This window comes from Streptomyces odontomachi (assembly GCF_024435355.1).
GTDB lineage: Bacteria > Actinomycetota > Actinomycetes > Streptomycetales > Streptomycetaceae > Streptomyces > Streptomyces odontomachi.
This window is the reverse complement of record NZ_JAMJWG010000006.1, coordinates 288,357-346,027: the sequence shown is the minus strand read 5'-3', so window position 1 is coordinate 346,027 and position 57,671 is coordinate 288,357. Positions and strand designations below refer to the sequence as shown.

At 71.0% G+C, this 57,671-nt stretch carries 44 protein-coding genes, 1 tRNA gene and 3 pseudogenes (2 of these 48 cut by a window edge); 30 read left to right on the top strand and 18 right to left on the bottom strand.

Annotation, left to right across the window (positions count from 1 at the left end; all coding sequences use genetic code 11):
• Positions 1-813, top strand: the 3' portion of a protein-coding gene (locus tag NQO67_RS16090) for a cupin domain-containing protein (RefSeq protein ID WP_255950663.1). It extends 255 nt beyond the left edge of the window; only the last 813 of its 1,068 coding nucleotides appear in the window; its start codon lies beyond the left edge, outside the window; its stop codon occupies positions 811-813.
• A 19-nt stretch (positions 814-832) separates the two neighbouring features.
• Entirely contained in the window at positions 833-1,723 is an 891-nt protein-coding gene (locus NQO67_RS16085) for an AAA family ATPase (protein WP_255950662.1), read from the top strand.
• Between the two features lie 431 nt (positions 1,724-2,154).
• Here the strand turns inward: NQO67_RS16085 and NQO67_RS16080 are convergent, their stop codons facing one another.
• Positions 2,155-3,156: a cupin domain-containing protein gene (locus NQO67_RS16080; protein ID WP_255950661.1), complete on the bottom strand. Its 1,002-nt coding sequence runs from the start codon at positions 3,154-3,156 to the stop codon at positions 2,155-2,157.
• Between the two features lie 291 nt (positions 3,157-3,447).
• Between NQO67_RS16080 and NQO67_RS16075 the strand changes: the two genes are divergently transcribed.
• The 15 genes from NQO67_RS16075 (at position 3,448) to NQO67_RS16005 (ending at position 24,946) form a co-directional block, all read left to right on the top strand.
• On the top strand, positions 3,448-4,629 hold the full coding sequence (locus NQO67_RS16075) for an ROK family transcriptional regulator (RefSeq protein ID WP_255950660.1): 1,182 nt from the start codon (positions 3,448-3,450) through the stop codon (positions 4,627-4,629).
• A 266-nt stretch (positions 4,630-4,895) separates the two neighbouring features.
• Entirely contained in the window at positions 4,896-6,425 is a 1,530-nt protein-coding gene (locus NQO67_RS16070; protein ID WP_255950659.1) for a sugar ABC transporter ATP-binding protein, read from the top strand.
• Positions 6,422-7,471 carry an ABC transporter permease gene (locus NQO67_RS16065; RefSeq protein ID WP_255950658.1) on the top strand — a complete coding sequence of 350 codons (1,050 nt, stop codon included), beginning with the start codon at positions 6,422-6,424 and terminating at the stop codon, positions 7,469-7,471. The genes NQO67_RS16070 and NQO67_RS16065 overlap by 4 nt, the downstream gene beginning before the upstream one ends.
• Before the next feature lie 86 nt (positions 7,472-7,557).
• Positions 7,558-8,598 carry a substrate-binding domain-containing protein gene (locus NQO67_RS16060; RefSeq protein ID WP_255950657.1) on the top strand — a complete coding sequence of 347 codons (1,041 nt, stop codon included), beginning with the start codon at positions 7,558-7,560 and terminating at the stop codon, positions 8,596-8,598.
• Positions 8,599-8,998: 400 nt separating this feature from the next.
• Positions 8,999-10,213, top strand: a complete 1,215-nt coding sequence (locus NQO67_RS16055) for a Gfo/Idh/MocA family protein (protein WP_255950656.1) — start codon at positions 8,999-9,001, stop codon at positions 10,211-10,213.
• Between the two features lie 80 nt (positions 10,214-10,293).
• A complete protein-coding gene (locus tag NQO67_RS16050) occupies positions 10,294-11,298 on the top strand; it encodes a sugar phosphate isomerase/epimerase family protein (protein WP_255950655.1) in 1,005 nt (334 codons plus the stop codon).
• Between the two features lie 249 nt (positions 11,299-11,547).
• A complete protein-coding gene (locus NQO67_RS16045) occupies positions 11,548-15,264 on the top strand; it encodes a ThuA domain-containing protein (protein ID WP_255950654.1) in 3,717 nt (1,238 codons plus the stop codon).
• A gap of 154 nt (positions 15,265-15,418) precedes the next feature.
• Positions 15,419-16,744, top strand: coding sequence for an inositol-3-phosphate synthase (locus NQO67_RS16040; RefSeq protein ID WP_255950653.1), 1,326 nt, complete (start codon positions 15,419-15,421; stop codon positions 16,742-16,744).
• Positions 16,741-18,321, top strand: a complete 1,581-nt coding sequence (locus NQO67_RS16035) for an SCO3242 family prenyltransferase (RefSeq protein ID WP_255950652.1) — start codon at positions 16,741-16,743, stop codon at positions 18,319-18,321. The genes NQO67_RS16040 and NQO67_RS16035 overlap by 4 nt, the downstream gene beginning before the upstream one ends.
• Positions 18,318-19,328, top strand: coding sequence for a sugar phosphate isomerase/epimerase family protein (locus NQO67_RS16030; RefSeq protein ID WP_255950651.1), 1,011 nt, complete (start codon positions 18,318-18,320; stop codon positions 19,326-19,328). The genes NQO67_RS16035 and NQO67_RS16030 overlap by 4 nt, the downstream gene beginning before the upstream one ends.
• Complete coding sequence (locus tag NQO67_RS16025) at positions 19,325-20,032, top strand: EboA domain-containing protein (RefSeq protein ID WP_255950650.1); 708 nt, start codon at positions 19,325-19,327, stop codon at positions 20,030-20,032. The genes NQO67_RS16030 and NQO67_RS16025 overlap by 4 nt, the downstream gene beginning before the upstream one ends.
• Positions 20,032-20,895, top strand: coding sequence for a TatD family hydrolase (locus NQO67_RS16020; RefSeq protein WP_255950649.1), 864 nt, complete (start codon positions 20,032-20,034; stop codon positions 20,893-20,895). The genes NQO67_RS16025 and NQO67_RS16020 overlap by 1 nt, the downstream gene beginning before the upstream one ends.
• Before the next feature lie 3 nt (positions 20,896-20,898).
• Positions 20,899-22,167, top strand: coding sequence for a metabolite traffic protein EboE (gene eboE, locus NQO67_RS16015; RefSeq protein WP_255950648.1), 1,269 nt, complete (start codon positions 20,899-20,901; stop codon positions 22,165-22,167).
• Entirely contained in the window at positions 22,164-23,684 is a 1,521-nt protein-coding gene (locus NQO67_RS16010) for an alkaline phosphatase family protein (protein ID WP_255950647.1), read from the top strand. Before eboE ends, NQO67_RS16010 begins: the two co-directional genes overlap by 4 nt.
• Positions 23,685-23,860: 176 nt before the next feature.
• Positions 23,861-24,946, top strand: a complete 1,086-nt coding sequence (locus NQO67_RS16005) for a sugar phosphate isomerase/epimerase family protein (protein ID WP_255950646.1) — start codon at positions 23,861-23,863, stop codon at positions 24,944-24,946.
• A 20-nt stretch (positions 24,947-24,966) separates the two neighbouring features.
• Here the strand turns inward: NQO67_RS16005 and NQO67_RS16000 are convergent, their stop codons facing one another.
• From NQO67_RS16000 to NQO67_RS15985, 4 genes are all read right to left on the bottom strand, one after another.
• Positions 24,967-26,361: an OFA family MFS transporter gene (locus NQO67_RS16000; protein ID WP_255950645.1), complete on the bottom strand. Its 1,395-nt coding sequence runs from the start codon at positions 26,359-26,361 to the stop codon at positions 24,967-24,969.
• 73 nt (positions 26,362-26,434) lie between these two features.
• Entirely contained in the window at positions 26,435-28,582 is a 2,148-nt protein-coding gene (locus tag NQO67_RS15995) for an acetate--CoA ligase family protein (protein WP_255950644.1), read from the bottom strand.
• Positions 28,583-28,585: 3 nt separating this feature from the next.
• Positions 28,586-29,803 carry a formyl-CoA transferase gene (gene frc, locus NQO67_RS15990; protein WP_255950723.1) on the bottom strand — a complete coding sequence of 406 codons (1,218 nt, stop codon included), beginning with the start codon at positions 29,801-29,803 and terminating at the stop codon, positions 28,586-28,588.
• 97 nt (positions 29,804-29,900) lie between these two features.
• On the bottom strand, positions 29,901-31,595 hold the full coding sequence (locus tag NQO67_RS15985) for a thiamine pyrophosphate-binding protein (RefSeq protein WP_255950643.1): 1,695 nt from the start codon (positions 31,593-31,595) through the stop codon (positions 29,901-29,903).
• A gap of 247 nt (positions 31,596-31,842) precedes the next feature.
• On the opposite strand from NQO67_RS15985, the gene sucC reads away from it, so the two are divergent.
• The 4 genes from sucC to NQO67_RS15965 all read left to right on the top strand — a co-directional run bounded on the left by sucC (position 31,843) and on the right by NQO67_RS15965 (position 35,829).
• Positions 31,843-32,991 (top strand): ADP-forming succinate--CoA ligase subunit beta, encoded by a 1,149-nt coding sequence (gene sucC / locus NQO67_RS15980; RefSeq protein WP_255950642.1) that lies wholly within the window; start codon positions 31,843-31,845, stop codon positions 32,989-32,991.
• Positions 32,992-33,003: 12 nt separating this feature from the next.
• Complete coding sequence (gene sucD / locus NQO67_RS15975; protein WP_255950641.1) at positions 33,004-33,882, top strand: succinate--CoA ligase subunit alpha; 879 nt, start codon at positions 33,004-33,006, stop codon at positions 33,880-33,882.
• 175 nt (positions 33,883-34,057) lie between these two features.
• A complete protein-coding gene (locus tag NQO67_RS15970; protein WP_255950640.1) occupies positions 34,058-35,611 on the top strand; it encodes an aldehyde dehydrogenase family protein in 1,554 nt (517 codons plus the stop codon).
• Positions 35,612-35,744: 133 nt separating this feature from the next.
• Positions 35,745-35,829 (top strand) — tRNA-Leu (locus tag NQO67_RS15965).
• Positions 35,830-35,937: 108 nt separating this feature from the next.
• Here the strand turns inward: NQO67_RS15965 and NQO67_RS15960 are convergent.
• The 7 genes and pseudogenes from NQO67_RS15960 to NQO67_RS15930 all read right to left on the bottom strand — a co-directional run bounded on the left by NQO67_RS15960 (position 35,938) and on the right by NQO67_RS15930 (position 43,224).
• Positions 35,938-36,393 carry a VOC family protein gene (locus tag NQO67_RS15960; protein ID WP_255950639.1) on the bottom strand — a complete coding sequence of 152 codons (456 nt, stop codon included), beginning with the start codon at positions 36,391-36,393 and terminating at the stop codon, positions 35,938-35,940.
• A 130-nt stretch (positions 36,394-36,523) separates the two neighbouring features.
• Positions 36,524-36,936, bottom strand: a pseudogene (locus NQO67_RS15955) (CorA family divalent cation transporter); the annotation flags it as partial.
• Between the two features lie 109 nt (positions 36,937-37,045).
• Positions 37,046-37,504: a hypothetical protein gene (locus NQO67_RS15950; RefSeq protein ID WP_255950638.1), complete on the bottom strand. Its 459-nt coding sequence runs from the start codon at positions 37,502-37,504 to the stop codon at positions 37,046-37,048.
• Positions 37,505-37,513: 9 nt separating this feature from the next.
• Positions 37,514-39,883 (bottom strand): molybdopterin oxidoreductase family protein, encoded by a 2,370-nt coding sequence (locus NQO67_RS15945; protein ID WP_255950637.1) that lies wholly within the window; start codon positions 39,881-39,883, stop codon positions 37,514-37,516.
• A 35-nt stretch (positions 39,884-39,918) separates the two neighbouring features.
• A complete protein-coding gene (locus NQO67_RS15940; RefSeq protein ID WP_255950636.1) occupies positions 39,919-40,989 on the bottom strand; it encodes a tellurite resistance/C4-dicarboxylate transporter family protein in 1,071 nt (356 codons plus the stop codon).
• Between the two features lie 429 nt (positions 40,990-41,418).
• On the bottom strand, positions 41,419-42,234 hold the full coding sequence (locus tag NQO67_RS15935; protein ID WP_255950635.1) for a family 1 encapsulin nanocompartment shell protein: 816 nt from the start codon (positions 42,232-42,234) through the stop codon (positions 41,419-41,421).
• Between the two features lie 6 nt (positions 42,235-42,240).
• Complete coding sequence (locus tag NQO67_RS15930) at positions 42,241-43,224, bottom strand: Dyp-type peroxidase (protein WP_255950634.1); 984 nt, start codon at positions 43,222-43,224, stop codon at positions 42,241-42,243.
• Between the two features lie 250 nt (positions 43,225-43,474).
• On the opposite strand from NQO67_RS15930, the gene NQO67_RS15925 reads away from it, so the two are divergent.
• The 3 genes from NQO67_RS15925 to NQO67_RS15915 are packed head-to-tail and all read left to right on the top strand — an operon-like array spanning position 43,475 to position 44,546.
• The gene (locus tag NQO67_RS15925) at positions 43,475-43,690 is read left to right on the top strand and encodes a hypervirulence associated TUDOR domain-containing protein (protein WP_255950633.1); all 216 of its coding nucleotides are present in this window, start codon (positions 43,475-43,477) and stop codon (positions 43,688-43,690) included.
• A 21-nt stretch (positions 43,691-43,711) separates the two neighbouring features.
• Complete coding sequence (locus NQO67_RS15920; protein WP_255950632.1) at positions 43,712-44,239, top strand: DUF488 domain-containing protein; 528 nt, start codon at positions 43,712-43,714, stop codon at positions 44,237-44,239.
• A 7-nt stretch (positions 44,240-44,246) separates the two neighbouring features.
• The gene (locus NQO67_RS15915) at positions 44,247-44,546 is read left to right on the top strand and encodes an MGMT family protein (protein WP_255950631.1); all 300 of its coding nucleotides are present in this window, start codon (positions 44,247-44,249) and stop codon (positions 44,544-44,546) included.
• A 52-nt stretch (positions 44,547-44,598) separates the two neighbouring features.
• Here NQO67_RS15915 and NQO67_RS15910 read toward each other — a convergent pair whose 3' ends face one another.
• Positions 44,599-46,593 (bottom strand): SpoIIE family protein phosphatase, encoded by a 1,995-nt coding sequence (locus NQO67_RS15910; RefSeq protein WP_255950630.1) that lies wholly within the window; start codon positions 46,591-46,593, stop codon positions 44,599-44,601.
• Between the two features lie 292 nt (positions 46,594-46,885).
• On the opposite strand from NQO67_RS15910, the gene NQO67_RS15905 reads away from it, so the two are divergent.
• Both NQO67_RS15905 and NQO67_RS15900 read left to right on the top strand, forming a co-directional pair.
• Positions 46,886-48,412, top strand: a complete 1,527-nt coding sequence (locus NQO67_RS15905; RefSeq protein WP_308295668.1) for a DNA-3-methyladenine glycosylase 2 family protein — start codon at positions 46,886-46,888, stop codon at positions 48,410-48,412.
• Complete coding sequence (locus tag NQO67_RS15900) at positions 48,397-49,680, top strand: MFS transporter (RefSeq protein ID WP_255950629.1); 1,284 nt, start codon at positions 48,397-48,399, stop codon at positions 49,678-49,680. Before NQO67_RS15905 ends, NQO67_RS15900 begins: the two co-directional genes overlap by 16 nt.
• A gap of 779 nt (positions 49,681-50,459) precedes the next feature.
• On the opposite strand, the gene NQO67_RS43820 is transcribed toward NQO67_RS15900, so the two are convergent.
• Together NQO67_RS43820 and NQO67_RS15885 are read right to left on the bottom strand one after the other, a co-directional pair.
• A complete protein-coding gene (locus NQO67_RS43820; RefSeq protein ID WP_305125866.1) occupies positions 50,460-50,825 on the bottom strand; it encodes a PucR family transcriptional regulator in 366 nt (121 codons plus the stop codon).
• Between the two features lie 52 nt (positions 50,826-50,877).
• Positions 50,878-51,369, bottom strand: a pseudogene (locus tag NQO67_RS15885) (transcriptional regulator); the annotation flags it as partial.
• On the opposite strand from NQO67_RS15885, the gene NQO67_RS44865 reads away from it, so the two are divergent.
• The 3 genes and pseudogenes from NQO67_RS44865 to NQO67_RS15870 all read left to right on the top strand — a co-directional run bounded on the left by NQO67_RS44865 (position 51,270) and on the right by NQO67_RS15870 (position 53,367).
• Positions 51,270-51,848 carry a Clp protease N-terminal domain-containing protein gene (locus NQO67_RS44865; RefSeq protein WP_508493640.1) on the top strand — a complete coding sequence of 193 codons (579 nt, stop codon included), beginning with the start codon at positions 51,270-51,272 and terminating at the stop codon, positions 51,846-51,848. The pseudogene NQO67_RS15885 and the gene NQO67_RS44865 sit on opposite strands and share 100 nt — an antisense overlap.
• 18 nt (positions 51,849-51,866) lie before the next feature.
• Positions 51,867-52,256: pseudogene (locus NQO67_RS15875) on the top strand (ClpB D2-like domain containing protein); the annotation flags it as partial.
• Between the two features lie 91 nt (positions 52,257-52,347).
• Complete coding sequence (locus NQO67_RS15870) at positions 52,348-53,367, top strand: cation diffusion facilitator family transporter (protein WP_305125865.1); 1,020 nt, start codon at positions 52,348-52,350, stop codon at positions 53,365-53,367.
• Here NQO67_RS15870 and NQO67_RS15865 read toward each other — a convergent pair.
• Together NQO67_RS15865 and NQO67_RS15860 are read right to left on the bottom strand one after the other, a co-directional pair.
• Positions 53,315-55,672 carry an FdhF/YdeP family oxidoreductase gene (locus NQO67_RS15865; RefSeq protein ID WP_255950624.1) on the bottom strand — a complete coding sequence of 786 codons (2,358 nt, stop codon included), beginning with the start codon at positions 55,670-55,672 and terminating at the stop codon, positions 53,315-53,317. The two genes, NQO67_RS15870 and NQO67_RS15865, sit on opposite strands and share 53 nt — an antisense overlap.
• A 121-nt stretch (positions 55,673-55,793) precedes the next feature.
• The gene (locus tag NQO67_RS15860; protein WP_255950623.1) at positions 55,794-56,315 is read right to left on the bottom strand and encodes an SRPBCC family protein; all 522 of its coding nucleotides are present in this window, start codon (positions 56,313-56,315) and stop codon (positions 55,794-55,796) included.
• A 454-nt stretch (positions 56,316-56,769) separates the two neighbouring features.
• Here NQO67_RS15860 and NQO67_RS15855 point away from each other — a divergent pair, with 454 nt between their 5' ends.
• Positions 56,770-57,501, top strand: coding sequence for an SDR family oxidoreductase (locus NQO67_RS15855; RefSeq protein WP_255950622.1), 732 nt, complete (start codon positions 56,770-56,772; stop codon positions 57,499-57,501).
• Positions 57,502-57,567: 66 nt separating this feature from the next.
• Here the strand turns inward: NQO67_RS15855 and NQO67_RS15850 are convergent, their stop codons facing one another.
• Positions 57,568-57,671, bottom strand: partial view of a DUF1345 domain-containing protein gene (locus NQO67_RS15850; protein ID WP_255950621.1) — the final stretch only. The gene runs 523 nt beyond the window's last position; 104 of the gene's 627 nt are visible here — the last part of the coding sequence; the start codon falls outside the window, past its right edge; the stop codon is at positions 57,568-57,570.

Here is a 57,671-nt window from a genome sequence, read left to right as displayed (position 1 = left end):
GACGCGATGGTGTTCGTGGTCGCGGGCCACGGGTGGACCGAGATCGACGGCGAACGCATCGACTGGGGGCCCGGCGACTCGCTGCACCTGCCCGCCTGGTGCTGGCACCGCAGCGGCAACGACGGTGACACCACGGCCCGTTACCTCACCTTCTCCAGCGAACCCCTGCTGGAGACCATGGGCATAGCCATGATCGAGGACGCCGGGCACACCCCGGTGGCCGAACTGCCGCCCCGGCCGCCCTACTCACCCGGCCAGGACGGTGCGGACCCCTACGCGGCACGACTGCGCAGGCTCGCCCGCGACCAGGAACAGCGCCGCTCGGGACGGCTGCACACCGCCTGGGACGGGCTCGAACTGCGCAACACCCCGCGCGGCACCCGCACCACCTTCCTGCTCGACCGAGCCATCGGCTACCAGGCGTCCGGCATCACCATGGCCATGTTCGAGATCGGCCCAGGACGCGGCCAGTCGATGCACCGGCACCCCGGCGAGGCCTGGCTGTACGTGGTCGAGGGCGCCGGCGAGAGCTACCTCGGCACCGAACCCGAGGGCGGCGAGCGGCACCCGTGGAAGAAGGGCGACATCATCGTCGTCGACCACTTCCTGTGGCACCAGCACATCAACACCAGCCCCGACCGCACCGCCAAGGTGGTGCGCATCCACATGTTCGACAGCCTGCTGGAGACGATGCGGGCGCTGTGCGATCCGCTGGTGCTCTTCGAGGAGCCGCCGGACCACATCCGCGACGCCCAGGCCGGCGACCCGTCGACCGTCGACTGGCCGGAGCTCACCCGGCCCACCTGGCCGTGACACCGGGAAGGAGCAGGCGGTGAGCACCACACTGCCGCACGGGGTGTCCGGCCTGCACGCCCTGCCGGCCGACCACCACGACGGGCCCTGGGACGCGGTCATCACCCCACCGGGCCTGAAGGAACGGCTGCTCGCGACCGCGGTCCTGGTGCTCAGGCACGGGGCCCGGCTCGCCGGCTCGGCCGTCGCTCCGCACGGCCTCGTGGTGCTCGCCGGGCCGCCGGGCACCGGCAAGTCCACCCTCGCCCAGGGCCTCGCGCAGGCCGCGGCGCGCACCCTGGCGCCGCACGGCGCGACCACGCTCGTGGAGGTCGACCCGCACGCCTTCCCCAGCGAGATGCTGGGCGAGAGCCAGCGCGCGGTCTCCCGTCTCTTCCACGAGACCCTGCCGGAACTGGCCGCCCGACGCCCCCACACCCTCGTCCTCCTCGACGAGGTGGAGTCGCTCGCGGTGCGCCGCCGGGCGGCGTCCTTCGACACCAACCCGGTCGACGTGCACCGCGCCACCGACGCCGTCCTCAGCGGCCTGGACGCGTTGCGCGCCGCGCGCCCCGGCACCCTGCTGGTGGTCACCACCAACTTCGCCGAGGCGGTGGACGACGCGTTCCTCTCCCGCGCCGACCTGGTGGTACGCACCACCCTGCCCGACGAGACGGTGGTCCCGCAGATCGTGGCCGACTCCCTACGCGAACTGGCCGCCCAGTGGCCCGCACTACGCCGCCTCGCCGACGACACCGCCGTCCACCGCCGCCTGAGCAAACACCTCACCGGCCTGGACGGCCGCCGCATCCGCAAGGCGGTACACGGCTCCCTGGCCCGACGCCTGGAGACGGCACGCGACCCGTCGACGCTCACGGAAGCCGATTTGCTGGCCGCAGCGGAGGAGGCAGGCGCGGAGCGCCGCGTGTAAAGGGGCGCGGGGAACGGCGCGACCGGCCACGACGCGGCGGGTTGGGTGGTCACCGTCCCGAGGGGGCTGTTTCTGTTGTGTTCGGCCGCCGGGCCGGTGGGTGGTTGGGCGCGCAGTTCCCCGCGCCCCTGGATAGGGCACTTCGTGCCCCTCCCCGGTAGGGGCGGAGCGCCGCGTGTAAAGGGGCGCGGGGAACGGCGCGACCGGCCACGACGCGGCGGGTTGGGTGGTCACCGTCCCGAGGGGGCTGTTTCTGTCGTGTCCGGGCCACCGGCCGGTGGGTGGTTGCTCGCGCAGTTCCCCGCGCCCCTCTCGAGCGGGCGCGGAGAGCCGCCTGTAAAGGGGCGCGGGGAACTGCGCAAACCGCCCACGGCGCGGCACCGTCGAGGCCAGCCCAGGGCACTGGACGCCGGGGAGTAGGGGCTGCGCCCCTACGAAGCGGAGTACTCCGGTGCCGCCTCGAAGAAGTGCACCGTGTCGTAGCCGAGGTGCTTGAACACCCGGTTCTGCGCCGACAGCACCCGCAACGGCGTGCCATCGGCGGCAAAGAGCTGGCAGACGTGGTTCTGCGGCACGTACAACGTGTCGCCCTGCGTGATCTCGTGCCGGGTGGGCTCCTTCGCCACCCGCGCGTAGTACTTCTCGGCGAGCTCCGCCTCGACCTCCCACTGGAGCGCGTAACCGCCGCCCTCCAGGACGTAGAAGACCTCGTCCGCCATCTTCCAGTACCGGCCGGAGCGGCTGCCCGCGGGAACGTCGAGTTCGAACGCGTCGATGGAGAAGATCCGGGCATCGGTGCGCTCGGGAGACGACATCACGCGGACCCGGCCGAGCGGGGTGCTCTCCCAGCTGGTGTCCGCCGGGCTGATGACCTTCTTGCGCTCCTTCACGCCCGGCGTCCAGATCCGCGACCAGTCCTCGCGCGGCCCGAACTCCTCCTCGCGCTCCACCGGGCCGCTGCGGCCCTGCTGCAACAGGCCCATGAACATCCAGGTGCTCTTGGCCTTCACCACCAGCGCGGTCGCGGTCTCGTCGTACGGGTTGAAGTGCCGGTGCACGGAGTCGGTGTGGACGAAGACCAGGTCGTCCTTGGCCCATTCGTAGCGCTGGTCGTCGTGGATCTCGTAGCCGCGGCCCCGCAGGATGTAGAACGCGGCCTCGTTCTGGTGGCCGTGACCGTGGTTGCTGGACTCGGGCGGCAGCTCCACGAAGTGGACCTGGATGGTCTGGGTGAGGAAATCCTCGTCGCCCGGACCCACCCGCCACCAGGTGCGGGACTTCTCGCTGTCGCCGGAGTGCGCGACCTTGGCGTCGTCGACGACGGTGGAGTCGTCGCGTACCCGCTTCGCCGCGAGCTGCGTCCGGCGGAATTCCCCGAGTCCGTAGGTCTCGGACGTCAGGCCGCGGACGAAGACGCGCCCTTTCTTAGCCATGGGAAGCCTCCTGTGCGGGCGTGGGCAGTGACATGGATTGTCGTGATGGTCTAACCATAATACCTGTCGATATGCCCCGTCACCCCTGTGATGAGAGGCGCGCAAGGAGGGTGGGGCGGTGGGGGATTTGCCCGTGATCGCACGGTGCGCGACTCCGCTTTGTCCTGTGACTGGCGAAAGTCGGGGGCAATTCCCGCTCAAGTCCTTCCCCCTCCGGTCATGCACTGCTACGTTCCCCTCGAAAGCCTGACGGAGACAGCCCGATGAGGCGGGGAGGGGCACGTGAGACGGATGACGGCTCGTCCCGCCAACGCCCATCAGGCCAGGCTGCTCAGGTTGTTGCGCGACTCCGGCCCCAACTCCCGGGCCCAGCTGGGCGACCAGGTCGACCTGTCACGCTCGAAGCTGGCCGTCGAGGTGGACCGGCTGCTCGAGACGGGTCTGGTGGTGGCCGACGGGCTCGCCGCCTCCCGCGGCGGTCGCCGCTCGCACAACATCCGGCTCGCCCCCGCCCTGCGCTTCCTGGGCGTCGACATCGGCGCCACCTCCGTCGACGTCGCCGTCACCAATGCGGAGTTGGAGGTACTCGGGCACATCACCCAGCCACTGGACGTGCGCGAGGGCCCCGTCGCCGTCTTCGAGCAGGTCCTGGCGATGACCGCCAAACTGCGCGCATCCGGACTGGGCGAGGGCTTCGACGGAGCGGGCATCGGGGTGCCCGGACCGGTCCGCTTCCCGGAGGGCGTGCCCGTGGCGCCGCCCATCATGCCGGGCTGGGACGGCTTCCCGGTGCGCGAGGCGCTCAGCCAGGAACTGGGCTGCCCGGTCATGGTCGACAACGACGTGAACCTCATGGCCATGGGCGAGCAGCACGCCGGAGTCGCCCGCTCCGTCGCCGACTTCCTCTGCGTCAAGATCGGCACCGGCATCGGCTGCGGCATCATCGTCGGCGGCGAGGTCCACCGCGGTACGACGGGCAGCGCCGGCGACATCGGCCACATCCTCGTCGAACCCGACGGGCACCCGTGCGCCTGCGGCAACAAGGGCTGCCTGGAGGCCCACTTCAGCGGTGCGGCGCTGGCGCGCGACGCGATGGAGGCCGCCCAGCAGGGGCGTTCACCGGAGCTGGCGGCGCGCCTGGCGGAGGCGGGGGAACTGACCTCCGTCGACGTCGCCGCAGCGGCCGCCGCGGGCGACGCCGCCGCGATCGACCTGATACGCGAGGGGGGCAACCGCACCGGCCAGGTGATCGCAGGCCTCGTCAGCTTCTTCAACCCGGGTCTGGTGGTGATCGGTGGCGGGGTCACCGGGCTCGGCCACACCCTGCTCGCCGCCATCCGCACCCAGGTCTACCGCCAGTCGCTGCCCCTCGCGACCGGCAACCTCCCCATCGTGCTGGGCGAACTGGGCCCCACCGCCGGTGTCATAGGCGCAGCCCGGCTCATCAGCGACCACTTGTTCTCGCCGGCCTGACCGGACGGGCGCGCTCGACCAGACCGACGCGCTCGACCGGGCCACCTTTAGCGCACCGCACGGCACCGCACCGCACGGCACCACCCGCACCACTCCTTCCGCCGGCACCACCGCCACATCCGCACCCGCCACATCCGCACCACCGGCACCCGCACCCCGCCACCCGAAAGCGCTCGCCCTGGGCGGTCACGCACGCACCGCCTGCCCTGAACCGGCCCGATCCTCCCCCACTGCCTCAAGGCGTGGGGGTACCCCAGGGGGACTCGATGGCACCACTCGCACCACTGCTCACGATGACCTCAATCACCAAGTCGTTCCCCGGTGTGCGGGCCCTGGACGGGGTGGACCTCGAGGTGCGACCGGGGGAGGTGCACTGCCTGCTCGGGCAGAACGGGGCCGGCAAGTCCACCCTCATCAAGGTGCTCTCGGGCGTGCACCAGCCCGACGGCGGGCAGATCACCTGGCGCGGCGAGCCGGTCGTGCTGCGCTCGCCGAGCGCCGCGATGCGCCTCGGTGTCGCCACCATCTACCAGGAGCTCGACCTGGTGGAGCACCTGTCGGTGGCCGAGAACATCTCCCTCGGGCACGAACCCACCAGCGCCGGGTTCGTCGTACGGCGCCGGTCGGCGCGCACCACGGCCGACGCCCTGCTCCGGCGCCTCGGGCACCCCGAGATCGGTGCCGGGCGACTGGTGGGCGCGCTCTCCGCGGCGCAGCAGCAGATCGTGTCGATGGCGCGGGCGCTCTCCCACGACGTACGGCTCATCGTCATGGACGAGCCGTCCGCAGCGCTCGACCCCGACGAGGTCGACAACCTCTTCCGCATCGTCGCGAGCCTGACCGCCGACGGGGTCGCGGTGGTCTACATCTCCCACCGCCTGGAGGAGATCCGCCGCATCGGCGACCGGGTCACCGTCCTGAAGGACGGCAGGGCGGTCGCCGGGGGACTGCCGGCGAAGACGACCCCGACCAGCGAGGTCGTCTCCCTCATGACGGGCCGCACGGTGGAATATGTCTTCCCGGAGCGCCCTTCCCCAGCCTCCGTGGACCCGTCAGGCACGCGCCCCGTACTGACCGTCCGCGGCCTGGCTCGGGACGGTGAGTTCGCGCCGTTCGACCTGGATCTCCACCCGGGGGAGATCGTCGGTCTCGCCGGGCTCGTCGGATCGGGGCGTTCCGAGATCCTGGAGACCGTCTACGGCGCGCGCCGGCCGACCGCCGGGAAGGTGACGGTGGCCGGGGTGCCGCTCAGGCCCGGCAGCGTGCGCGCGGCCGTGCGCGCCGGCGTCGGCCTCGCTCCCGAGGAACGCAAGGCGCAGGCCCTGCTGATGCTGGAGTCGGTGACCCGGAACGTCTCCGTCTCCACGATGTCCCGGTTCTCCCGCGGCGGCTGGCTGGACCGGCGTGGCGAGCGGGCCGCGGCGCGGCAGGCCGCCCGCGATCTCTCGCTGCGGCCCGACAACCCCGACGCACGCGTCCGCACCCTCTCCGGCGGCAACCAGCAGAAGGCCGTCCTCGCCCGCTGGCTGCTGCGCGGCTGCCGGGTGCTGCTGCTGGACGAGCCGACCCGGGGCGTCGACGTCGGCGCGCGCGCCGAGCTGTACGCCGTCATACGCCGGCTCGCCGACGAGGGCCTGGCCGTCCTGCTGGTCTCCAGTGAAGTGCCCGAAGTGCTCGGTCTGGCCGACCGGGTGCTGGTGCTGCGCGAGGGCCGGGTCGTGCACCGCGCGCCCGCCCAGGAGCTCGACGAATCCCGTGTGCTCGACCTCGTCATGGAAGGGAGCCCGACATCATGACGCAGCCTGCCTCGCCGGCCCAGCAGGGCGGGCCGGACGCTCCGAAGCGTCCTGCCGCCCGGCGGTCGGTCGCCGCCGACCCGGCCGGGGCCGGACCCTGGCGCACCTGGTGGGACCGCGCCGACGTCCGCACCCTCTCGCTGGTCGGGGTGCTCGCCGTGCTGGTCGTCATCGGTGGCGTCACCAAGCCCGACGAGTTCCTGGACACCCGCAACCTGCAACTGGTGCTCACCCAGTCCTCCGTCATCGGCGTCGTCACCGTCGGCATGACCTTCGTGATCATGGGCGGTGGGATCGACCTGTCGGTCGGCGCGATCGTGGCGCTGGCGTCGGTGTGGGCGACCACGGTGGCCTCGCAGGAGTACGGCTTCTGGGGGGTGCTGTTCACCGCCCTCGTGGTGGGCCTGGGCTGCGGCCTGGTCAACGGTCTGCTGATCGCGTTCGGCAGGATGGTGCCGTTCATCGCGACGCTCGCCATGCTCGCCTCCGCGCGCGGCCTCGCGTTGCAGATCACCGGAGGCAAGACGCAGATCGTCACCATCGACGGCATCCTCAGCCTCGGCGAGCGCGACTCGTACGTGCTGGGCGTGCCACCGCTGGTGCTGGTCTTCGCGGCGGTCACCGTCATCGGCTGGCTGGTGCTCAACCGCACCACGTTCGGGCGGCGCACGGTCGCCGTCGGCGGCAACGCGGAGGCGGCCCGGCTGGCCGGCATCGACGTGCGGCGGCAGCGGCTCTACCTGTACCTGCTGTCCGGGCTGTGCTGCGGCATCGCCGCGTTCCTGCTGATCGTGCTGTCCGGCTCGGGCCAGAACACCAACGGCAACCTGTACGAGCTCGACGCGATCGCCGCCGCCATCATCGGCGGCACCCTGCTCAGCGGCGGCCGTGGCACCATCACCGGCTCCGTGCTGGGCGTGCTGATCTTCACCACGATCACCAACATCTTCGCCTTGAACAACCTCCAGACCGACGTCCAGCAGATCGCCAAGGGCGCGATCATCGTCGCCGCGGTGCTGGTCCAACGCCGCACCGCCGACACCTAGCCGGACCGCACACCTCCGCCCCGCACCAACCCCCCACCCCCCGGACACCACCCACCGCACCCTCACGACGGGAAGGGTTCAACGCCATGCCCCACACCACGAGCCGCAGAGGTCTGCTCTTCGGAACGGCCGCCGTGTCGGCCGGTGCCGTGCTCACCGCCTGCACCAGCAACGAGTCGTCCGACGACAAGCCGTCCAGCGATGCGAAACCCGCGGCGGACGACAAGCCGGGCAAGCACGTCACCATCGGCTTCGCCGGCCCCCAGGCCGACCACGGCTGGCTCAACGCCATCAACGACAACGCCAAGGAGCGCGCCAAGGCGTACTCGGACGTCAGCCTGGAGGTGACCGAGGGCTCCAACGACACCGCCGCGCAGATCGGCCAGATAGAGACGCTGATCAACAAGAAGGTGGACGTCATCGTGGTGCTGCCGGCGGACGGCAAGGCGCTCACCCAGGTCGGGCTGAAGGCCATGCGGGCCGGGATCCCGGTGGTCAACCTGGACCGCATCTTCAACACCCCGCAGGCCTACCGCTGCTGGGTCGGCGGTGACAACTACGGCATGGGCTTCAACGCCGGGCAGTACATCGGCGAGCGGCTCAAGGGCAAGAAGGGCGCCCGGGTCGTCGAGCTGGCCGGCATCGACAACCTGGAGCTGACCAGGCAGCGCACCCAGGGCTTCGACGACGCCCTGAAGAACTACCCGAACATCAAGAAGGTGGCCCGGCAGGCCGCCGACTTCACGGTCGAGTCGGGGCAGGCCAAGATGGCCCAGCTGCTCCAGGCCCAGTCGCACATCGACGCGCTGTGGAACCATGACGACGACCAGGGGGTCGGCGCGCTGCGCGCCATCGACCAGGCGGGGCGCGACGAGTTCCTGATGGTCGGCGGGGCCGGCTCGCTCTCCGCCATGCAACAGATCAAGCAGGACAAGGGCGTCCTGAAGGCCACCGTGCTGTACCCGCCGACGATGGCCGCCTCGGCGATCGACCTGGCCCGCGCCCTCGGACAGGGCAAGGGCATCCAGGGCATGTCCGAGGCGGAGATCCCGACCTCCATCACGCTCTACTCGGCCGTGGTGGACAAGCACAACGTCGACCAGTACATGCCCACCGGCTTCAAGTGATGCCGTCCCGCCCGTACGCAAGGTGCGGGCAGGAGGGCGGGCAGCACCGGTACACCTCTCTTGAACCCTCCCCCCGGCGAACGCAGGGGGATTCCTGGCTCAGAAAGCCCCGCGGGTCAGCGACCCGAAAGGTCTTACTCCCTCAACACCAGCCGGGACGGAACCTGCCCGGTCTGGTACGGCAGAGTTAGGTGGTGCTGTGCCGTCTTGGTTCTCGATCGGCACGGTGTGCGCGCTTGGTTCTCGCAACGCACCGTGCGTACGTTACTTGATCACCTGGGGAGACAGGGTGATTGAGGCCCCCGGCCTCGCCGGGCCGTCTTGAAGCGCCGCTCGCGCGACACTTCGCACACGGCGCCCCGCGGGGCCGGCGGGAATCGAGCTGAAGGAGGAAATCCGTATGGCACAGCCGCAGGAAACGGACCGCGGGGCGGGGGAGGACAAACCCCCCTTGGGTGTGGGCATGGTCGGCTACGCCTTCATGGGCGCCGCGCACTCCCAGGGTTGGCGCACCGTGGGCCGGGTCTTCGATCTGCCGCTCAGGCCGGTGCTTGCGGCCGTCTGCGGCCGGGACGCGGGGGCCGTGCGCGACGCGGCCGGGCGGCTCGGCTGGGCGGCCGCGGAAACCGACTGGCGTGACCTGATCGCCCGTGACGACGTCGATCTCGTCGACATCTGCACCCCCGGCGACAGCCATGCGGAGATCGCCATTGCGGCGCTCAAGGCCGGCAAACACGTGCTGTGCGAGAAGCCGCTCGCCAACACGGTCGCCGAGGCCCAGGCGATGACGGCGGCCGCCGGCCGTGCCGCGGCCCAGGGCCGGATCGCGATGACCGGTTTCAACTACCGCCGGCTGCCCGCCACCGCCCAGGCCCGGCGGATGGTCGCCGAGGGCCGCCTCGGCACCCTGCGGCACGTGCGTGCGGTCTACCTCCAGGACTGGCTCAGCGACCCGGACTTCCCGCTCACCTGGCGGATGGACCGGGAGAAGGCGGGCTCCGGCGCGCTCGGCGACCTGGGCGCGCACATCATCGACCTGGCCCAGTTCCTCGCGGGGGAGCAGCTCGCCGGGGTGTCGGCGCTCACCGAGACGTTCGTGCGAGAGCGGCCACGGCTCCAGGGCTCCTCCGCGGGCCTCAGCGGCGCAGGCGGCAGCGAGCGCGGTCCGGTCACCGTCGACGACGCCGCCGTGTTCACCGGGCGGTTCACCTCCGGTGCGCTGGCGTCGTTCGAGGCCACCCGGTTCGCCGCCGGACGCAAGAACGCCCTGCGCATCGAGCTCAACGGCTCCCTCGGCTCGCTCGCCTTCGACCTGGAGCGGCTCAACGAGCTGTCCTTCCACGACCACACGGAGCCCGCGGCGACCGCCGGCTTCCGCCGCATCCTCGTCACCGAGCCCGACCACCCCTACGTCGACGCCTGGTGGCCGCCGGGCCACGGTCTGGGCTACGAGCACACGTTCGTGCACCAGGCCCGCGACCTGGTGCACGCGATCGCCTCCGGAAGCCCGCCGGAGCCGTCCTTCGCGGACGGCCTCCAGGTGCAGCGGGTGCTGGCGGCGGTGGAGGAGAGCGCGGCGAAGAACTCGTCCTACACGGCCGTTCCGGGGCCGTGAAGCCTTCGGGGCGCCCGGCCCGCTGACCAGCGTAAAGGCTTAACTCGGAATAATCCGGCGCACAAATGGAGACACCGGTCATGCCACGTTCCTACACCCTGTTCACCGGCCAGTGGGCCGACCTGCCGCTCGAAGAGGTCTGCCGGCTCGCCCGCGACTTCGGTTACGACGGCCTGGAACTCGCCTGCTGGGGCGACCACTTCGAGGTCGACAAGGCGCTTGCCGACCCGGCGTACCTCGCCTCCCGGCACGAGCTCCTCGACAAGTACGGCCTGAAGTGCTGGGCCATCTCCAACCACCTGGTCGGCCAGGCGGTCTGCGACCACCCGATCGACGAGCGCCACCAGGGCATCCTGCCGGCCCGTATCTGGGGCGACGGCGAGCCGGAGGGCGTGCGGCAGCGGGCGGCGGCCGAGATCAAGGACACCGCGCGGGCCGCCGCCGCGTTCGGCGTCGACACCGTCATCGGCTTCACCGGCTCGTCGATCTGGCACCTGGTCGCCATGTTCCCGCCGGTGCCCCCAGGCATGATCGAGCGCGGCTACCAGGACTTCGCGGACCGCTGGAACCCGATCCTGGACGTGTTCGACGCCGAGGGCGTGCGGTTCGCGCACGAGGTGCACCCGACGGAGATCGCGTACGACTACTGGACCACCCAGCAGGCCCTCGAGGCCGTGGACCACCGTCCCGCGTTCGGGCTGAACTTCGACCCGAGCCACTTCGTCTGGCAGGACCTGGACCCGGTCGGCTTCCTCTGGGACTTCAAGGACCGCATCTACCACGTCGACTGCAAGGAGGCCCGCAAGCGCCTCGACGGCCGCAACGGGCGGCTCGGCTCGCACCTGCCCTGGGGCGATCCGCGGCGCGGCTGGGACTTCGTCTCCGGCGGGCACGGTGACGTGCCCTGGGAGGACGTCTTCCGGATGCTGCGGTCCATCGGCTACGAGGGGCCCGTCTCCATCGAGTGGGAGGACGCCGGCATGGACCGGCTCCAGGGCGCCCCCGAGGCGTTGGCCCGGATGAAGCAGTTCGACTTCGAGCCGCCCAGCGCCTCCTTCGACGCCGCCTTCGGCGGCGACCGGTAGCACGACCAGGGGGAGCGGACGGCCCCCGATCGCCCCGGCGGCACGCAGGTGCCGCCGGGCGATCAGTGGTGCCCAAGAGCCGCTTTGTCCATTGGAAGGAAAAAGTTGAAGTTATTGCTGCACTACAGCTTTTGGTCCATGACAAAGCCCGCTACGGTCCCTGATATGTACAGGACAGGCACGTCTCCGGGGTGACGGCGCACCCCGGCGTTACCCACACGCCTCGTACGACCCTCCCGGAGGGACACCGTGCACAGGAAACGTCCGAGACTGCACAAACTGCACAAGGCGTTGACGCTGCTCGTCGGCGCTCTGCTCACCACCGCCTCACTCACCCTCGCCGCCCCCCACGCCGGCGCCAGCGAAGGCCGTCCGGTCGACGCGGCGGCCGCCTCCGAATTCCAGCAGGTCACCCTGGCCAAGGGGGTCGAGGAGACCGGCGAACCCATGTCCCTGGCCGTACTGCCGGACGGCAGCGTCCTGCACACCGCGCGGGACGGCACGCTCCGGCTCACCGACGGGGGCGGCACCACCCGGGTGGCCGGCCGGCTCGACGTCTACAACCACGACGAAGAGGGACTCCAGGGCGTCGGCATCGACCCCGGCTTCAAGGACAACCGTTTCGTCTATCTGTACTACGCGCCCAAGCTGGACACCCCGCTCGGCGACGCCCCCGAGACCGGCACCGCAGCGGACTTCGAGCCCTTCAAGGGCGTCAACCGTCTCTCCCGCTTCGTCCTGGACGCCAACGGCACCCTCGACGCGAGCAGCGAGAAGACGATCCTGGAAGTCCCCGCCGACCGCGGCATCTGCTGCCACGTGGGCGGCGACATCGACTTCGACGCGGACGGCAACCTGTACCTGTCGACCGGCGGCGACACCAACCCGTTCGAGTCCGACGGCTACGCCCCCATCGACGAGCGCTCGGACCGCAACCCGGCCTTCGACGAGCAGCGCAGCGCGGCCAACACCAACGACCTGCGCGGCAAGATCCTGCGCATCAAGGTGAACGCCGACGGCTCCTACGACATCCCCGACGGCAACCTCTTCGCGCCGGGCACGGACAAGACCCGGCCCGAGATCTACGCCATGGGCTTCCGCAACCCGTACCGGATGAGCGTCGACAAGGCCACCGGCATCGTCTACGTCGGCGACTACGGACCCGACGCGGGCGCCGCCGACCCGGCGCGCGGACCCGGCGGCCAGGTCGAGTTCAACCGCATCACCAAGGCCGGCAACTTCGGCTGGCCCTACTGCATCGGCAAGAACGAGCCCTACGTCGACTACGACTTCGCCACCAAGACCTCCGGCGAGCCCTTCGACTGCGACGCGCCGAAGAACGACTCGCCGAACAACACCGGCCTGACCGACCTGCCGCCCGCCCAGCCCGCCTGGATCCCCTACGACGGCAACTCGGTGCCCGAGTTCGGCGACGGCTCCGAGTCGCCGATGGCAGGACCGGTCTACCACTACGACGCGAACCTCGACTCGACCGTGAAGTTCCCGCAGGAGTTCGACAAGAACTTCTTCGCCGGGGAGTTCGGCCGGCGCTGGATCAAGCGCATCGTCGAGGGCGACGACGGCACCGTCCAGTCGATCAACGACTTCCCCTGGGCCGGCACCCAGATCATGGACATGGCCTTCGGCCCGGACGGCGCCCTGTACGTGCTCGACTACGGCACCGGCTACTTCAACGGCGACCAGAACTCCGCCCTGTACCGGATCCAGGACGCCAGCGCCGGACACACCCCGGACGTCGAGGCCACGGCCGACGTCACCACCGGCAACGCACCGCTGGCGGTCTCCTTCACCTCCACCGGGTCCGACGCCGACGGTGACACCGTCAGCTACGCCTGGGACTTCGGCGACGGTGCCACGGCCGACGGTGCCGACGCCCAGCACACCTACACCGAGGAAGGCAGCTACACCGCCACCGTCACCGCCACCGACAGCACCGGGCGCAAGGGAACGTCCAGTGTCTACGTGGTGGTCGGCAACACCGCGCCCACCGTCACCTTCGAGAGCCCGGCCGACGGCAGCCTGTTCAAGTTCGGCGACACCATCCCGTACAAGGTGAAGGTCACGGATGCCGAGGACGGCAAGGTCGACTGCTCGAAGGTGACCGTCAACTACATCCTCGGCCATGACACCCACGGCCACCCCATCACCTCGGCGCAGGGCTGCGAGGGCACCATCAGCGCCCCCGCCAGCTCCGACCACGACCCGAACGAGGACATCTTCGGCGTGCTGGACGCCCAGTACACCGACGGCGGCGGCGCGGCCAAGGCACCGCTGACCACCCATGCACAGATCAAGCTCCAGCCGCGGCAACGCCAGGCCGAGCACTTCAGCGACCAGCAGGGCGTCACCGTGGTCGACCGGACCGGTGCCAACGGCGGCAAGACCGTCAGCGACATCGGCAACGGCGACTGGATCTCCTTCACGCCCTACAACCTCACCGGTGCCACCCACCTGAGCGCACGCGTGTCCTCAGCGGGCACCGGCGGCACCCTCGAAGTGCGCGCCGGAGCCGCCGACGGCACCCTGCTGGGCTCCGCCGACGTGCCCGTCACCGGTGGCTGGGAGACGTTCAAGGACGTCGACGTGCCACTGAGCCACGTCCCCAAGAAGACCACCGACCTGTACCTGGTCTTCAAGGGCGGGGACGGTGCCCTGTTCGACGTGGATGACTTCACCATCCCGGAAGCCACCGCGACATCGGCGCACGACGCCAAGAAGGTCCTGGTCTTCTCCAAGACCGCGGGCTACCGCCACGACGCCATCCCGGACGGCATAGCGGCCCTCACCGAACTCGGCGCCGACCACGGCATCACCGTGGACGCCACCGAGGACGCCGGGGCGTTCACCGCCGACAACCTGGACCAGTACGACGCCGTGGTGTTCCTGTCCACCACCGGTGACGTGCTGGACGACACCCAGCAGGGCGCGTTCGAGCACTACATCGCCGACGGCGGCGGTTACATGGGTGTGCACGCCGCAGCGGACACCGAGTACGACTGGCCCTTCTACGGCGGCCTGGTGGGTGCCTGGTTCGACTCCCACCCGGCCATCCAGCAGGCCACCGTCCGCATCGAGGACCACGACAACCCGGCCACCGCCCACCTCGGCGACACCTGGCAACACACCGACGAGCTGTACAACTACCGCACCAACCCGCGTGACGCGGTGCACGTCCTGGCCAGCCTGGACGAGACCACGTACGACGGCGGCACCATGAACGGCGACCACCCGATCGCCTGGTGCCAGGAGTACAAGGGCGGACGCTCCTTCTACACCGGCCTGGGACACACCAAGGAGTCGTACGCCGACGACGCGTTCCGCACCCATCTGCTCGGCGGTCTCGAGTACGTCACCGGACAGGTCAACGCCGACTGCGCACCGCGCACCGGATACCGCGACCTGTTCAACGGCGAGACGCTGGAGGGCTGGCAGCAGGCCGGACCCGGCGGCTTCACCATCAAGGACGGCACGCTGAACTCCGAGGGCGGCATGGGCCTGCTCTGGTACCACGCCAAGGAGCTCACGTCCGGCTACTCCCTGAAGGTCGACTGGAAGATGGCCGGCGACGACAACTCCGGGGTGTTCGTGGGCTTCCCCGCCTCCGACGACCCGAACTCCGCCGTGGACAACGGCTACGAGATCCAGATCGACGCCACCGACGCCCCCGACCGGACCACCGGTGCGATCTACTCGTTCCAGGCACCGGACACCAAGGCCCGCGACCGGGCCCTGCACCCGCCCGGGGAGTGGAACACCTACGAGATCCAGGTCAAGGGCGAACACCTGACGGTGTTCCTCAACGGAGTCAAGATCAATGACTTCACCAACACGGACCCGGCCCGGAGCCTGACCGACGGTTACGTGGGGTTGCAGAACCACAGCGCCGACGACCAGGTGTCCTTCCGCCACGTCCAGCTGAAGGAACTGCCCACCAAGGGCACCTAAGGCGACGGCGGGCGGGAGACGCCGGACTCCCGCCCGCCGTCCTCCCCGTTTGCACCACGCGCCGGCGGACCCCGGGGCGCCTGCGCCGTGCGCGGCGCACGCCCACGGCACGGGGTGCGCCGGCATCGGTTCGCGTACGACAAGGAGGCTGCCCATGTCCGCCGAACCCCTCTCCGTCCCCCCGTCCGCCAGCGCCGCTGCCCCGGATCCGTCCGCTGCTCCGGGGCCCGCCCCGAACGCCGCCACCGGTTCCGGGACCGACGCACCCTCCGCAGGGGAGCCCGCCGGCGCGCCCGGCACCGAAGCTCCGTCCTCCGCGACGGGACCGGCCCGGGTCGGCATCTGGCTGATCGGCGCGCGTGGCTCGGTCGCCACCACCGTGATCGCCGGATGCGCCGCCGTCACGGCCGGGCTGCACCCGCCGACCGGCATGGTCACCGAGACCCCGCCCTTCGCGGCCGCGGCGCTGCCCGCACTGCCGTCCCTGGTCTTCGGCGGCCACGACACCGTCGACTGCCCGCTGCCCAAGCGCGCCGAGGCGCTCGCCGCCGGCGGAGTGCTGCCCCACGGGCTGCCCTCCGCGCTCGCCGCCGAACTGGCCGCCGCCGACCGGGAGATCGCCCCCGGCGGGCCGCTGCCCGGCGACACGCGCACCGAAGAGCAGCTCGTCGAGGCCTTCGCCGACGACATCCGCGCCTTCGTGCGCCGCGCAGGGTTGGCCCGCGCCGTCGTCGTCAACGTCGCCTCCACCGAGCCCGCCCCCACCGGCGACGCCCTGCCGCCCAGCTCGCTCTACGCGGCCGCCGCCCTGCGCGCCGGCTGCCCGTACGTCAACTTCACCCCGTCCACCGGGCTGCACCACCCCCGGCTGCACCCGGTCGCCGCGGAGTCCGGACTGCCGTACGCGGGACGCGACGGCAAGACCGGTCAGACGCTGCTGCGGTCCGTGCTCGGGCCGATGTTCGCCCAGCGTGCGCTGGCGGTGCGGGCCTGGTCGGGCACCAACCTGCTGGGCGGCGGCGACGGGGCGTCCCTCGCCGATCCCGCGGCGGCCGCCGCGAAGAACGCCGGCAAGGAACGCGTCCTCGCCGACACCCTCGGCGCCGCCCCGGAGGGCGAGGTGCACATCGACGACGTGCCTGCGCTCGGCGACTGGAAGACGGCGTGGGACCACGTCGCCTTTGACGGCTTCCTGGGCTCCCGGATGGTGCTCCAGACCATCTGGCAGGGATGTGACTCCGCGCTCGCCGCGCCGCTCGTGATCGATCTGGCCCGCTTGGTCTCCCGCGCCCACCAGGCCGGCCTGACCGGCCCGCGCCCCGAACTCGGCTTCTTCTTCAAGGACCCCGACCCCGGCGCCGCGGCCGCGCTCGGCGACCAGTACGCCGCGCTGCTGGCCTTCGCCCACCGGCTGCGGCACCCGGACGTGGCCACCGGCGGCTCCGCCGGCTCCGCGCCGGACGAAGGGCACCTCCGATGAGGCCCCGGCTTGCCGTGCTGCTCACCGGCGCGGTGGCGCTGGCGGTCGCGACCGCGGTGACCGGCGCGACGGTCTACCGCGACCGCAGCGGCAAAGGCTCCGGCACGGGTGCCACCGGGCCCGGGGAGGCCGCACCGCCCGGCCCGGACGGCGGGAAGGACGGGAACTCCGGGAAAGACGGACGGCCCGTGCCTGGCGCCGGCGGTGCTCGGGCCGGCAGCGGGGCGGACGTTCCTCGCGCGACGGCGGACGCTGCCCTGGACGGCGCGGGTGACGGGGGCTCGGCCGGGGCGGCCACGGAACCGGGTGGCAGGAAGGACGCGGAGCTCGGCGTCAAGACGGGTACCGAAGCGGTGGCCGGCGAAAGCGGCGCGCTGCGGGCCTGGGCCGAGTTGCTGCGGCTGCCCGCCCTGTTCACGGTGCCGGGCGACGCCCTCGCCGGCGCCCTGGCGAGCGGAACGCGGATCAACTCCGGTACCGCGCTCGCCATCGCCTCCTCCGTGTGCCTCTACGAGGCGGGCATGGCACTCAACGACTGGGCGGATCGCGCGGAGGACGCGGTGGACCGCCCGCACCGTCCGTTGCCGTCCGGCCGGATCCGGCCGTCCGCAGCGCTGGCCGCGTCGGGCGCGCTGACAGCGGCCGGGCTCGCCCTGGCCGCGGCGGCCGGACGCCCCGCCCGCACCGTGGCGACCTCTCTCGCGGCCACCGTCTGGGCCTACGACCTCGCCTTGAAGCACACTCCGGCCGGTCCGGTGGCGATGGCCGCGGCCCGCGGGCTCGACCTGCTGCTGGGTGCGGCAGCGACGGGCGGACGCATCCGGCCCGCGCTGTCCTCGGCCGCCACCCTCGGTGCGCACACCCTCGCGGTCACCGCCGTCTCGCGCCACGAGGCCCACGGTGGTTCGACGGGCGTTCCGCTCGGCGCGCTGGCCGTGACGGCCGGCGTCGCGCAGACCGTCATGGGCGGAAGGGGCGAGGGGCTGCACGCGGTACTGCACGGCGGACGCGGCCGTGGCGCAGCGGGCTCCGACCGCGGCGCGGTGGGTGGTCCCGACGGCGGCGACGTGGGCGCTCTCGACGGTGCGGCACTGCGCACCCCCGACCGCGGCGCACCGCGTGCTTCCGACCGCGGTGCGCCGCGCAACCCCGGTCACGCGGCGGCCGCCCGGCCGCCCGGTCCCGGACTCCCGGCAGGCCGACGGGAAGCAGCCTCCCGCGGCCTGCCGGGTCTGACGTCGGGTGTCCTGGGCGTTCCCGGTGTCCCGGGCGTTCCGGGGGGCCGAGGAGCCAGGGGCGCCCCGGGCATCGAGCGCGGCAGCCGTGACCTCGTGGCCGGAGCCGTGTGCACCGTGCTCGGTCTCGGCTACGCCGCCACGGCCGGGCGCGGGCTGCTGCACGCGGCGTTGAACCCTTCGCCGCAGCTCACCCAGCGCGCCGTGGGCGCCGGCATCCGCGCCACGATCCCCCTCCAGGCCGCGCTGGCCGCACGTGCCGGCGGTACCTGGACGGCCCTGGGCATCGCGGCGCTCGCCCCGGCGGCCCGTACCTTCGCACGGAAGGTGAGCGTGACATGAGCGAAGCCACCCCACGCCTCGGAAGCCCCGGCACGGTGCCGGACGGTACCGTGCCCGGCGATCCGCGGCGGCTCCGGTTCGGCTACGGCACCAACGGGCTGACGGACCTGCGGCTCGACGACGCCCTCGGGCTCCTCGCCGACCTCGGCTACCGCGGTGTCGGGCTCACCCTCGACCACATGCACCTCGATCCGCTGGCCCCCGACCTCGCCGACCGCACCCGTCGGGTGGCGCGGCGCCTGGACCGGCTCGGGCTCGGGGTCACCGTCGAGACCGGCGCGCGGTACGTGCTCGACGCACGTCGCAAGCACGGCCCCGCGCTGCTCGACCCGGATCCCGAAGGACGCGCGGCACGCGCCGACCTGCTGATCCGGGCCGTCCGGGTGGGCGCCGAACTGGGCGCGCACGCCGTGCACTGCTTCAGCGGGATCACCCCTGACGGCACCGACGAGCCGACGGCCTGGAAGCGGCTCGCCGACGCCTTCGCGCCGGTACTCGACGCGGCCGGCGCGGCCGGCATGCCGCTCGCCGTGGAGCCCGAGCCGGGGCATCTCGTCGCCACCCTCGCCGACTTCCACCGGCTGCGTGGCGAACTCGGCGACCCGGACCTGCTCGGGCTCACCCTCGACATCGGGCACTGCCAGTGCCTGGAGCCCGAGCCGCCCGACGCCTGCGTGCGCGCCGCCGCGCCCTGGCTGCGGCACGTCCAGATCGAGGACATGCGCCGCGGCGTGCACGAACACCTGCCCTTCGGGGACGGGGAGATCGACTTCCCGCCGGTGCTGAACGCGCTGGCCGCCACCGGCTACCAGGGACTCACCGTCGTGGAGCTGCCCCGCCACTCGCACGCCGGCCCCCGCCTGGCCGAGGAGTCCCTGCGTTTCCTGAGCGAGGCGGCCGCCACCGCCGCGACCTGCGCTGGACCTCCCTTCCCCGCGGCGCCGGAAGCACCCGTCGCGCCGGCCACCCCCGCCGCCCCCACCGGACCCGAAGGAGGCATGCCGTGACCGGACCTGCCGCCGGCACCGACCCCCTCCGTGGCGCGCTGGAAGCAGCGCTGGACGAGGCGGCACGCGACTGGCTCGACCGCGCCCTCGCGCAGGCCGCCGACGCCGCCCCGCCCGGCGGCCCCACGCCCGCGCCCGCCCCCGGCACCGCCCCTGCGACCGGCGCCGCCCCTGCCACCGGCGCCGTCGCACCCTCGACCCGCCGGCTGCCCGCCTGGGAACTGCGGTTCGCCGAGGCGGGCCGGCGCTGCGGGCCCGACCACGCGGACCGTGCACGCGTGCTGCTGCTGCGCGCCGCGCGCCCGGACCTCGACACGGTCACCCGGCTGTACACCCAGGGCAGCGCGGCCGAACGCCGCGCCGTACTGGCCGCGCTGCCGGACCTGGTGGCAGGCCCCGAGGCGCTGCCGCTGGTCGAGGACGCGCTGCGCACCAACGACACCCGGCTGGTGGCCGCGGCCGTCGGCAGCTACGCCGCGGCGCACCTCGACGCCCATGCCTGGCGGCACGCGGTCCTCAAGTGCCTGTTCACCGGTGTGCCCGTGGCCGCCGTGGCGGAGCTGCCGCGGCGCGCACGCGATGACGCCGAACTCGCCCGCATGCTCGGCGACTACGCCCAGGAGCGCAGGGCGGCGGGCCGAGCGGTGCCCGACGACCTGCGCCGCGTCCTGACCCTGACCGGCGTCACCACCGAGGAGTCCTGATGCGCATCTTCGACCCGCACATCCACATGACCTCCCGCACCACGGACGACTACGAGGCGATGTACCAGGCGGGCGTCCGCGCCGTCGTCGAGCCGTCGTTCTGGCTGGGCCAACCGCGTACCTCCCCGGCCTCCTTCCTGGACTACTTCGACTCGCTCCTCGGCTGGGAGCCGTTCCGCGCCGCGCAGTACGGCATCGCCCACCACTGCACGCTCGCCCTCAACCCCAAAGAGGCGAACGACCCACGCTGCGTGCCCGTCCTCGACGAACTGCCCCGGTATCTCGTCAAGGACAACGTCGTCGCGGTCGGCGAGATCGGCTACGACTCCATGACCCCGGCCGAGGACACCGCGCTCGCCGCACAGCTCCAGCTCGCCGTGGACCACGAGCTGCCGGCGCTGGTGCACACCCCGCACCGCGACAAGCTCGCCGGGCTGCGCCGCACCCTCGACCTGGTGCGCGAGTCGGCGCTCTCCCCGGAGCGGGTGCTGATCGACCACCTCAACGAGACCACCGTCAAGGAGGCCAAGGACGGCGGATGCTGGCTCGGCTTCTCCGTCTATCCGGACACCAAGATGGACGAGGAGCGCATGGTCGCCGTGCTCCAGACGTACGGGCCCGAGAAGGTGCTGGTCAACTCGGCCGCCGACTGGGGCAAGAGCGATCCGCTGAAGACCCGGAGGGTCGGTGACGCCATGCTGGCGGCCGGCTTCTCCGAGGACGACGTCGACCGTGTGCTGTGGCGCAATCCGGTCGCCTTCTACGGTCTGAGCGGACGGCTCGCCCTGGAGGTCGTGGCACCGGGGGCCACCCACGAGGGCAACTCGATCCTGCGCGGCGTCCCCAAGACGGCGGGGGAGTGAGCGATGCGCTTCCGGCATCCGGACGGGACCGTCGTCCATCTCGCCTACTGCACCAACGTGCACCCCGCGGAGACCCTGGACGGTGTCCTCGCGCAACTGCGGGACCACTGCGAACCGGTGCGCAGACGGCTCGGCCGGGACCGTCTCGGCATCGGCCTCTGGCTGGCCAAGGACGCCGCCCGCACCCTGATCAGCGACCCCGCTGCGCTGCGCGGTCTGCGCACCGAGCTGGACCGGCGCGGCCTGGAGGTGGTCACCCTCAACGGCTTCCCCTACCAGGGGTTCGGCGCCGAGCAGGTCAAGTACCGCGTCTACCAGCCGGACTGGGCCGACGCCGAACGGCTCACCCACACGCTCGACCTGGCCAGGCTGCTCGGCAGCCTGCTGCCCGCCGACGTGTCCGAAGGCACCATCTCCACCCTGCCGATCGCCTGGCGCGTCGGCTACGACGCGGCACGGGCCGCCACCGCCCATGCCGCACTCACCACCCTCGGCGAGCGGCTGGACGCGCTTCAGGAGCTGACCGGCCGCTCCATCCGGGTCGGCCTGGAGCCGGAGCCCGGCTGCACGGTGGAGACCACCGGCGACGCCATCGCCCCGCTCACCGCCGTCGGCCACCCCCGCATCGGGATCTGCGTCGACACCTGTCATCTCGCCACCTCCTTCGAGGACCCGGACGCCGCCCTGGCGGCGCTCGCCGCGGCCGGCGTCCCCGTCGTCAAGTCGCAGCTGTCCGCCGCCCTGCACGCCGAGCACCCCCGGCTGCCCGAGGTGCGCCAGGCCCTTGCCGCCTTCGACGAGCCCCGCTTCCTCCACCAGACCCGCACCCTGCACGCCCCCGGGGACGGTGCCGACGGGGCACCGCCCGGACCGGCCGGCGCGCGCTCGGCCCCGGACGCGACGGGCACCGCGCCGCCCGGAGCAGGCCGGGCCCCGGGCGGTCTGCTCGGCACCGACGACCTCGGCGAGGCCCTGAACGGCACCGGTCTGCCCACCGGCGCCCCCTGGCGGGCGCACTTCCACGTCCCCCTGCACGCGGCACCCGCCGCCCCGCTCACCTCCACGCTGGACGTCCTCACCGCCACCCTCGCCCGGCTGGTCGGCGGGCCGCACCCGGTCACCCGGCACCTGGAGGTCGAGACGTACACGTGGCAGGCGCTGCCGCCCGAGCTGCGGCCGCGCGGCCGAGCGCAACTGGCCGACGGCATCGCCGCCGAACTCACCCTCGCCCGCGACCTCCTGACGGACCTCGGCCTGAAGGAACTCCCATGACACCGCCCGCCGACCACACCGGCCCCGACCGCGACGACACGCGCCCCGCGGCACCTGTCGAATCCCCCGCAGACGCGCGGAACACCACGCCCGGGACCACGCCCGGCGCCGCACCCGGCCCCGCCGCCGGTGCCACCGCGCCCACGCCGCTCCTCGTCCTCGACGTCGTCGGCCTCACCCCCCGGCTCCTCGATCACATGCCGCATCTTCGGGCGCTGGCCCGCAGCGGCTCGCGGGCGCCGCTCGGTACCGTGCTGCCCGCCGTCACCTGTAGTGCGCAGTCGACCTTCCTGACCGGTACCACCCCCGCCGAGCACGGCATCGTCGCCAACGGCTGGTACTTCCGCGAGCTCGGTGACGTCCTGCTGTGGCGGCAGCACAATGGTCTCGTCGCGGGCGACAAGCTGTGGGACGCGGCCCGGCGCATCCACCCCGGGTACACCGTCGCCAACATCTGCTGGTGGTACGCCATGGGTGCGGACACCGACATCACCGTCACCCCCCGCCCCGTCTACTACGCGGACGGCCGCAAGGAACCCGACTGCTACACCAGGCCCCCGGACCTGCACGACGAACTCACCCGCACCCTCGGCACCTTCCCGCTCTTCCACTTCTGGGGTCCGGGCGCCGACCTCGTCTCCAGCCGGTGGATCATCGACGCCACCCGGCACATCCTCGCCACCCGCCGCCCGGACCTCGCCCTGTGCTACCTCCCCCATCTCGACTACGACCTGCAACGCTTCGGCCCCGACGACCCCCGTGCCCACCGGGCGGCAGCCGAGCTCGACGCGGCGCTGGCCCCGCTGCTGGACGATGCCCGGCGCACCGGCCGCACCGTCGTCGCACTCTCCGAATACGGCATCACACCGGTCAGCCGTCCCGTGGACATCAACCGTGTGCTGCGCCGGGCCGGGCTGCTGGAGGTCCACACCCAGGACGGCATGGAGTACCTGGACCCCATGGCCTCCCGTGCCTTCGCGGTCGCCGACCACCAGATCGCGCACGTCTACGTACGCCGCCCGGAGGACATGGACGCCACCCGGCGGGCGTTGGAAGGGGTCGCGGGCATCGAGCGGCTGCTGGACGACGAAGGCAAGAAGGCCCACCACCTGGATCATCCCCGCTCGGGCGAGCTGGTCGCCGTCGCGGAACCGGATGCCTGGTTCACCTACTACTACTGGCTCGACGACGCCCTGGCACCGGACTTCGCGCAGCTGGTCGAGATCCACCGCAAGCCCGGCTACGACCCGGTGGAACTCTTCATGGACCCGCTCGACCCGTATGTGCGGCTCAAGGCCGCGGGCGCGCTGGCCCGCAAGAAGCTCGGCATGCGCTACCGCATGGCGGTGGTGCCCCTCGACCCCTCACCTATTCGCGGCAGCCATGGCCGCCTGCCCGCGGACGGCGACGAGGACAACGGTCCGCTCATCCTGTGCTCCACCCCCCACGCCGTCGACGGCCGTATCGAGGCCACCGACGTGAAATCGCTGCTGCTTCATCTGGCCGGTCTGCAATGAAGCGGCTCCTGGTCTGACGCCAGTACACCACCCCCCACTGACAACGGGTGCTGACCAGCGGAAACGTGCAGACCACCGCTCATCCGGGCTGCCCCCACCAGCCGGGCGACACCACCCACCACCCACACCCACCACCTTCAGAACAGCACCTCACCCGCACCTCGAGGAGTCCCCGCATGACCCGCATCCGCCCCATCGCACGTTCCACCAGGACCCACGACGAGGAGCTCTCCCACCGGCTCAGCAGACGCGGCATGCTGGGCGTCGCCGCGGGCGCCACCGCCGCCGCCCTCGTCGGTTCTGCTGCCCATGCCTCGGCAGCCACCGCCTCCGCGACCCGGGAATCCGACGCGGAGCCGGCCCCGGCACCCGCCCACGGTTCGCCCGCCCTCCCCAAGGGCCGGCTCGGCATCCAGCTCTACACCCTGCGCGACAAGGTGGCGTCCGTCGGATTCGCCACCGTCTTCTCCGAGCTGGAGCGGTACGGCTACAGCGAGGTCGAGTTCGCCGGCTACACCCAGGACGCCGTCGGCCCGATCAGCCTCGACGAGCTACGCGCCCTGGCGCACGACCACGGCCTGACGCCGATCGGCACGCACGTCGGATACGCCGACGACAACAACCCGGACGCCTACACCTTCGCCCAGAACCTCACGAAGGTGCTGGACGACGCCGAGACGCTGGGGCTGCCGCACGTCGGCACCGCGTCGAACCCGGGACGGTACGGGCAGACCGTCGACGCCTGGAAGCGCGCAGCGGAGGAGTTCAACACCTACGGAGCGGCGGCCCGTGCGCGCGGCATGAAGTTCTACCAGCACAACCACTCGGACGAGTTCGCCTTCGCCACCGACCAGCCGGACGTGCGCCTGTACGACGTGCTGCTCGAAGAGACCGACCCCGACCTGGTCCACCTGGAGATGGACATCTACTGGGCGTACGCGGGCCAGTACCGCTTCTCCAAGCGCCCGGACGGCACCCCCGCGCCGTTCGAGCCGCTGGACTACGTGCTGAAGGCGCCGCAGCGCTACCCGCTGTTCCACGTGAAGGACGGCGTACATGACGAAACCGCCACCGACGGCTACCGCATGGTGGACGTCGGAGACGGAGACATCGACTATCAGACGTTCCTCACCGTGGTGGGCCGTACCCGGCGCGGGCACGACCACCACTGGCAGGTCGAGCACGACACCCCGGCCGACTCCTTCAGCACCGCCCGCCGCTCCGCGGCCTATCTGTTGAAGCTGCGCGAAGGACGAGGCTGAAAGGTCGGCCGGGGAGCCTCCTAGACGGCCTCCCTGCTGATCGGCTGCGGGTTCGGGGCGATGTCCCGGGCCCGCGGCCGACCGGGCTGGCGCAGCAGCAGCGCGATGAGGGCCGCCACCATCGAGACGCCGCCGGCGAGCGCGTAGGCGCCGTTGTAACCCCAGGCGTCCACCACCATGGCGCCCAGGCCGCCGCCGAACAGGCCGCCCACCAGCTTGCCGCTGTAGACCATGCCGTAGTTGGTCGCGTTGTAGTTCTCACCGAAGTAGTCCGGGGTGAGGGCCGCGAACATCGGGTAGAACGCGCCCCCGCCGAAACCGGAGATGAAGGCGAAGAACAGGAACAGCCCCTCGCTGTGGATGTCCCCCGCCAGGATCACGCCGAACTGGGCGAGGCCCAGGGTCACGATGACCAGGATCAACGCCGCCTTGCGGCCCATGATGTCGGACATCCAGCCCACCACGGCACGGCCGATACCGTTGATCACGGACATGATGCCCATGGACGTGGCCGCCACCAGCGGACCGAACCCGACCTCCTTGGCGAAGTCCACCTGGAAGGAGATGCCGAAGATGGACACGCCGCCGGTCATGACGACACACACCCACATCAGCGGCACCATGCCGGTGCGCAGGGCCTCCTTGGGGGTGTACTGCCGCACCGCGGGCGGGTTCTTCTCCATGCTGTTCGCCGACTTCGTCCGCTTCGGCGGGTTCAGCGGGTCGACCTCGGCGGGCCACCAGTTCTTCGGCGGGTCCTTGAAGAACCATCCGCAGGCGATCACCGCGAGCAGCACCCAGAGGCCGATCAGGTCCAGCACCGACTGGTAGTTACCGGTGTCGAACCAGTAGTTGAAGATGAATATGAAGGGCAGGGAGCCGTAGGCGAAGCCGCCGTTGACGAACCCTGTCTTGGCACCGCGGCGCTCCGGGAACCACTTGCCCACCATGTTGATACAGGTGGCGTAGATGAGGCCGGAGCCCAGGCCGCCCACCACACCGAAGCCCAGCAGGGCCAGGACCACGTTGTCGAAGTGCGAGAGCGAAAAGAAGCTCACCGCGCAGAGCGCCGCTCCGATGAAGACCGCACGGCGCGCGGTGACGTATCCCCGCTCGCGTAGCCAGCCCGCGGGGAAGGCGACCCCGGCCTGGAAGAACACCCAGACGCTCAGGAGCCAGAAGGTGTTGCTCTGTGTCCAGCCATGGGCCGAGGAGAGGGTGTCCTCCGCCGACCCGAAGGCGTACTCGGAGACGCTGATCGCCATCATCGCCGCCCACGGCAGGTACACCATGAGCTTGCGCGAGTAACCGAGGATTTCCCGGTCGGTCTCGCCGATGCGATACACGCGGCCTCTGCTGTCTGTCACCTCCCGGTACGCGACACCAGTCGCTTCCGGTTTCTCAGCTGTGCTCATGAAACATCCCCTTGGCTTCGAAAGAACTGGCCAGCGCCCCCTGTCCAAACCTCTTTCGCGCGCAGGACGGGGCCTAGGTGAGTAGTCCTGCGGCCCGTGCCCAGCGGTACTTCGCACCGAGAACCGCGACTGGCTTCTCGGTGGTATAGGGGTAGGCGACGACACCACGCTCGAAGAGGTACGCACAGGCCTCTTCGACCTCGGTGTCACCCGCCAGCGAAGCCACCACGGGCTTCTCGATGCCGCGTTCGCGGAACTCGGCCACCACGCGCGCGGTGAGTTCGGCGAAGACCATGGGCGGGGTCACGATCGTGTGCCAGTAACCCAGCACCAGCGCGTGGATGCGCGGGTCCTCGAGACCGAGCCGGATGGTCGCCTCGTACGTCGACGGTGGTTCGCCGCCGGTGATGTCCACCGGGTTGCCCGCCGCCCCGAAGGGCGGGATGAACTTCCGGAAGGAAGCGTCCAGGTCGGGCGGGATCTCCATCAGCGAAAGACCGTTGTCGGTCACCGCGTCGGACAGCAGCACGCCGCTGCCGCCGGCACCGGTGATGATCACGATGTTGTCGCCCTGCGGGGCGGGCAGCACGGGCAGCGCCCGCGCGTACTCCAGCATCTCGTTCAGACCCGGTGCACGGATGACGCCGGCCTGCCGCAGGATGTCGTCGTAGACGGCGTCGTCGCCGGCGAGCGCGCCGGTGTGCGAACCGGCCGCCTTGGCACCGGCCGCGGTACGGCCCGCCTTCAGGACCACGACGGGCTTCTTCGGCACTGTCGCCCGTGCCGCCTCGACGAAGGCCCGGCCGTCCTTGAGGTCCTCCAGGTGCATCGCGATGCACTCGGTGTTCGGGTCCTCGCCGAACCAGGTCAGCAGGTCGTCCTCGTCGATGTCGGACTTGTTGCCGAGGCCGACGATCGCGGATACACCCGTCCTGGTGGTACGCGCGAAGCCCAGGATGGCCATGCCGATGCCGCCGGACTGCGAGGTCAGCGCCACCCCGCCCTTGACGTCGTAGGGGGTGCAGAACGTGGCGCACAGGTCCTGCCAGGTGGCGTAGTAGCCGTAGATGTTCGGTCCGAGCAGCCGGGTCCCGTGCTCCTCGGCGATGCTGACGATCTCCGCCTGCATCTCGTGCTCGCCGGTCTCCGCGAAACCGGACGGGATCAGCACCGCGTTGGGGATGCCCTTGCGGCCGACCTCCTTGAGGGCGGCGGCCACGAACTTCGCGGGGATCGCGAAGACCGCCACGTCCACCTCGCCGGGCACGTCCGTCACGCTCTTGTACGCCTTGTGGCCCAGGATGTCGTCGGCCTTGGGGTTCACCGGGTGGATCTCACCGGAGAACCCGCCGTCGATCAGGTTGCGCATGACCGAGTTGCCGATCTTGCCCGCCTCGTTGGAGGCCCCGATCACGGCGATCGACCGCGGCTCCATCAGGCGCCGCATCGTGCCGAGGATCTCCTCGCGCGTGAAGGTGCGCCGCGGCTTGGGAGCGCCCTCGGCGAGGATCACCCGGATGTCGGCGGCGACGGCGCCGTCGGCCGTGGCGATCACCGGATTGAGGTCCACCTCGGCGATCTCCGGGAAGTCGGTGACCAGTTCGGAGACCCGGCGGATCTGCTCGGCGAGCGCCGTACGGTCGACCGGCTCGGCGCCGCGCACCCCGCGCAGCACCTCGGCGGCGCGTATCGAGTCCAGCATGGACGCCGCCTCGCCGTCGTCCACGGGCGCAAGACGGAACGTGACGTCCTTGAGGACCTCCACCAGCACCCCGCCGAGCCCGAAGGCGACCACCTTGCCGAAGGTGGGGTCGGTGACCGCACCGACGATGACCTCCTGCCCCTGCGGCAACAACTCCTGCACCTGGACGCCGTCGATCCTGGCGTCCGGCGCGTAGGCACGTGCGTTGTCGACGATCGTGTGGAACGCGGACTTGACGTCGGCGGCGCCCGCCACGCCGACCATGACACCGCCGGCGTCGGTCTTGTGCAGGATGTCCGGTGAGACGATCTTCATGACGACGGGACCGTCGAAGCGGGCCGCGAAGGACACCGCCTCGTCGACGTCCTTCGCCAGCCGCTCGCCGGGGACGGCGATGCCGTAGGCGTCCGCGATCACCTTGCCTTCGGGCGCGGTGAGGGCGGTGCGCCCCTCGGCCCGTACGGCGTCGAGAAGGCCCCGCACCTTCTGTACGCGGGTTCCTCCGGTGAGAGGGGTCATGGATCAGATCACTCCGTTCGACTTGAGCAGGCGCAGTTCCTCGTCCCCGAGGCCGAGTTCGCCGACGTACACCGCCTCGTTGTGCTCGCCCAGCAGGGGGGAGCTCTTGACCTCGACGGGGGAGTCGGACAGCTTCAGGGGGGAGCCGACCGTGGTGAAAGAGCCACGCTCGGGGTGGGCGACCTCGACGACCATCTCGTTGGCGGCCAACGAGGGGTCCTCGATGATCTCCTTGGTGGACAGGATCGGGCCGCACGGGATGTTGTGGGCGTTGAGCTTCTCCAGGACCTCCCACTTGGGGAGCGTCACGGACCACTCCTCGATCATCTGGAACATCTTGCCCAGCTGCGGCAGCCGGGCCTCCGGTGTGGCCCAGTCGGGGTCCTCGGTCAGCTCGGGCCGGCCGATCAGCTCGCAGATCGGTCCCCAGCCGACCGGCTGCACGATGACGTACACGTAGTCGTTGGGACCGCCCGGCGCGCACTTGACCGCCCAGCCGGGCTGGCCGCCGCCGGAGGCGTTGCCGGAGCGCGGCACCTCGTCGCCGAAGTCCTCGTTGGGGTACTCGGCGAGCGGGCCGTGCGTCAGGCGCTGCTGGTCGCGCAGCTTGACCCGGCACAGGTTGAGCACCGCGTGCTGCATGGCGACGTTCACGCGCTGTCCGCGTCCGGTGCGTTCCCGCTGGTAGAGCGCGGCGAGGATGCCGGCCACACAGTGCACACCGGTGCCGGAGTCACCGATCTGCGCTCCGGTGGCCAGCGGTGGGCCGTCGTCGAAGCCGGTGGTGGACATCGAGCCGCCCATGGCCTGGGCGACCACCTCGTACGCCTTGAACCTGGTGTACGGGCCCTCGCCGAAGCCCTTGATCGAGGCGTAGACGATCCGCGGGTTGATCTCCTGGATGCGGTCCCAGGTGAAGCCCATCCGGTCGATGGCGCCCGGGCCGAAGTTCTCGACCATGACGTCCGAACGGCGGATCAGCTCGGTCAGCAGCTCCTTGCCGCGTTCGCTCTTGGTGTTGAGGGTGATGCTGCGCTTGTTGCAGTTGAGCATCGTGAAGTACAGCGAGTCGACGTCCGGCAGGTCACGCAGCTGCTTGCGGGTGATGTCGCCGGTCGGCGCCTCCAGTTTGACGACGTCGGCGCCGAGCCAGGCGAGCAGCTGGGTGGCGGAGGGGCCGGACTGCACATGCGTCATGTCGAGCACGCGGATGCCGTCCAGTGCCCTGCCCTGTGCGCCGGTCCGCGTGGCCGTACCGGCCGTTCCGGGCGTGCTGGCCGCGTCGTGAGTGGTGGCCGTGCTGTCCAAGGGGGTCACCTCACTTGTACATGGTCTGGTTCATGGTTCCGGGGGCGTACGCGTCCGGGTCGACCCACACGTTGATCAGCGAGGGCTTGCCCGACTCGCGGGCCCGGCGCAGCGCGGGTCCGATGTCGGCGGGGTCGCGCACGGCTTCGCCGTAGCCGCCGAGCAGCTGGGCGAACTTGTCGTAGTGCACGTCTCCGAGGGTGTTGCCGACGCGCTCGCGGTCCTCGCCGTACTTGACCTTCTGGCCGTAGCGGATCTGGTTCATCGAGGAGTTGTTGCCGACGATGCCGACGAACGGCAGGTCGTAGCGGACCAGCGTCTCGAAGTCCCAGCCGGTGAGGCTGAAGGCGCCGTCGCCGAAGAGCGCCACGACCTCCTTGTCGGGCCGGGCCTGCTTCGCGGCGAGCACGAAGGGGATGCCGACGCCGAGCGTGCCCAGCGGGCCCGGGTCCATCCAGTGGCCGGGCGACTTGGGCTGTACCACCTGCCCGGAGAAGGTGACGATGTCGCCGCCGTCGCCGATGTAGATCGAGTCCTCGGTGAGGAAGTCGTTGATCTCGCTGACCAGCCGGTACGGGTGGATGGGGGAGGCGTCCGACCTGAGGTTCGGCAGGCGCTTCTCCAGCGCGGCCTGCTCGGCGGCGCGCAGCTCGTCCAGCCACTCCTTGCGCCGGGAAGCGCCCCCGTTGACCCGTCCCGAAGCGGCCTCCGTGACCGACTTCAGGACGAGCCCCGCATCGCCCACGATGCCGAGGTCGACGTCGCGGTTCTTGCCGACCGTGCGGTAGTCCAGGTCGATCTGCACCACCGTGGCGTCGGCGGAGAGCCGCTTGCCGTAGCCCATGCGGAAGTCGAACGGGGTGCCGACGATCACGATGACGTCGGCATTGGAGAACGCGTAGCGCCGCGAGAGCTGGAAGTGGTGCGGATCGCCGGGCGGCAGGGTGCCGCGGCCGGCGCCGTTCATGTACGCCGGGACGTTCAGGGTGCGCACCAGCTCGATGGCGGCCTCGGTGCCCCGGGTGGTCCACACCTGGCTGCCCAGCAGGATCGCCGGCTTCTCGGCGTGCACCAGCAGGTCGGCGAGCTTCTCGACCGCCTCGGGGTCGCCCGCGGTGCGGGTGGAGGCGCGGTAGTGCCCGGCCTTCGGGATCCGTGCCTTCTCCACGGGCACCTTGGCGTCCAGCACGTCGCGCGGGATCTCCAGGAACGACGGTCCGGGCGCACCGTGGTAGCACTCGCGGAAGGCCATCGACACCATGTCCGCGGCGCGCGCGGTGTCCGGCACGGTCGCGGCGAACTTGGTGATCGGGGTCATCATGTCGACGTGCGGGAGGTCCTGCAAGGAGCCCATCTTGTGCTGGGTGTGCGCCCCCTGGCCGCCGATCAGCAGCATCGGTGATTCGGCGCGGTAGGCGTTGGCGACACCGGTGACGGCGTCGGTGGTGCCGGGGCCGGCGGTGACCACCGCACAACCCGGTTTGCCGGTGATGCGCGCGTATCCGTCGGCGGCGTGGGCGGCCACCTGCTCGTGTCGTACGTCGACGACGTCGATGCCTTCGTCCACACAGCCGTCGTAGATGTCGATGATGTGGCCGCCGCACAAGGTGTAGATGACCTCGACACCCTCTGCCTTGAGTGCCTTGGCGACCAGATGCCCGCCGGAGATCAGTTCGGGGCTCTTGTCGCTGCTGTCGTCGGGCATGCGAAGTCCTCTTCTCCTCGTCTCTTCGTTGCGCGCCGTGGAGCGGGTGGGCTCCGGCGCTTCATCCGTGCTGCTCCCGCCGGGTTCGGCCGGCGGTCTCTACCTGTCGCCGGTAGATTGCATACAGTCGACGAATACTGTATGAAGCTTGTTATCCCGCATCCGGTGGATGGTGTCCAGGGGGCGTGCAGCACTTTTCAAGACGTCGGTGGAACTCACCCCGACGCCACGGCAGTCAGGAGCCGAGATGGACCTGTACGAACACCAGGCAAGGGAACTCTTCGAGGAACACGGCATCGTCGTACCGAAGGCGGACGTCACCGACACCCCCAAGGGAGCCCGCGAGATCGCCCGCCGCCTGGGCGGACGCGTCGTCGTCAAGGCACAGGTGAAGACCGGCGGACGCGGCAAGGCGGGCGGCGTCAAGATTGCCGCCGACCCCGCCGCCGCCGAACTGACCGCGCGCCAGATCCTCGGCATGGACATCAAGGGGCACACCGTGCGGCGGGTGATGGTCGCCGAGCCCGTCGACATCGCGCAGGAGTACTACGTCTCCTACGTGCTCGACCGCGCCGCAGGACGGTTCCTCGCGATCGCCTCCGCCGAAGGCGGCATGGACATCGAGGAGGTGGCCGCGAGCCGCCCCGACGCCGTCGCCCGCATCCCGATCGACCCCGACGAGGGCGTCACCTCGGCCAAGGCCGCCGAGATCGCGCGGGCCGCCGCCCTGCCCCCGCAGACCGTGGACGTCCTCGTCCGGCTCTGGGACGTGCTGGTACGCGAAGACGCGCTGCTCGTCGAGGTCAACCCGCTGGTACGCACCGCCCAGGGGCAGATCCTCGCCCTGGACGCCAAGGTCACCCTCGACGACAACGCCCAGTTCCGGCAGGCCCGCTGGGGAGAACACGGCCCCTGCGAGGCCCACCTCGCCGACGAGGCGGAGTCGCTGGAGGCCACGGCACAGGCCAAGGGCCTCAACTACGTCAAGCTCGACGGCGAGGTCGGCATCATCGGCAACGGCGCCGGCCTCGTGATGTCCACCCTCGACGTGGTGGCCGGCTGCGGCGCCCGCCCGGCCAACTTCCTCGACATCGGCGGCGGCGCCTCCGCCCAGGTGATGGCCGACGGCCTCGGCGTCATCCTCGCCGACCCGGACGTGAAGTCGGTGTTCGTCAACGTCTTCGGCGGCATCACCGCCTGCGACGCCGTCGCCGACGGCATCGTGCGCGCCCTGGACACCGTACGGCTCACCAAACCCGTCGTCGTACGGCTCGACGGCAACAACGCGGTGCGCGGCCGCACCATCCTCGACGCACACCGCCACCCGCTCGTCGAGCAGGCCACCTCCATGGACGGCGCCGCGCGCCGCGCCGCCGACCTCGCCCACGCCCACTGAAGGAGCCCGGACATGGCCATCTACCTCACCAAGGAGAGCAAGGTCCTCGTCCAGGGCATGACCGGCGGCGAGGGCATGAAGCACACCCGCCGGATGCTCGCTGCCGGCACCGACGTGGTCGGCGGCGTCAACCCGCGCAAGGCCGGCCAGAACGTCGACTTCGACGAGCGCTCCGTACCCGTCTTCGGCTCCGTCGCCGAGGGCATGGACGCCACCGGCGCCGACGTCAGCGTCGTCTTCGTACCGCCCGCCTTCGCCAAGGCCGCCGTCGTGGAAGCCGCCGACGCGGAGATCGCCCTCGCCGTCGTCATCACCGAGGGCATCCCGGTGCACGATGCCGTCGCCTTCCAGGCCCACGCGAAAGCCAGGGGCACCCGGGTCATCGGCCCGAACTGCCCCGGGCTGATCACCCCCGGGCAGTCCAACGCCGGCATCATCCCCGCCGACATCACCAAACCGGGCCGCATCGGCCTGGTCTCCAAGTCGGGCACGCTTACCTACCAGCTCATGTACGAGCTGCGCGACATCGGCTTCTCCACCTGTGTCGGCATCGGCGGCGACCCCGTCATCGGCACCACCCACATCGACTGCCTGGCCGCCTTCCAGGACGACCCGGACACCGAGCTGATCGTGCTCATCGGGGAGATCGGCGGGGATGCGGAGGAACGCGCCGCCGCCTACATCCGCGAGCACGTCACCAAACCCGTCGTCGGCTACATCGCCGGATTCACCGCACCCGAGGGCAAGACCATGGGCCACGCCGGAGCGATCGTCTCCGGCTCGTCGGGCACGGCGGCCGCCAAGCAGGCGGCACTGGAGGACGTCGGAGTGCGGGTCGGCGCGACCCCCACCGAGGCGGCCCGCCTGGTCCTGGACCGCCTGGGCTCCTGACCCGCCCCACGCGCCCACCGCGGTCAGCCTGACCGGGTGCGCATCCGCGACACGCCTGCGCACCGGGCACCGTCCGCGCCCTGGTCAGGCCACGCGCCCGGCCACACGCGAAGAGATTCCCGCACGATCCCGGCACGATCCCGCCCCGACTGAGCACCGCGAGCGGAGACACCTCATGCCAGCCACCTTCACCTCCACCCTCACCCTCAAATCCGGCACCTCCTGGGCCGACATCTGGGCGCGCTGCCTGGCCGCCGCACCCGAGGCGTTCCGCGACGACCGTGTGCTCAACCTGTGGGGCGCCACCTGGCGGGCCGACGGCCGGGCACTGCCCGCCGCCAGCCCCGTCGACCAGAGCCCGGTCGCCGGCCCGCCCCGTATCGACGCCGGCACCGCCCGGCAGGCCGTGCGCGCCGCGCTCGACCAGCACCGCGCCTGGCGGCACATCCCGCTGCCCGAGCGGCGCGACCGCGTGGCCGCCACGCTCGACGCGCTCACCCAGCACCGTGAGCTGCTCGCCCTGCTCCTGGTCTGGGAGATCGGCAAGCCGTGGCGGCTCGCCCGGGCCGACGTCGACCGTGCCATCGACGGCGTCCGCTGGTACACCGACGGCATCGAGTCGATGCTCGACGGCCGCACCCCGCTGGACGGCCCGGTCTCCAACATCGCCAGCTGGAACTACCCCATGTCCGTCCTGGTGCACGCCCTGCTGGTGCAGGCGCTCGCCGGCAACGCCGTCATCGCCAAGACCCCCACCGACGGCGGTGCGGCCTGCCTGACCCTGGCCTGCGCGCTCGCCGCCCGCGAAGGCATCCCGGTCACCCTCGTCAGCGGCGGCGGGGGGCAGCTCTCCGAGGCGCTGGTACGGGCGCCGGAGATCGGTTGCGTGTCCTTCGTCGGCGGGCGCGACACCGGCGCCGCCGTCGCCACCGCCGTCGCCGACCTCGGCAAACGCCACATCCTCGAACAGGAGGGCCTGAACACCTGGGGCATCTGGAACTACTCCGACTTCGACGCCCTCGCAGCCGTCGTCCCCAAGCTGTTCGACTTCGGCAAGCAGCGGTGCACGGCCTATCCGCGCTTCGTCGTGCAGCGCAGCCTGTTCGATGCGTTCCTCGACGCCTACCTGCCCGCGGTGCGCACCGTGCGGATCGGCCATCCGCTCGCCGTCGAGCAGCGCGACGACCCCTACCCCGACCTGGACTTCGGGCCACTGATCAACGCCGCCAAGGCCAAGGAGCTCGGCGACCAGGTCACGGAGGCGATCGACCGCGGCGCCGTGCCGCTGCACCGCGGCTCGCTCGCCGACGGCCGCTTCCTGCCCGGCCAGGACACCTCCGCATACGTTCCGCCCGTCACCCTCCTCCACCCGCCGCCGTCCTCCCCGCTGCACCACGCGGAGCCCTTCGGCCCGGTCGACACGATCGTCCTGGTCGACACCGAGGCCGAGCTGCTGGCCGCCATGAACGCATCGAACGGCGCCCTCGTCGCCACCCTCGCCACCGACGACCGTGCCACCTACGAGCGGCTCGCCCCGCAGATCCGCGCCTTCAAGGTCGGCCACGGCAGGCCGCGCTCCCGCGGCGACCGCGATGAACTCTTCGGCGGCTTCGGCGCCTCCTGGCGCGGCGCCTTCGTCGGGGGCGAACTCCTCGTCCACGCGGTGACCCACGGCGCCACCGGGGAGCGGCTGCCCGGCAACTTCCCGGAGTACCAGCTGATGCCGTGACCCACGGTCCCGTCCCCGCCCGGGCCGGTGGGGACGGCCCGCCCACCCAGCGGATACGCAGGTGAAACCCGCGCCGAAACCTTGGTATTGTTGGTCGTGTCGCCGCGGGAGACGTCCTGTGACGGCTCACCTGGTCCGGGTGGCGGAATGGCAGACGCGCTAGCTTGAGGTGCTAGTGCCCTTTATCGGGCGTGGGGGTTCAAGTCCCCCCTCGGACACCTCGTATTTTCCCAGCGAAGTGCTGGTCGGGAGCGATCTCGACCAGCACTTTTCGTTGTGCCGGGTGGTGGGTCGTGGGGGAGTCCGACGGCCCGGTGCGTCTGGTGCTACTGGTCGCCGGGTGTGTGACGCGGCGTGTGCGTCGTGTCGCCGAGGGTGGCGGGCGCCGCCGACCGCTCCTGGTGACTGCCGTAGGGCCGCGTGATGATCTCCATGCCGTGCCCGGCCGGATCCATGAAGTACAGTCCACGCCCACCGTGGTGGTGGTTGATCTCGCCGGGCTGCCTCCTGCCCGGACCCGCGTAGTACGTGATCCCGGCCCCCTGGATACGCGCGAAGGCCGCGTCGAACTCCTCGTCGGACACGAGGAACGCATAGTGCTGCACGGTGATCGACTCCGCTGGGACGGCGGCGAAGTCCAGGGTGACCCCGTTGCCGGTGGCCACGGGAACGAACGGGCCCCATTCGGTCCCGACCTCAAGCCCCAGGATGTGCGCCAGGAACGCGGCTGACTCCCGGTTGTCCCGGGCGTGGATGATGGTGTGGTTCAACTCGACTGACATGTGCGGGATGCCTCCACAAGGCAATCTCCCGGGCACCTCCATGCCTCACCCAGCCGGTGACCGACACGCGATGCCGTGCCCGCGATCCTAGGCCCGGCGCACCGGATCGGTCCACGCGTGCCCGGTGCGGCTACGTCCAGCCGCGTGCCTTGAACCCCCGGTACAGCACCCCCACCAGGCAGACCATGATGGCGATCACCACCGGGTAGGACCACAGCCAGGTCAGCTCGGCATGTGGACGAAGTTCATTCCGTAGATTCCCGCGATCAGCGTGGGCACCGCGACCATGGCCGCCCACGCGGAGATCTTCCGCGTGTCATCGTTCTGACGGACGCCCATTTGCGCCAAGTGTGCGGACAGCACATCCGAGACCAGCCGATCCAGGGCCTCTACGGACTCGTTCGCTCGTTTCAGGTGGTCACTCACGTTCCGGAGGAACGGTCGCGCCTTGTCGTCCATGAACGGCACGACCAGGCCGACCGGCCCGATGCCGGCGAGTTCGTTCACGGCATGCGTGAGCGGGTCGGTGGCCCGGCGGAATTCGGTAGATGGCGCAGTCGGTGATCACGATGACGTACGTACTCCTTTCCGCGCTCCGGCCATCGGTATCGGCACGGTCGCAGCAGCCGCGGACGGCGGCGGCGGACGTCTGTCAGGTGGCGACGATCAGGGTCTGCGGAGCGGCGACCTTCATGCGCATGCGGGTCCAGTCGAGTTGGGCCGTCGTCTCCTGACCGCACTGGTGGGTGAGGTCGATCAGATCGCGGTCGCGGACGGCGCTGGCGGCCTGCCGGATGAGCGTCCAGGTGATGTCGACGAGGTTGGTGAGCTGGTAGAGGTCCTGGAGGTCGCGCAGCAGCCCGGCGGGCCCGTTGCGGACCGACGCCAGCCCTTGGACGTGCAGGCGCTCGGGGGCGGGTTCCTCCGCTGGTGCGTAGCGGTCCAGGACGGGCGCCAGGGCCTGGGCGTGTGCGGTGCACTGGCGAGCGAAGCGGGCGGTGGTCCAGTGCACGTCCGAGTCCGCGCCGTGGCCGTCGGAGACCGTCCGGTAGCTGTCGCCCAGCGTTTCTTCCGTCGTGCGCAGGAAGTGCAGGTAGGTGGTCAGGTGCATGGGGCGTCCTCACTCCCTGCCGGTGGCGTCGAAGGGGTGCACGGGCGCGGAGGCCGTGGTGGTGGGCGCCGGCGCGGGGCCGTCGCCGGGTCCGATCCGTTCGACCGATACGGCGGCGACCTTGAGTTCGGGCTGCTTGGAGACCGGATCCCAGCCGCTGAGGGTGAGCTCGTTGGCGGCGGTCTCCCGGTCACCGTAGTGCCAGGGGGCGAAGACCACGCCCTCGCGGATGTGCGAGATCCGGGCCGGAGCCTCGATGGTGCCCCTGCGGGAGGTGACGCGCACCAGATCGCCCTCCGTGATGCCGAGGCGCTCCGAGTCGGGCTGGGAGATCTCCACCCACATCGCGGGGGCCGCCTCGTTCAGCCGGCGACTCCGTTTCGTCTTGGTGCGGGTGTGCCAGTGGTACACGGTGCGGCCGGTGGTCAGCCGCATCGGGTAGGTCTCGTCGGGTTCCTCGTACGGGTGCTCGTAGGGGACCGTCTTGAGGACGGCCCGGCCGTCGATCTGGCGGGCCCGGTAGGCCAACTCGCCGACCGGGGTGCCGGTCGCCAGGTGGTGGCCGTAGGTCTCGCACCTGTCGACGGCGGTGTTGAAGACCCCGTCGGTGAAGAGCCGTTCGGTGCCGTCCGGGGCGTCCGGCGTGCAGGGCCACTGGATGCCGCCGATGTCGTGAAGCTTCTGGTAGGTCAGACCGGAGTAGTCGCAGGGTCGTCCTGCGCTGGCCGCCTTCCAGGCCTCGAAGGCCTGCTCGGGGGTGTCCCAGGCCGGAATCGGGCGTCCGTCCCGGTCGGCGAGACCCATGCGGCGGGCGTAGTCGGTCCAGATCGCCTGGTCGCCGCGGGCCTGGCCGGGCGGGTCGACGGCCTTCTCCTGTAGGTGCACGGTCCGGTCGACGTTGGTGTAGGTGCCGGTCTTCTCCGCCCACAGCGCCGCCGGCAGCACCACGTCGGCCAGCTCCGTGGTCTCGGTGCGGTAGCCGTCGGAGACCACGACGAAGCACTGGTCGCCGGAGAGAATGCGGCGGATGCGGGCGAGGTCGGGCTGGGACACCGCCGGGTTGGTGCCGGCGATCCACAGGAATCCGACGGAGCCCTGCTCGGCGAAGCGAAGGATGGTGTTGGCGTCGGTGGGGGCGGCCCAGTGCGGGATCACCAGCGGGTCCACGTTCCACAGCTCGGCCAGTTCCCGGACGTGCTCGGGGTTGTCCCAGTTACGAAAGCCCGGAAGGGCGGGGCCGCAGCCGGCCTCCCGGTTGTTCTCGGCCGAGGGCTGCCCGTTCATCTGAAGGATGCCGGCCCCGGGTCGGCCGAGCATGCCGCGTAGCAGGTGGAGGTTGTTGACCTGGCAGGAGGCGGCGGTGGCCTGGTGCGACTGGTAGAAGCCCATCGAGCAGGTCGACACCACCCGCTCGCTCGTGCCGAAGATCTCCGCTGCCGCCCGGATGTCGTCCGCGCGCACCCCGCAGATCCCTGCCGCCCACTCGGGCGTCGCGTCACGGGTGAGGCGGTCGACTTCGTCGAAGCCCACCGTGTGGGCCTGCACATAGGCCTCCTCGATCCAGCCGTGCGCGATCAGCTCGTGCACCAGCGCGTTCATCACCGCGAGGTTGGTGCCGTTGCGGACCGGCAGGTGCACGGTGGCGCGTTCGGCCACCTTCGTGCGTCGCGGGTCCACGCACACCAGCCGAGGCGGGTCGTCCGCGTCGAGGCGGTCGAGCATCCGGGTCCACAGCACGCTCTGGGTCTCGGCGACGTTGTGCCCGAACAGGAACAGGGCGTCACAGCTGTCGATGTCGGTGTAGGAGCCGGGCTGGCCGTCGGAGCCGAAGGACTCCTGGAAGGCGGAGGCCGCCGTGGCGGTGCACAGGCGGGTGTTGCCGTCCATGTGCGGGGTGCCGATGCCGGCCTTGCCGATGACGCAGAGCGTGTAGTACTCCTCGATCAGCAGCTGGCCGGAGGTGTAGAAGGCGTGGCTGAGCGGTCCCTTGGCGTCGAGCAGCGACCGGGAGCGCTCCACCACCTTCTGCATGGCGGTCTCCCAGTCGGTCTCCACCAGCCGGCCGCCCGAACGGATCAGCGGGGCGGTGAGGCGGTCGTGCTGCTGGCCCTGCCATCCGTAGAGGCCCTTGGGGCCGAGCCGGCCGTGATTGACGCGGTCCTCGGCCCGCCCCCGCACGCCGACCATCCGGCCGTCGCGGACGGCCACCTCGAGACCGCACCCGTTCGAGCACAGCAGGCAGGCGCCCCGCACCCACTTCTCCACCTCGGCCTCGGTGACGCCGTCGGCGAGGTACTGGTCCACTCGCTGCGGCCACGAGGTGCCTGAGGTGAAGGGGGTGCGTGGCCCCCAGATGTCCGCGATCCGATCGCCGCGCATGTTCCACCGTCCCTTTCGGTCAGCTGCCGGCTGTCTCACCGGTCGCCGGGTGCTTCGTGTTGGTGCGCCAGGCCCGTTCCTGCCGCCCGCGGGGAGCGGAACGACCTGCCCATGGTGATGGCCACGGCTACCCACGCGGCGAAGCCGATCCAGATTTCCACCCGGGCGATGTCGACCATGAAGTCCAGGCCCGTCACCCGGCCGTAACTCGCGCTCGCCGCGCCGTACATGCCCAGCGGGAAGACCATGCTCCACAGCGTGGGCTCGTATCCCACCGGCTCGCGCTCCACCAGGTGGCGCCGCACTCCGAAGGACAGCAGCAGCGGGATCCACCAGGTGCCGAAGGCCCACAGCAGGAAAGCCAGGCCGGAGACCACGTGCCTGGTCTGCGCGATGACGGGCAGGGAGGCCGGCAGGGCGAGGATGCCGGCCGCGGCGAGCACGCTGATGGCCGTGGCCCCCATGTAGACCCAGTAGGTGGGGCTCAGGGCGTGCGGGGTGACCGGATCGTCGAGGAGGCGGATGGTGACCAGGCCCACCAGCATCAGGTACAGGACCACCCCGACCCCCCAGAGGGCCACCGCCAGCGGGGCGAAGGACGCCGTCAGGTCGGGCTCGGCAGCGGCGATGGCTGCCGCCACGCCGGCCAGTGACTGGGTGCCGACCACCCACATGAACCAGCTGCCGTTGGTCCTGGGCAGCACCGGCTCCCGACGGTGCCCGACCATCATGTCGCCGGGGATGGTGTAGGTGAGCAGCAGCCAGAGCGGGACACTCGCCGCTGCGAGAGCCGCGGTGGCAAGCAGGTGGCCGTCGAGAGCCAGCCGGTTGGCCAGCACGTTGGGAGCGGCGACCAGAGAGAAGTAGCCGAAGGCCTTCCCCGGGTTCCGGGCATCCGTTCGCACCCGCTCGGGGAAGGCGACCGAGCGCCAGGCGTAGGCCACCACGAGCAGGACCAGGGCGGCGGCGGCCACCGCCAGGAGGATGTCGGAGAGCACCTGCCAGCCGAAGAGGCGCAGGCCGGTGGAGACGATGCCGGTCGCCATGACCACGGCGGCGTAGGCCGGATGCAGGTCGGCGATCCCCTGGCGGACGCGGTCCCTCATCGCGTGGTCGCCGCCGTCGGGCGACCCACCGCGCTGGGCCCGGCGTCGCCACGACGCGTCCTGCGCTCCCCGCACGGGTGGAAGGCGTCGTGGCGCCGGCCGGCAACGAGCCCCTGCATCCTGCACAGCCGCACGGTCAATGGTCGTTCTCCTGCTGGTACGGGCGTCGCCAGGGGCTCGGGGGCCGGCGCGCCGAGGCGGCGGTCGTCGCACGTAGTCACTCGCGCACCCGCACGCGCACCCGCACGCGGCCCCACACGCGCACCCCATCAGGGTGTCTCGATATGTCTGTTGCGATATGTCTATAAGGTGTAGATTAGCCATTTTCCCTCGCGGACACGCCAGGGTGCATCGACAGGATCCCCCGTGTCGGGGCCCCGCCCGGGGCGGCGCCGGAGGGAGGGGGCGGCAGGAGAGCGTCAGGCCCCGTCAGGCCTGGAGTGCCACGACCGCCTCGTCCGTGTAGGTGAGGAAGGTCAGCGTCTCGTGGAAGTACAGCTCGATGCTGTGCGCATCGTGGGAGGCGTAGCCGATCGCCAGATCCTGGCCCAGGCGCAGCTCGAAGTCGCCGCCGCGCGTGGACAGGAGGAAGGCACCGCTGAGCGCCGGCGCCCAGATCGGCTTTCCGTCCATGATGCGTGCGAGGTGGGCCGCGACGGGATAGCCGTGGTCGGAGGTCTCGCTGACCGCGGTGTAGGCGTCGGCGCCGAGCAGCAGCGCGTAGGGACCGTCGACGCCGGCCAGCCGAAGCGACGACAGCGCCCGGCTGACGACATCGGGGTACTCGCGCGGTTGTGCCGGGAGAGTCAGGACGGGGTGGGAGGTGCGTGCGCGCAGTCCGTCGATGTGGGCCGCCGCGTACCCGTCGAAGACGGCCCGGTCCTCGGCGAAGGCCATGGCGCGTGCCGCGTCCTTGACCGGCTGCCAGTCGGAGTCCTTCGCGCCGCGTTCCACGTCGTCGACGGCCGCGCGGGTGACGGTGAAAGGCGCCCGCAGCTCCACCACGGGTTGCACGCCGCGCAGGTGTGCCACGACGCCGCTGCCGGGTGGTGCGATCTCGGAGAGGTGTCCCGTCCCGACGGCGGAGAGCGCGGACCCGGCGGCGTCGGGGACGTCGACGACACGGCGACCCGCGATGTGTCGCCGGAACGTGCGGCGAGCTTCTGCCTCGATCTCGTCCCATGCTTCAGGAGTGAGGGGAGCGAGTTCGCGGTGGAGGTTGTTCGTCACCGTGGACGTCACCATGGGCGGTCAGGCTCCTTTCATGCTGCCGATGCTCAGGGAACCGGTACTGCCGGCGGGGTCGGGGGCGGCCGTTTTCAGGTCGTCGAGGAAGTCTGCACTCGGCACGAAGAAGAGGCCGCCGGTCAATGCAGTGGAGAAGTCGAGGATGCGGTCCGTGTTTCCTGGCGGATCGCCGAGGAACATGTTGCGCAACATGCGCTCCGTCACGGCGGGCGTCCGCGCGTAACCGATGAAGTAGGTGCCGAACTCACCTTGGCCGATGTTCCCGAAAGGCATGTTCTCACGCACGATCTTCCGTTCCACGCCGTCTTCGACGACGGTGTTGAGGGCGACGTGGGAGTTGGCCGGCTTGGCCTCGTCGGGAAACTCGACGTCAGCCAGCTTCGTGCGGCCCATGACGCGTTCCTGTTCCTCGGTGGTCAGCGAATCCCAAGCCGTCATGTCGTGGACGTACTTTTGTACGATCACATAACTACCGCCCCGGAAGTCGGGATCCTCGTCGCCGATGAACGCGGCTTCGGATCCGGCGGTCCCGGTGGGGCTGGCCGTTCCGTCGACGAACCCGAGGAGATCGCGTGCGTCGAAGTAGCTGAACCCGTGGACCTCGTCGACGACGCGCACGGCGGCACCCAGTTGATGCCTGATCAGCCGGGCGAGTTCGAAGCAGAGGTCCATGCGCTGGGCGCGCAGGTGGAACAGCAGGTCCCCCGGAGTGGCCGGGGCCGTGTGGCGAGGGCCTTGCAAGGCCTGGAAAGGGTGCAGATCGCGGGGTGGCGTCGTCCCGTCGAAGAGGAGTTGCCATCCGGCCGAGCTGATTCCCACGACACAGGTGAGGCTGTCACGGGGAGCCCGGAAGGCCACGGAGCGCACCAGTCCGGCCAGTCCTTGCAGTGCCTTGCGTACCGTGGCCACGCCGCCGTCGGAGACCGTGGCCACGAGAAACACGGCAGCTCGCGACGGCATGGTGAGGATGGGTTGCGTGGTGACCATGAGCTCCATCCGAACCGCGGGGATGACATGTTTGCGCCACATGAGGTCCTGAGGCTATGACCCTGTGTACCTCCCGTCGCACGCACGGACAAGGCGCGCTCGACCAGCCGGCGTCCAGAACAACCCGACCGGCCCGCCCCGCCCCGGGGCCCGTGTGCATTCGAGGGATACGGCAACTAGCATCGTTGAGGACATGTATTTCCATCGAACCGGGACCAAGGAATCGATTCAGGCCCAAGGACGGTTTGTCATGGCGGACCAGTTTGCAGTCGGAGACCACGTACGGTGGAATTCCGAGGCCGGGTACGTCGAGGGAACGATCATCAAGAAGCACACGGAGGACGTGGCGTACAAGGGGCATATGCACCGGTGCAGCGAGCGGGACCCGCAGTACGAAATCAAGAGCGACAAGACCGATCACATCGCCATGCACAAGGGTGGTGCACTGGCCAAGACGCAACGATGAAAAATGTCGACGGATGGTGCCATGGCGCGGCGGATCTACACGGTGGGACACTCGACGCGCGGATTCGACGAGTTGCTGGCGATGTTGCGGGCGAACGGCATCACCTGCCTGGTCGACGTGCGTTCCTTCCCATCGTCCAGGAAATATCCCCAGTGGAATCAGTCGGCCATCGTCGATGAACTGCCGGCCGACATCGGTTATCGATGGATCAAGAAGCTGGGTGGCCGCAGATACTCCCCGAAGGGTGCGCCGACCGAGAACGGTGCATGGCGAATCAAGGCGTTCCGCGATTACGCGGACTATATGGACAGCCAAGAATTCGAGGACGGTTTGCGTGAATTGCTCGAACTGGCCGAACACGGCCGGCCCGCGATCATGTGCAGCGAGGCCGTACCGTGGCGCTGCCACCGTCGCCTGATTTCCGACGCACTGATCGTCAGGGGCGTGACCGTCTTGAACATCATGTCGATCAGCACGACAAAACCGGCGACGTTGAACGAACACGCATGCTTCAGCGAAGGCCGGCTGACCTATCCGGCAGAGGACTGACGTCGCCATGCGGAGTTACATCGATGACGTGCGGGACGTCGTCGCCTCCATTCCACCAGGGTCCGTTGCGTCCTACGGGGACATCGGCAGACGGATCGACCTGGGGCCGCGCCAGGTGGGTCGGGCGATGGGCCTGCTGGCCGAGGGCGTGCCGTGGTGGCGGGTCGTGCACGCGGACGGGACGCCGGCCTCCTGCCACGGCGGAAGGGCACGGGAGTTCCTGAACGACGAGCACACCCCGATGCGGGGTACCCGCGTGGACATGGAGCGGGCGCGGTACCGATGGGAGCGGCCGGCGTCCGAGTGAGGCCGCGGAAGCCGGGCCCCACCACGTGGCGACCTCGGCCGACTCGGCCGCCTCAGCCGCTCACGACGCAGGCCGAAGAGGCATGATCCAGATGGCGGCGTCGGGCGACCAGCACGGCGACGTCGTCGCGCTGGTCCACGTGCGCCGCCGCGGCCAGGACCCGGTCCGCGGTCCGCCCGGTGCTCAGGCCGTCACGAAGGGCCTGGGCGGCCCGGGTCGCGGCGTACTTCAGCCCGGACTCCAGCGTCACCAACGGGCCTTCGACGGCGCCGTCGGTGACCATGACCAGCGCGGCGTTCTCGTCGAGCGTGAACTCCTCCAGCGGGTAGGCCGCCTCCGGCAGGATCCCCAGCGGCGTACCGCACCGCAGCGGACGGATGTCGTAACCACCGTCGTCGTACGCGCAGACCAGCGGCACATGGCCGGCGCTGGCACCGGTGACCTTCCCGTCACGGGGATCGACGTACAGCATGGTGCACGTCGCGAAGCGTGCCACGTCCATGGTGACGAGCAGCTCGTTGGTGTGCGCCAGCACCGTTCCCGGATCGGGGGCGTGGGCCGCGATCGCGCGCATGGAGGCACGCACCTGCCCCATGAAGGCGGCGGCGTCCACGTCGTGCCCTTGGACGTCTCCGATCACCAGGGCCACCGCGCCGTCGGGCGTTTCGAACGCGTCGTACCAGTCTCCGCCGACGTCCAGTCCGGCACAGCTGCCCTGGTAGCGGGCGGCGATCTGCAAGCCGGGCAACTGCTCGGGCAGGGCGGGGAGCATGCTGTGCTGAACGGCCGTGGCCAGTTCGACCTGGGCCTGCTGGGCCCTGATGCGCTTGAGTGCCTGCCCGGCGAGGTTGGACAGGGTGACCATCAGGGCGCGTTCGTCCGCGGCGAGGCGGTGTGCCCTGTCGTGGAACACCAACCAGGCCCCCAGGGGCTGGTCGCCGGACGGGCTGAGCGGGGTGATCGACAGGGCGGCGTCCCTGCCCAGCCACGGTTCGCTGATGCCCTGCGGCCAGCGCCGTAGGTACTCGGCCCGGTCCGCGATGAACTGCGGCGTGCCGCTGCGGATCGCGTCCAGCAGCGGGGTCGGCGTGTCGAGCGGCACGTTCTGCGCGACATCGGCCAGCGGCAACGGGATCCCGGCATCGGAGGACACGTGCAGGCGGCCGTCGTCGACGAACGCGAGCAGCGCGCCGGCACCGTGGAAGGCCGCGGCGAGGTGGGTCAGGATGACCTGCCGGAGCTCGTCCTCGGTGGTGGCCGCGATCAGGGCCGAGGAGAAGGCGGCGGTCTCGTCCGTGCGCTGCCGCTCCGCGCCCAGCGCGGCCAGCATCCTCTGCTGGTGGGACTCCCGCTGCGTGTCGTCGCGGATCAGCGCGAAGAGGCGTTCCGATCCGTCGTGTCCCAGCTGGATCCGACGGGTCTGGCAGGTGAGGTGGCGCCAGTCGCCATGCTCGGTGCGGAACCGCAGCCTGGCCCACGGGGACTGGGCGGAGTCCGGGTTCAACAACTCCTCCAGCGCCTGCCGGTCCGCTTCGTGGATGTGCTCGGTCACCCACGACAGGGGCAGCGGGTTCACGGGGAAGAGCGCGCTCAGGCGGGGAGCCCCGCCGTGCCATTCGAACTGGCCGTCCCGCGGCGCGTAGGTGCACAGACCGAGGTCCGCAGCCTGGGCCGCCATCCGGAACGGGATCAGCAGGCCACCGAGATCGTCACGCATGTCCCGGGTACGTACCCACACCTCCTGCCGGCCGCCCGTGTGGGTCACCGCCCGCGCTTCGACCAGGCAGATCACGGGCGCCCTGCCGGCGCCGGGGAACTCCAGCACCCGCATCGCGAGCCGCTTCGTCGCGGCGGTGTGCGCCACCAGGTCACCGATCGCGACGCCCTGGCGATCGGGCAGCAGATCCGCTGCGCGGCGCCCCATGCAGTCCTCGGCCGGGCAGTCCAGAATCGCGACCATGGCGCCGTTCAGCGAGCGGACCGTCCCGTCCAGGGCGACCAGAGCCGACGGCTCCGCCCTGCGAAGGAACTGGTCCGTGTTGTCCATGACCACCCCCGACCACTGCTACTTATGCAGTAATATGCGCTATTTTATCCCGGCGGTGGAATCGACGCCACCGGCATGGCAACGCGCGGCTCGCGGAAGGGCGAGGCAAGGCGGGGCAAGGCGTGACGCCGCAGCGCAGCGCGACACGCCGCCGCGCGGCGCGGCGCATGCGCTGCGCGGCCGTGGCCTTCCCGGCTGCGCGAGCCGCCGTGCCGCTGACCCCGGCGGCGACGACAGGTGATGTCCGATAACCGCTGGCGCCGGCGCCGGCGCCGGGCCGACCGTGGATCATGTGATCGAGATACCGGAAGCGCTCGCGGCCATGGAGAGCCGGGACCGACGCTTCGACGGACAGTTCTTCGTGGCCGTGGCCACGACCCGGATCTACTGCCGGCCGAGTTGCCCCTCTCCCATGCCCAAGGCGTGCAACCTGAGGGTGTTTCCCTCGACGGCCGCTGCTCAGCAGGCGGGCTACCGGGCCTGCCGCCGCTGCCTGCCCGATGCCGCCCCGGGCTCCCCCGACTGGGACGTGCGCGCCGACGTGGCGGGGCGGGCGATGCGGTTGATCGCCGCCGGCACCGTCGACCGCGAGGGTGTGGGCGGGCTCGCCCGGCGGCTCGGCTACAGCGAGCGCCAGCTGCACCGGCACCTCGTCGCCGCGCTGGGTGCCGGAGCCCAACAGCTGGCCCGGGCCCAGCGGGTGCACACCGCCCGCCTGTTGCTTCAGTCGACCCGGTTGACCGTCACCGAGGTGGCCTTCGCCTCGGGGTTCGCCAGCATCCGCCAGCTCAACGAGACGGTCCGCCAGGTGTACGGCGCGACACCGACCGCGTTGCGCGCCGCGGCGGGCGGCGCTGCGACTCCGGGCGAAGAGGGACTGATCTCCCTGAAACTGGCGTACCGGCCGCCGTTGGCCGCCGGCGCGTTGTTCGGTTTCCTCGCCGAACGAGCCGTGCCCGGGTTGGAGGAGGGAAGCGACCGGTACCACCGCCGTGCGCTCTGCCTGCCGTACGGCACGGGCGTGGCGACGCTGCGCGATGCCGGCGGGCACGTCGACGCGGAACTGCGCCTGACGACGCTGCGCGACCTGCCGCCGGCCGTGCAGCACTGCCGCACGCTGCTCGACCTGGATGCCGATCCCGCCGAGATCGACGGTGCGTTGGCCCGTGATGCGCTGCTGGCTCCGTTGGTCACGGCCCGCCCCGGGCTGCGCGCCCCCGGCCACGCCGGCTCCCAGGAAGCCGCCGTGCGCGCGGTTCTGGAGGCGGACCTGGGTGCCGAAGGGGGGCGCGAGGCGGCCCATCGGCTCGTCGAGCGGTACGGCGTGCCGCTGCCGGAGCCGGTGGGCACGGTCACCCGCGCCTTTCCGGCGACGGAGCGGCTGGCGGTCGCCACGGACGCGGGCGGCGCCGGTCTGCCGCCGGCGAGCTGGGCCACCGTGCGGGCGCTGGCGACCGCGCTGGCCACCGGGGCGGTCCGGCTCGATCCCGGCGCCGACCGCGCGGAGGCGCAGCGCACCTTGCGAGCCGTGCCGGGTGTCACCCCGGCGGTGGCAGCGCACATCCGGATGCGTGCCCTGCACGACCCGGACGTCCCCCTGGTCCGGGACACCGACCTGACCTGGTGCGTCGCCTCCCGGACGGTCGGCTGGGCGCCCGATGGCTTCGGGCACCGGTCGGACGCGTGGCGGCCGTACCGCTCCTACGCCCACCACCATCTGCGGGCGGCCCGCACCGCCGCCCCCATGGGCCGGACCGGGGCGTCGGGACAGGGGACCGGGGCGCCGGGAGAGGGGGCGGAAGCGTGCGCGGTTACCTGACGGTGCTGGCCGGCCGGGACTTCCGCCGGCTCTGGCTGGGCGCCTCGATCTCGCTGGTCGGGGACGGTATGACCGCCGTCGCCCTGTCCTGGCTGGTGCTGGACCAGCCGGGCGGAGTGGGCCGGCTGGGCTGGCTGGGCTTCTGGTACACCGCCCCGGTGCTGGTGGGCGGATGGCTGGTGGGGCCGCTGCTGGACCGTTTCGACAAACGGCACGTGCTGGCGGCCGACAGCCTGCTGCGCGGTGCCTCGGTGGCGACGGTCCCGGTCGGGCACGCGCTGGGCGGGGTGCCCGACTGGCTGCCGTTCCTCGTCGCGGCGTGCTACGGGCTGCTGAAGATGGCGCCCCTGGCGGGAGTGCCGGCCGCGATCCCCGAGCTGGTCGACGCCGAGGACCTCGACGCCGCCAACGCCCTGGAGTCGATCGCTTACGCGGTGTCCGGCATCGTCGGCTTCTCCGCGTCCGGTGCGCTGGTGAGCATGCTCGGCGCGCCGTGGGTGCTTGCCGTGGACGCGGCCACCTTCTGGTGCTTCGCGCTGTGCGTGCTCGGCGTTCGCCGGCCGCTGGCGCCCCGCCGGGACACGCCCGGCGACCAGCCAGGGCCCCGCGCCCGGGACCGCCGTCTGACCGCACTCCTGCGCGATCCGGCGGTGCTGCACACCACGCTGGCCTTCATGGCCTTCAACGTCGCCGAGGGCGCGTTGGTGCTGGTCGCCGCGCCGTGGTTGGCCAAGGAGCGATTGCCCGGCGGTCCGGCCACGCTGGCCCTGCTGCTGGCGGGACTGTCCGCGGGGGAGCTCATCGGCGGACTCGTGGCCGGCACCTGGCGGCCCGAGGTCGCCCGGGTGCGGGCCATCGCGGCGGCGCAGCTCACTGCCGCGGTGGGTTTCCTCGCCGTGCTCGCCACCGGGCACCGGCTGGTGGTCGCCGCCGGCTTCACCGTCATAGGCGCGCTGGGGGTGCTGATGACGGTGTGGGCCCAGTCGTTGCGCATGGAGCGCGTTCCCGCCGAGCTGCGCGGCCAGGCCTTCGCCGCGCTGCGCACCCTGATGCAGGCGACCCCACCGCTCGGCTCGCTGGTCGCCGCTCCGCTGCTGGCCCGCAGCCAGCTCACGTTCGCGGCGCTCGCGATGGCCGCGCTCGCCGGCCTGCCCGCGCTGACGCTCCTCACCGGCCGCGCAACGGCACCCGCACCTGCACCCGCACCCGACGGCACGGCGTCCGCGGCGGACGGCGGGGCGGCGCTCATCGGAGACGAGGCTCCTTGAGCCACTTCCGGGCGTCGCGCGTGGGGCGGCGCGAGAACTCGGCCACCCCGAATCCGGGGGATCACCGCACGCCGTCACCCGCCCCGTCGGACTGTCCCTCCTGCCCGGGGCAGCCCGGGTTGTCCACGACCATGCCGTCGAGCAGGACCTTGGGGTGCACCTTGACCAGGGGGACGATCAGGTCGCTGCCGAACAGGTCGAGGTCGTACAGGCACAGGCCCGCCCAGGAGCGGAGCGCGAGCCGGCGGGTCGCGCGGTCCTCGTACCGGACGAGGTCGTGGACGAAGGCGGGGGACCCAGAGGACGGGCCCAGCTCATGTCGGCGGCGAGCCGGCCCAGCGGCGCGCCGCCCGGCGCGGGGCCCCGCGCGGGCGACCCGGGCGGTGCGTCCGGCGGGATCGACGGGATCGACGGGTCCGACGGCCTCGGCGGGACGGGGGGATCCGGCGGCCGGCCGCAGCCGAGTGCGCCGTCCCGCAGCCAGCCCTCGGGGGTGACGACGTGCAGCTCGTCGGCGTTGTCGACGTGCCCGACCAGCAGGTCTCGGCAGGCCGGCCGGTCTCGTCGGCGGCGAGCAGCAGGCAGGGTACGCCGTCCCGCAGGCCCGCAACGAGGAACGGCGCCAGCAGCCGGTCCCGGTCGCCACCCCGGAAGAGGACGCAGACGTGGTCGCCCGCGGCCGGCGGCACCGCCTCCGCCACGGCCGGGGGCGCCTGCCCGGATGCCGTCAACCGGTCCTCCGCCCTCATCCCGTCCTCCGCCGCCATCGTGTCCTCCGCTCACGGCGGGCCGCCCAGGACCTCCCAGACCCGGGCGGCGACGTGCAGGTTCAACCGGCTGTCCACGTCGCGGAGGTCGGTGCCGCCGATCTCGCGGATGCGTTGCAGCCGGTACCGCAGGGTGCTGCGATGGATGGCCAGGGCGGCGGCTGTGGCGTCGTAGCGGCCCCCGCACTCCAGGTACTGGAACAGCGTCTGCACCAGGTCGGAGTGGTGCGACGCGTCGTAGTCCAGGAGCGGGCCGAGCCATTCGGACGAACCGCTCGGTGTCGGCGCGGTCGCCGCCCGGTCCGAGGATGCGGTACAGGCCCAGCTCGTCGAAGGCGGTGCCGCCGTGCGGCGCGCGGGACCGCCGGCGGACCTCAAGGGCCCGCAGCGCCTGCTGATAGGACCGCGGGAGGTCGGCCGGCGTCCCGCACCGGCCGCCCACCCCGATCGCCACCGCGGCGGAGCCGAGTTCCCGGACCATGGCCTCGTACAGGGCCGTCGGCCGCGGGCTGCCCGCGAGCACCAGCACGGCCATGTCGTGCCGGCAGGTCAGCAGGGCCGGCATCCGCAGGCCCGCGACCGCCCGGCCGACCGCCTGGGCGACCGCCTCGTCGGCGGTCCCGCCCGCCCACCGCACGGCCGCGAGGTGGTGCACGCCGTGCAGATCGTGGCCGACGGCGGCGCGGGTGTACGCGCTCTCCTCGTCGGCGCCGTGGACCAGGTCGTCCACCAGTTCCCGCCGCAGCCGCAACTCCACGTCGGCCAGGCTGCGCTGATGGGCCAGCTCCTGGGCGAGCACGGAACTCGCCTGGTCGAGGGTGAATCCGTCCCGCCACCCGGCACCGTCCTCGGCACCCACCAGGGCGAGGGCGCCCAGCACCTCGCCGCGGTGCCGGGCCACGGCGATCAGCCGCTGGCCCATCCGTACCGGCCGCATCCGACGCGCCGCCTCCTGGAGGAGGTCCTCGTGCTGCGCCGCGTCCGGTTTCGGGTACGGCTCGGGTCGCCCAGGACCCTGCCAGGCTCACCGAGAAGTCCCAGGAGGCCCTCCAGGAGGCGCAGACCATCGCCGGGCGCCTCAACCAGACCGAGGTCGACGGCGAGCACCTGCTGCTCGCCCTGCTCGAACAGCCGGAGGGCCTGCTCCCGCGGCTCTGTGACCAGGCGGGCACCGACGCCGAGGCCCTGAGGACCGCCGTCCGGGAGGACCTCGCCCGCCGACCCAAGGTGACCGGACCGGGCGCCACACCCGGCCAGGTGTACGTCACCCAACGACTGGCGCGGGTGCTGGACGCCGCCGAGCAGGAGGCCAAGCGGTTGAAGGACGAGTACGTGTCCGTGGAGACCTCACCCTGGCGCTCGCGGCCGAGGGGTCCAGGACCGCGGCGGGCCGTCTGCTGAAGGAGCACGGGCTGACCGGTCATGGGCGAGCTACGAAGCCATTTCAGGTCCGAGTTCCTGAACCGGGTGGACGACGTGGTGCTGTTCAAGCCGCTGGCCCGCGAGCAGATCCAGCGCATCGTCGAGTTGCAGTTCGACGACCTGCGCCGGCGGCTGGCCGAGCGGCAGATCACGGTCGAGCTGACCGAGGCGGCCCGTGAACACATCGCCGAGCAGGGGTTCGACCGGGTCTACGGCGCCCGGCCGTTGCGCCGCTACATCTCGCACGAGGTCGAGACGCTCGTCGGCCGGGCGCTGATCCGCGGCGATGTGCACGACGGGACGACGATCCGGGTGGACGAGCAGGACGGCGAGCTGGTCGTGACCTACGACGAGCCGTCACAGCCCGAGCTGGGAAGGGCCGCGTGAGCCCGAGGCGTGGAGGCATCGGCGGCTGCTCGGGTGAAAGGGGAGGAGAATTCACTCTATTCATGAATTAAACAGGGCATATTCTGCCGTCATGGGTGCAGAGGGTGAGCCGGGACCGCGGCGGAGGACGGGCAGAGCCACCGGACCGGTTCTGGATCCCCGGGTGGGCTCCACGGGCGGGCCTGGAGCCGGCGGGTCCACCTTCACGGTGATCGTGGCGGCGGCCGCCAATTGCGGTGTCGCACTCGCCAAGGCCGTCGCCGGCATCATCAGCGGTTCCAGCGCCATGCTGTCCGAGGCCGGGCATTCGGTCGCCGACACCGTCACCGAGGTGCTCCTGCTGGTGGCACTCAAACGCAGCAAGAAGCCCGCGGACGAGGACCACCCTCTCGGATACGGGCCCGAGCGGTACATCTGGGCGCTGCTCGCCTCCGTCGCCACCTTCGTCGGCGGTGGCGTCTTCGCCGTCTACGACGGCATTCACGCCCTGACGCACGGCGAGAAGCCCGGCAACCCCCTGATCTCCTACATCGTGCTCGTCCTCGCCTTCGTACTGGAGGGGTGGTCCCTGCGTACCGGCCTCAACCAGGCCACGGGGAGGGCGGAGCACCTCCGGGTCCCCATTCTTCGGTATCTCCAGCACACGCCCGACACGGCCGTCAAAGCCGTGGTCATGGAGGACACGGCAGCCCTCACCGGTCTGGTGCTGGCCGCCCTGGGGCTCCTCGGCGGCCAACTCACGGGGTCCGGCGTGTTCGACGGCATCGCCTCGATCCTCATCGGACTCCTCCTCGTCCTCGTCGCATGGGTGCTGGGGCGCTCCAACACCGACCTGCTCATCGGCCGCGCACTGCCGGCACACGCCCGGGACGCCGTGCGCCGGGAGCTGACGGGCATTCGGCAGATCGACAGCGTCCTGGAGCTCACGACCCTGGTACAGGGGCCGGGAGAGGTGCTCATCGCCGCGAAGGTCGACTTCTCCGGCATCTCCACGTCCGACGAGATCGAATGGGCCTGCGAGGAGGCGGAATCCCGGCTCCGCGACCTCTTTCCGGCGGTCAGACGCGTCTACCTGGACCCGACACCGCCCCGTCACCACGGCCAGGCCTGACCGGCGGGCCAGAGGTCGGTCGGTGGTGTCGGAGCCGTACGACGATGCCCTTGGAGGTGGGTTGGTTACTGGTCTCAGCCACGCTGTCGAGGGGGACGAGCGGCTGGACCTCCGGATAGTAGGCGGCAGCGCAGCCGCGGGCCGTGGGGTAGGGGACGACCTCGAACGCGTCGACGCGGCGTTCGACGTCGTCGTGCCAGACGCCGATGATGTCGACGAGCTGGCCTTCGCCGACGCCGAGGTCGGCCATGTCGTCCGGGTTGACCAGGATGACGGTGCGGCGTCCGTGGAGCCCGCGGTAGCGGTCGTTCTCGGTGTAGGGGATGGTGTTCCACTGGTCGTGGGAGCGCATGCTCTGAAGGACGAGGTGTCCGGCGGGGGCACGTGACATGTCCCAGGCGTTGCAGGTGAACATGGCCTTGCCGGTGGCCGTGGCGAACACGCCTTCGTTGACGGGGTTGGGGAGCTTGATGCCGCCGGGGCGGGAGACACGGCGGTTGAAGTCGAAGAACCCCGGCACGATGCGCGAGACACGGTCGCGGATGTTTCCGTAGTCGGCTTCGAATGCGCGCCAGGGGATGGTGACCCTGTCACCGAGCGTGCGCTCGGCGAGTCGGCACAGGATCGCGACTTCGCTCAGCAGAAGGCGAGAGGCCGGCGGGAGTCTGCCGAAGGAGGTGTGAACCTCGCTGGAGGTGTTCTCGACGGTGACGAACTGCTCCCCGTTGGCTTGCACGTCGATCTCGGTTCGTCCCAGGCAGGGCAGGATGAGCGCGGTCTCCCCGGTGACGGTGTGGGCCTTGCTGAGCTTGGTGGAGATCTGCGCGGTCAGGCGGCAGCGCCGCATCGCACCGTCCGTGGTGCCGGTGTCGGGTGCCGCACGCACGAAGTTCCCGGCCAAGGACAGGAACACCTTGATGCGGCCTTCGCTCATCGCCCTGATGGCATTGACGGAGTCAAGGCCATGATGGCGTGGCGGGTCGAACCCGAACTCGGCCCGGAGGGCGTCGAGGAATGTGTCGGGCATGCGCTCCCACACGCCCATGGTGCGGTCGCCCTGGACGTTGCTGTGACCGCGCACGGGGCAGGCGCCGGAGCCGGCGCGTCCGAGATTGCCGCGGAGCATGAGGAAGTTGATGAACTCGCGGACGGTCGGCACGCCGTGGCGTTGCTGCGTGATGCCCATGGCCCAGCAGACGATGACGCGTTCGGCACGGAGGACGTGGTCGGCGACCTCTTCGATCTGGCGTCGGGTGAGTTGGGTGGCGACCAGGATGTCGTCCCAGGCGATGCCGCGGGCGTGTGCGGCGAATTCCTCGAAGCCGGAGGTGCGGGAGTCGATGAAGTCGTGGTCGAGGACGGTGCCGGGAGCGGCGTCCTCGGCCTCCAGGAGCAGTCGGTTGATGCCCTGGAACAGGGCGAGGTCGCCGCCACTGCGAATATGGAGGAAAAGGTCGGAGATCCTGGTTCCCGGGCCGATCACGCCGCGGAGGTTCTGGGGATTCCTGAATCTGAGCAGCCCCGCCTCGGGCAGCGTGTTGACGGAGATGATCCTTCCGCCGTTGCCTTTGCACTGCTCCAGCGCGGACAGCTGGCGCGGATGGTTCGTCGCCGGGTTCTGCCCCACCAGAAAGACCAGGTCGGCCCGGTAGAAGTCGTGCAGGCTCACCGTGCCCTTGCCGGTGCCCAGGGTCTCGTGCAGGGCGAAACCGCTGGTCTCGTGGCACATGTTGCTACAGTCGGGCAGGTTGTTCGTACCGTAGGCGCGGGCGAAGAGCTGCAACACGAAGGCCGCCTCGTTGCTGGCGCGCCCGGAGGTGTAGAAGACGGCCTCGTCCGGGGAGTCCAGCGACTTCAGCTCTTCGGCGATCAGGCCGAGCGCATCGTGCCAGCTGATCGGCGCGTAGTGGTCCGAGCCCGGTCGCTTGACCATCGGCTCGGTGAGCCGCCCCTGCTGGTTCAACCACAGATCCGACTGCCGGTTCAGCTCGGAGACCGGGTGGGTGCGGAAGAAGTCGCGGGTGATCCGCCGTCCGGTCGCCTCGTCGTTGATGTGCTTGGCGCCGTTCTCGCAGTACTCGTTCCTGTGCCGGTCACCCGGCGCCGGATCCGACCACGCACAACCCGGGCAGTCGATCCCGCCGACCTGGTTCATGGCCAACAGGGTCTTGGCCGTGGTGCGGACCGTCGCCTCGTCGAGGGAGTACTCCAGCGCGTGAGTCACCGCGGGCACGCCCGTCGCCCACTTCTTGGGCGGCGTCACCGTCAGCCGTTCGTCGGGCTCGTGCTTCGGCGCCTTCTTCATCGGCCATCCCTCTCGCGGTAGGGCATGGAATGTTCAGGTGCCCTACGGCACTCATGCCCTGATGCCCGCAGGTCGGATGCCTGCCATCAGAGTCACCGTTCGGCCCCCGCACCCCTGCGGTTCAGCCGACGGGCCATTTGGGAACCCGACTCCGCGGTGGCTCGGGCTCCGCCGGCCGCACCCGACCGTGGTGGATCGCTCCCCGCCACGCCCCGCTGGCATCCCCGAGACCCTCGATGAACTCCCTGAAGCACTCGAGTTCATGACGCACGACGCGCTGCGTCGTCTTCGACGGATCCGCCATCCGGCCCATCACCCCGCGCCGCTCGACCTTCATGTGCACCCTGACCACGGTCCGGTCCGCAGCCGTGGAACGGAACGACACCTCACCCCAATGCCACGGCTGACGCCCCACGGTCCGCCAGGCCACCAGCGAATCCGGCTCCTGTTCCACGATCTCCGCCAGGAATTCCCGGCGCAGGGGGCCCACCTTCACTTTCCAGCGCGTCATCACAGGACTCAGCTGATCCACCCGCTGCACGGTGGACATGAACCGCGGGAAGTTCTTGAACTGCGTCCACTGGTCGTACGCCGTGCGCACCGGCACCGCGATCTCAATCGACTCTTCGACGGTGGTGTGCATGCGCTGCCAATCTCCAGACCCGGGTTCAGCGTCACCCGGCCATGCGCATCCCGCTACCCGGCCGGGACGTTCACGCTGGCGGGTACGTGCGCCCCCCGCGCCAAGGTAGCGCTCCGGGAGCGGCGGATCGCGGCACGGCAACGGCCGTAACCCCTGTTCCTAGCCCGTCCGGGTTAGCGCAGGGAATCCTTCCTGGCCGCAGGCGGCGCATTACCGAGGTGGTGATGCTTCGGCCACGGGAGGGGCGGGACGGCCCCGGGCGGGGCCGCTCAGGTCTGCGAGCGGAGGTGTTCAGGCTCCGCCACGCCGGTGTGGACCCGGCTTCGGTGCTGGCGATATCGTGCGCGACCGGTTCACACCTCGGCGTTGCACCGGCTGCCGTATCACGGCCGGGCCGTGCGGGCGGAACCGCTTGCGGCCACTCCCGCACCGCGCGGATATCTTCAGGAGCTCCATGGAACGGCATACGATCCTGGTCACAAACGTTCTGGAATACGGTGGACCGGGGTCGGTCACGGCCCTGGAGAATGCGGGGTACGCGATCGCCTGCCACGATCGCACCTTCACCGATCCGGCCGCACGCGCCGCATATGCGGCCGCCCATCCCGACGTCACCGTTCTGTCGGCACAGGATCCCGTCGCGGTGGTGGCCGAGGCGGTCGAGCATCTCACCGCGATCGACGCCTTGGTCAGCAATGACGCGCACCCCAACCGGCCGGCCCCCGTCGAGGAGGTGTCGACCGACGAGTTCCGTGCCACGATCGAGGCGGTGCTGGTCAGGCCGTTCCAGCTCGCCAAGGCGATCATCCCGCACATGAAGGCACGGCGCACCGGCAGCATCGTCCTGGTCACATCGGCGCGCGAGCTGCAACCCGAGCCGGGATTCAGCGCCCCCACTGCCGCGCGCAGCGGCGCGACCACCTTCGCACTGGCGCTCGCCCGGGAACTCGCGCCTTCGGGGATTCAGGTGAACGCCATCGCGCCCAACTACCTGTACAGCGAGATGTATTACCCGCGGGCGCGGTTCGTTGACGATCCGGTCGGCAGGAAGGCGATCGAGGATCGCGTGCCACTCGGCCGCCTGGGAACACCCGAGGAATTCGGTGCACTGGTCGAATTCTTCGCTTCGGGTAAGTCTTCGTTCGTCACCGGGCAGGTGGTGGCCTTCACCGGCGGCTGGCCCTGATCGGCCCTTCGTGCGGCGAGCCTCGGACACGCCGTGTGTCCCCGGGCGAGGAGAGCAGCGGCGTGATCAGCCGCTCACCATTCCTTCGACGAGGTTGATGGCGGTGGCGAGGATGCCGGTGCCGAAGACGTAGGACAGTAGGCAGTGCCGCAGCACCGTGGCGCGGACGG

Excerpts from the sequence above, each read along its gene's own strand:
- NQO67_RS16080 (WP_255950661.1), bottom strand. The coding sequence starts at position 3,156 with ATGGCTAAGAAAGGGCGCGTCTTCGTCCGCGGCCTGACGTCCGAGACC.
- NQO67_RS16075 (WP_255950660.1), top strand. The coding sequence starts at position 3,448 with ATGACGGCTCGTCCCGCCAACGCCCATCAGGCCAGGCTGCTCAGGTTG.
- NQO67_RS16070 (WP_255950659.1), top strand. The coding sequence starts at position 4,896 with ATGGCACCACTCGCACCACTGCTCACGATGACCTCAATCACCAAGTCG.
- NQO67_RS16065 (WP_255950658.1), top strand. The coding sequence starts at position 6,422 with ATGACGCAGCCTGCCTCGCCGGCCCAGCAGGGCGGGCCGGACGCTCCG.
- NQO67_RS16060 (WP_255950657.1), top strand. The coding sequence starts at position 7,558 with ATGCCCCACACCACGAGCCGCAGAGGTCTGCTCTTCGGAACGGCCGCC.
- NQO67_RS16055 (WP_255950656.1), top strand. The coding sequence starts at position 8,999 with ATGGCACAGCCGCAGGAAACGGACCGCGGGGCGGGGGAGGACAAACCC.
- NQO67_RS16050 (WP_255950655.1), top strand. The coding sequence starts at position 10,294 with ATGCCACGTTCCTACACCCTGTTCACCGGCCAGTGGGCCGACCTGCCG.
- NQO67_RS16040 (WP_255950653.1), top strand. The coding sequence starts at position 15,419 with ATGTCCGCCGAACCCCTCTCCGTCCCCCCGTCCGCCAGCGCCGCTGCC.
- NQO67_RS16035 (WP_255950652.1), top strand. The coding sequence starts at position 16,741 with ATGAGGCCCCGGCTTGCCGTGCTGCTCACCGGCGCGGTGGCGCTGGCG.
- NQO67_RS16030 (WP_255950651.1), top strand. The coding sequence starts at position 18,318 with ATGAGCGAAGCCACCCCACGCCTCGGAAGCCCCGGCACGGTGCCGGAC.
- NQO67_RS16020 (WP_255950649.1), top strand. The coding sequence starts at position 20,032 with ATGCGCATCTTCGACCCGCACATCCACATGACCTCCCGCACCACGGAC.
- eboE (WP_255950648.1), top strand. The coding sequence starts at position 20,899 with ATGCGCTTCCGGCATCCGGACGGGACCGTCGTCCATCTCGCCTACTGC.
- NQO67_RS16010 (WP_255950647.1), top strand. The coding sequence starts at position 22,164 with ATGACACCGCCCGCCGACCACACCGGCCCCGACCGCGACGACACGCGC.
- NQO67_RS16005 (WP_255950646.1), top strand. The coding sequence starts at position 23,861 with ATGACCCGCATCCGCCCCATCGCACGTTCCACCAGGACCCACGACGAG.
- NQO67_RS16000 (WP_255950645.1), bottom strand. The coding sequence starts at position 26,361 with ATGAGCACAGCTGAGAAACCGGAAGCGACTGGTGTCGCGTACCGGGAG.
- NQO67_RS15995 (WP_255950644.1), bottom strand. The coding sequence starts at position 28,582 with ATGACCCCTCTCACCGGAGGAACCCGCGTACAGAAGGTGCGGGGCCTT.
- NQO67_RS15985 (WP_255950643.1), bottom strand. The coding sequence starts at position 31,595 with ATGCCCGACGACAGCAGCGACAAGAGCCCCGAACTGATCTCCGGCGGG.
- sucC (WP_255950642.1), top strand. The coding sequence starts at position 31,843 with ATGGACCTGTACGAACACCAGGCAAGGGAACTCTTCGAGGAACACGGC.
- sucD (WP_255950641.1), top strand. The coding sequence starts at position 33,004 with ATGGCCATCTACCTCACCAAGGAGAGCAAGGTCCTCGTCCAGGGCATG.
- NQO67_RS15970 (WP_255950640.1), top strand. The coding sequence starts at position 34,058 with ATGCCAGCCACCTTCACCTCCACCCTCACCCTCAAATCCGGCACCTCC.
- NQO67_RS15960 (WP_255950639.1), bottom strand. The coding sequence starts at position 36,393 with ATGTCAGTCGAGTTGAACCACACCATCATCCACGCCCGGGACAACCGG.
- NQO67_RS15950 (WP_255950638.1), bottom strand. The coding sequence starts at position 37,504 with ATGCACCTGACCACCTACCTGCACTTCCTGCGCACGACGGAAGAAACG.
- NQO67_RS15945 (WP_255950637.1), bottom strand. The coding sequence starts at position 39,883 with ATGCGCGGCGATCGGATCGCGGACATCTGGGGGCCACGCACCCCCTTC.
- NQO67_RS15940 (WP_255950636.1), bottom strand. The coding sequence starts at position 40,989 with ATGAGGGACCGCGTCCGCCAGGGGATCGCCGACCTGCATCCGGCCTAC.
- NQO67_RS15935 (WP_255950635.1), bottom strand. The coding sequence starts at position 42,234 with ATGGTGACGTCCACGGTGACGAACAACCTCCACCGCGAACTCGCTCCC.
- NQO67_RS15930 (WP_255950634.1), bottom strand. The coding sequence starts at position 43,224 with ATGGTCACCACGCAACCCATCCTCACCATGCCGTCGCGAGCTGCCGTG.
- NQO67_RS15925 (WP_255950633.1), top strand. The coding sequence starts at position 43,475 with ATGGCGGACCAGTTTGCAGTCGGAGACCACGTACGGTGGAATTCCGAG.
- NQO67_RS15920 (WP_255950632.1), top strand. The coding sequence starts at position 43,712 with ATGGCGCGGCGGATCTACACGGTGGGACACTCGACGCGCGGATTCGAC.
- NQO67_RS15915 (WP_255950631.1), top strand. The coding sequence starts at position 44,247 with ATGCGGAGTTACATCGATGACGTGCGGGACGTCGTCGCCTCCATTCCA.
- NQO67_RS15910 (WP_255950630.1), bottom strand. The coding sequence starts at position 46,593 with ATGGACAACACGGACCAGTTCCTTCGCAGGGCGGAGCCGTCGGCTCTG.
- NQO67_RS15870 (WP_305125865.1), top strand. The coding sequence starts at position 52,348 with ATGGGTGCAGAGGGTGAGCCGGGACCGCGGCGGAGGACGGGCAGAGCC.
- NQO67_RS15865 (WP_255950624.1), bottom strand. The coding sequence starts at position 55,672 with ATGAAGAAGGCGCCGAAGCACGAGCCCGACGAACGGCTGACGGTGACG.
- NQO67_RS15860 (WP_255950623.1), bottom strand. The coding sequence starts at position 56,315 with ATGCACACCACCGTCGAAGAGTCGATTGAGATCGCGGTGCCGGTGCGC.
- NQO67_RS15855 (WP_255950622.1), top strand. The coding sequence starts at position 56,770 with ATGGAACGGCATACGATCCTGGTCACAAACGTTCTGGAATACGGTGGA.